The 56,076-nt window shown below is 71.7% G+C and carries 48 protein-coding genes and 1 pseudogene (2 of these 49 cut by a window edge); 26 read left to right on the top strand and 23 right to left on the bottom strand.

All coding sequences use genetic code 11. The features are described 5' to 3' along the window. Together JTJ31_RS04760 and JTJ31_RS25495 are read right to left on the bottom strand one after the other, a co-directional pair. A protein-coding gene (locus JTJ31_RS04760) for a class I SAM-dependent methyltransferase (RefSeq protein WP_207537472.1) crosses the window boundary here: on the bottom strand, window positions 1-874 show its 5' portion. Its footprint begins 89 nt before the window's first position; 874 of the gene's 963 nt are visible here — the first part of the coding sequence; it begins with the start codon at window positions 872-874; its stop codon lies off the left edge, out of view. A 247-nt stretch (window positions 875-1,121) separates the two neighbouring features. Next, window positions 1,122-1,253: pseudogene (locus tag JTJ31_RS25495) on the bottom strand (hypothetical protein); the annotation flags it as partial. A gap of 421 nt (window positions 1,254-1,674) precedes the next feature. Between JTJ31_RS25495 and dnaK the strand changes: the two are divergent. Both dnaK and dnaJ read left to right on the top strand, forming a co-directional pair. Continuing rightward, entirely contained in the window at window positions 1,675-3,597 is a 1,923-nt protein-coding gene (dnaK, locus tag JTJ31_RS04750; RefSeq protein ID WP_207537470.1) for a molecular chaperone DnaK, read from the top strand. A gap of 110 nt (window positions 3,598-3,707) precedes the next feature. After that, the gene (gene dnaJ, locus JTJ31_RS04745) at window positions 3,708-4,850 is read left to right on the top strand and encodes a molecular chaperone DnaJ (RefSeq protein WP_207537469.1); all 1,143 of its coding nucleotides are present in this window, start codon (window positions 3,708-3,710) and stop codon (window positions 4,848-4,850) included. Between the two features lie 103 nt (window positions 4,851-4,953). Here the strand turns inward: dnaJ and JTJ31_RS04740 are convergent, their stop codons facing one another. Continuing rightward, window positions 4,954-5,439, bottom strand: a complete 486-nt coding sequence (locus JTJ31_RS04740; protein WP_236019891.1) for a PRC-barrel domain-containing protein — start codon at window positions 5,437-5,439, stop codon at window positions 4,954-4,956. Between JTJ31_RS04740 and dapB the strand changes: the two genes are divergently transcribed. Together dapB and JTJ31_RS04730 are read left to right on the top strand one after the other, a co-directional pair. Further along, window positions 5,405-6,139 carry a 4-hydroxy-tetrahydrodipicolinate reductase gene (gene dapB / locus JTJ31_RS04735; RefSeq protein WP_207537468.1) on the top strand — a complete coding sequence of 245 codons (735 nt, stop codon included), beginning with the start codon at window positions 5,405-5,407 and terminating at the stop codon, window positions 6,137-6,139. The two genes, JTJ31_RS04740 and dapB, sit on opposite strands and share 35 nt — an antisense overlap. 63 nt (window positions 6,140-6,202) lie before the next feature. After that, window positions 6,203-6,643, top strand: a complete 441-nt coding sequence (locus JTJ31_RS04730) for a GNAT family N-acetyltransferase (protein WP_207537467.1) — start codon at window positions 6,203-6,205, stop codon at window positions 6,641-6,643. A 3-nt stretch (window positions 6,644-6,646) separates the two neighbouring features. Here the strand turns inward: JTJ31_RS04730 and JTJ31_RS04725 are convergent, their stop codons facing one another. From JTJ31_RS04725 to JTJ31_RS04715, 3 genes are read right to left on the bottom strand one after another with little or no spacing between them, the layout of a single operon-like run. After that, window positions 6,647-7,732 carry a site-specific DNA-methyltransferase gene (locus tag JTJ31_RS04725; RefSeq protein ID WP_207537466.1) on the bottom strand — a complete coding sequence of 362 codons (1,086 nt, stop codon included), beginning with the start codon at window positions 7,730-7,732 and terminating at the stop codon, window positions 6,647-6,649. Window positions 7,733-7,743: 11 nt separating this feature from the next. Beyond that, window positions 7,744-8,376: a ribonuclease HII gene (locus JTJ31_RS04720; RefSeq protein WP_207537465.1), complete on the bottom strand. Its 633-nt coding sequence runs from the start codon at window positions 8,374-8,376 to the stop codon at window positions 7,744-7,746. Window positions 8,377-8,385: 9 nt separating this feature from the next. Then, window positions 8,386-9,483 (bottom strand): PA0069 family radical SAM protein, encoded by a 1,098-nt coding sequence (locus tag JTJ31_RS04715; protein ID WP_207537464.1) that lies wholly within the window; start codon window positions 9,481-9,483, stop codon window positions 8,386-8,388. Between the two features lie 65 nt (window positions 9,484-9,548). Here JTJ31_RS04715 and JTJ31_RS04710 point away from each other — a divergent pair, with 65 nt between their 5' ends. Continuing rightward, a complete protein-coding gene (locus JTJ31_RS04710) occupies window positions 9,549-10,211 on the top strand; it encodes a glycosyltransferase (RefSeq protein WP_207537463.1) in 663 nt (220 codons plus the stop codon). Here the strand turns inward: JTJ31_RS04710 and ahcY are convergent. After that, window positions 10,205-11,608, bottom strand: coding sequence for an adenosylhomocysteinase (gene ahcY / locus JTJ31_RS04705; RefSeq protein WP_207537462.1), 1,404 nt, complete (start codon window positions 11,606-11,608; stop codon window positions 10,205-10,207). The two genes, JTJ31_RS04710 and ahcY, sit on opposite strands and share 7 nt — an antisense overlap. A gap of 296 nt (window positions 11,609-11,904) precedes the next feature. Between ahcY and metZ the strand changes: the two genes are divergently transcribed. The 5 genes from metZ (at window position 11,905) to JTJ31_RS04680 (ending at window position 16,162) form a co-directional block, all read left to right on the top strand. Further along, a complete protein-coding gene (metZ, locus tag JTJ31_RS04700) occupies window positions 11,905-13,116 on the top strand; it encodes an O-succinylhomoserine sulfhydrylase (protein WP_207537461.1) in 1,212 nt (403 codons plus the stop codon). A 19-nt stretch (window positions 13,117-13,135) separates the two neighbouring features. Continuing rightward, a complete protein-coding gene (locus JTJ31_RS04695) occupies window positions 13,136-13,741 on the top strand; it encodes a LysE family translocator (RefSeq protein ID WP_207537460.1) in 606 nt (201 codons plus the stop codon). After that, a complete protein-coding gene (apaG, locus tag JTJ31_RS04690) occupies window positions 13,738-14,142 on the top strand; it encodes a Co2+/Mg2+ efflux protein ApaG (protein WP_207537459.1) in 405 nt (134 codons plus the stop codon). The genes JTJ31_RS04695 and apaG overlap by 4 nt, the downstream gene beginning before the upstream one ends. Window positions 14,143-14,199: 57 nt before the next feature. After that, window positions 14,200-15,180, top strand: coding sequence for a Bug family tripartite tricarboxylate transporter substrate binding protein (locus JTJ31_RS04685; protein WP_328805669.1), 981 nt, complete (start codon window positions 14,200-14,202; stop codon window positions 15,178-15,180). Between the two features lie 67 nt (window positions 15,181-15,247). Beyond that, entirely contained in the window at window positions 15,248-16,162 is a 915-nt protein-coding gene (locus tag JTJ31_RS04680; protein ID WP_207537458.1) for an EamA family transporter, read from the top strand. Window positions 16,163-16,306: 144 nt separating this feature from the next. Here the strand turns inward: JTJ31_RS04680 and JTJ31_RS04675 are convergent, their stop codons facing one another. After that, entirely contained in the window at window positions 16,307-16,630 is a 324-nt protein-coding gene (locus JTJ31_RS04675; protein WP_207537457.1) for a PepSY domain-containing protein, read from the bottom strand. A 123-nt stretch (window positions 16,631-16,753) separates the two neighbouring features. Between JTJ31_RS04675 and JTJ31_RS04670 the strand changes: the two genes are divergently transcribed. From JTJ31_RS04670 to JTJ31_RS25165, 3 genes are read left to right on the top strand one after another with little or no spacing between them, the layout of a single operon-like run. Further along, a complete protein-coding gene (locus tag JTJ31_RS04670) occupies window positions 16,754-17,044 on the top strand; it encodes a PepSY domain-containing protein (RefSeq protein ID WP_207537456.1) in 291 nt (96 codons plus the stop codon). Beyond that, window positions 17,044-17,709 (top strand): response regulator transcription factor, encoded by a 666-nt coding sequence (locus JTJ31_RS04665; protein WP_207537455.1) that lies wholly within the window; start codon window positions 17,044-17,046, stop codon window positions 17,707-17,709. Before JTJ31_RS04670 ends, JTJ31_RS04665 begins: the two co-directional genes overlap by 1 nt. Next, window positions 17,706-19,160: a sensor histidine kinase gene (locus JTJ31_RS25165; RefSeq protein WP_207537454.1), complete on the top strand. Its 1,455-nt coding sequence runs from the start codon at window positions 17,706-17,708 to the stop codon at window positions 19,158-19,160. Before JTJ31_RS04665 ends, JTJ31_RS25165 begins: the two co-directional genes overlap by 4 nt. Here JTJ31_RS25165 and JTJ31_RS04655 read toward each other — a convergent pair. Continuing rightward, window positions 19,157-20,167, bottom strand: coding sequence for an enoyl-CoA hydratase/isomerase family protein (locus JTJ31_RS04655; RefSeq protein WP_236019890.1), 1,011 nt, complete (start codon window positions 20,165-20,167; stop codon window positions 19,157-19,159). The genes JTJ31_RS25165 and JTJ31_RS04655 overlap by 4 nt on opposite strands. 94 nt (window positions 20,168-20,261) lie before the next feature. On the opposite strand from JTJ31_RS04655, the gene JTJ31_RS04650 reads away from it, so the two are divergent. Beyond that, window positions 20,262-21,005: a superoxide dismutase gene (locus tag JTJ31_RS04650; protein ID WP_236019889.1), complete on the top strand. Its 744-nt coding sequence runs from the start codon at window positions 20,262-20,264 to the stop codon at window positions 21,003-21,005. Window positions 21,006-21,391: 386 nt separating this feature from the next. On the opposite strand, the gene JTJ31_RS04645 is transcribed toward JTJ31_RS04650, so the two are convergent. The 6 genes from JTJ31_RS04645 to JTJ31_RS04620 form a co-directional block, all read right to left on the bottom strand. Beyond that, the gene (locus JTJ31_RS04645; protein ID WP_207537452.1) at window positions 21,392-22,111 is read right to left on the bottom strand and encodes an LrgB family protein; all 720 of its coding nucleotides are present in this window, start codon (window positions 22,109-22,111) and stop codon (window positions 21,392-21,394) included. Then, on the bottom strand, window positions 22,108-22,446 hold the full coding sequence (locus tag JTJ31_RS04640) for a CidA/LrgA family protein (RefSeq protein WP_207537451.1): 339 nt from the start codon (window positions 22,444-22,446) through the stop codon (window positions 22,108-22,110). The genes JTJ31_RS04645 and JTJ31_RS04640 overlap by 4 nt, the downstream gene beginning before the upstream one ends. Further along, a complete protein-coding gene (locus JTJ31_RS04635; protein WP_207537450.1) occupies window positions 22,443-22,775 on the bottom strand; it encodes an NIPSNAP family protein in 333 nt (110 codons plus the stop codon). The genes JTJ31_RS04640 and JTJ31_RS04635 overlap by 4 nt, the downstream gene beginning before the upstream one ends. Before the next feature lie 41 nt (window positions 22,776-22,816). After that, the gene (locus JTJ31_RS04630) at window positions 22,817-24,418 is read right to left on the bottom strand and encodes an ABC transporter substrate-binding protein (RefSeq protein WP_207537449.1); all 1,602 of its coding nucleotides are present in this window, start codon (window positions 24,416-24,418) and stop codon (window positions 22,817-22,819) included. A gap of 68 nt (window positions 24,419-24,486) precedes the next feature. Continuing rightward, window positions 24,487-26,115, bottom strand: a complete 1,629-nt coding sequence (locus JTJ31_RS04625) for a long-chain-fatty-acid--CoA ligase (protein ID WP_207537448.1) — start codon at window positions 26,113-26,115, stop codon at window positions 24,487-24,489. A gap of 73 nt (window positions 26,116-26,188) precedes the next feature. Then, entirely contained in the window at window positions 26,189-27,292 is a 1,104-nt protein-coding gene (locus JTJ31_RS04620) for a 2-aminoethylphosphonate--pyruvate transaminase (RefSeq protein ID WP_207537447.1), read from the bottom strand. Window positions 27,293-27,348: 56 nt separating this feature from the next. Here JTJ31_RS04620 and JTJ31_RS04615 point away from each other — a divergent pair, with 56 nt between their 5' ends. Then, window positions 27,349-28,734 (top strand): MDR family MFS transporter, encoded by a 1,386-nt coding sequence (locus JTJ31_RS04615; protein ID WP_207537446.1) that lies wholly within the window; start codon window positions 27,349-27,351, stop codon window positions 28,732-28,734. A gap of 4 nt (window positions 28,735-28,738) precedes the next feature. Here the strand turns inward: JTJ31_RS04615 and JTJ31_RS04610 are convergent, their stop codons facing one another. After that, on the bottom strand, window positions 28,739-31,840 hold the full coding sequence (locus JTJ31_RS04610) for an efflux RND transporter permease subunit (RefSeq protein WP_207537445.1): 3,102 nt from the start codon (window positions 31,838-31,840) through the stop codon (window positions 28,739-28,741). Window positions 31,841-31,844: 4 nt separating this feature from the next. After that, the gene (locus JTJ31_RS04605; protein WP_207537444.1) at window positions 31,845-32,945 is read right to left on the bottom strand and encodes an efflux RND transporter periplasmic adaptor subunit; all 1,101 of its coding nucleotides are present in this window, start codon (window positions 32,943-32,945) and stop codon (window positions 31,845-31,847) included. A gap of 193 nt (window positions 32,946-33,138) precedes the next feature. On the opposite strand from JTJ31_RS04605, the gene JTJ31_RS04600 reads away from it, so the two are divergent. After that, entirely contained in the window at window positions 33,139-38,178 is a 5,040-nt protein-coding gene (locus tag JTJ31_RS04600) for an alpha-2-macroglobulin family protein (protein WP_207537443.1), read from the top strand. Here the strand turns inward: JTJ31_RS04600 and JTJ31_RS04595 are convergent. From JTJ31_RS04595 to JTJ31_RS04575, 5 genes are all read right to left on the bottom strand, one after another. Further along, on the bottom strand, window positions 38,153-40,864 hold the full coding sequence (locus tag JTJ31_RS04595; protein WP_207537442.1) for a glycosyltransferase: 2,712 nt from the start codon (window positions 40,862-40,864) through the stop codon (window positions 38,153-38,155). The two genes, JTJ31_RS04600 and JTJ31_RS04595, sit on opposite strands and share 26 nt — an antisense overlap. A gap of 2 nt (window positions 40,865-40,866) precedes the next feature. Next, on the bottom strand, window positions 40,867-43,419 hold the full coding sequence (locus JTJ31_RS25160) for a glycosyltransferase family 4 protein (protein WP_207537441.1): 2,553 nt from the start codon (window positions 43,417-43,419) through the stop codon (window positions 40,867-40,869). 31 nt (window positions 43,420-43,450) lie between these two features. Then, window positions 43,451-44,248: an SDR family NAD(P)-dependent oxidoreductase gene (locus JTJ31_RS04585; RefSeq protein WP_207537440.1), complete on the bottom strand. Its 798-nt coding sequence runs from the start codon at window positions 44,246-44,248 to the stop codon at window positions 43,451-43,453. Then, window positions 44,248-45,198, bottom strand: coding sequence for a Bug family tripartite tricarboxylate transporter substrate binding protein (locus JTJ31_RS04580; protein ID WP_207537439.1), 951 nt, complete (start codon window positions 45,196-45,198; stop codon window positions 44,248-44,250). Before JTJ31_RS04580 ends, JTJ31_RS04585 begins: the two co-directional genes overlap by 1 nt. A gap of 96 nt (window positions 45,199-45,294) precedes the next feature. After that, window positions 45,295-46,206: a DUF2125 domain-containing protein gene (locus JTJ31_RS04575; RefSeq protein ID WP_207537438.1), complete on the bottom strand. Its 912-nt coding sequence runs from the start codon at window positions 46,204-46,206 to the stop codon at window positions 45,295-45,297. Between the two features lie 44 nt (window positions 46,207-46,250). Here JTJ31_RS04575 and JTJ31_RS04570 point away from each other — a divergent pair, with 44 nt between their 5' ends. Beyond that, window positions 46,251-46,781 (top strand): gamma-glutamylcyclotransferase, encoded by a 531-nt coding sequence (locus JTJ31_RS04570; RefSeq protein ID WP_207537437.1) that lies wholly within the window; start codon window positions 46,251-46,253, stop codon window positions 46,779-46,781. 13 nt (window positions 46,782-46,794) lie between these two features. Here the strand turns inward: JTJ31_RS04570 and JTJ31_RS04565 are convergent, their stop codons facing one another. After that, on the bottom strand, window positions 46,795-47,814 hold the full coding sequence (locus tag JTJ31_RS04565; protein ID WP_207537436.1) for an A/G-specific adenine glycosylase: 1,020 nt from the start codon (window positions 47,812-47,814) through the stop codon (window positions 46,795-46,797). Between JTJ31_RS04565 and JTJ31_RS04560 the strand changes: the two genes are divergently transcribed. The 9 genes from JTJ31_RS04560 to JTJ31_RS04520 all read left to right on the top strand — a co-directional run. Further along, entirely contained in the window at window positions 47,813-48,367 is a 555-nt protein-coding gene (locus JTJ31_RS04560; protein WP_207537435.1) for a DUF721 domain-containing protein, read from the top strand. The two genes, JTJ31_RS04565 and JTJ31_RS04560, sit on opposite strands and share 2 nt — an antisense overlap. 56 nt (window positions 48,368-48,423) lie before the next feature. After that, window positions 48,424-49,023, top strand: a complete 600-nt coding sequence (locus tag JTJ31_RS04555; protein ID WP_207537434.1) for a DsbA family protein — start codon at window positions 48,424-48,426, stop codon at window positions 49,021-49,023. Between the two features lie 92 nt (window positions 49,024-49,115). Beyond that, window positions 49,116-53,042 (top strand): AAA family ATPase, encoded by a 3,927-nt coding sequence (locus JTJ31_RS04550; protein WP_207537846.1) that lies wholly within the window; start codon window positions 49,116-49,118, stop codon window positions 53,040-53,042. Between the two features lie 94 nt (window positions 53,043-53,136). Continuing rightward, window positions 53,137-53,439: an AtpZ/AtpI family protein gene (locus tag JTJ31_RS04545; RefSeq protein WP_207537433.1), complete on the top strand. Its 303-nt coding sequence runs from the start codon at window positions 53,137-53,139 to the stop codon at window positions 53,437-53,439. Between the two features lie 24 nt (window positions 53,440-53,463). Next, the gene (locus JTJ31_RS04540; protein ID WP_207537432.1) at window positions 53,464-54,219 is read left to right on the top strand and encodes a F0F1 ATP synthase subunit A; all 756 of its coding nucleotides are present in this window, start codon (window positions 53,464-53,466) and stop codon (window positions 54,217-54,219) included. 51 nt (window positions 54,220-54,270) lie between these two features. Next, on the top strand, window positions 54,271-54,495 hold the full coding sequence (locus JTJ31_RS04535; RefSeq protein ID WP_207537431.1) for an ATP synthase subunit C family protein: 225 nt from the start codon (window positions 54,271-54,273) through the stop codon (window positions 54,493-54,495). A gap of 68 nt (window positions 54,496-54,563) precedes the next feature. Beyond that, window positions 54,564-55,058: a F0F1 ATP synthase subunit B family protein gene (locus tag JTJ31_RS04530; RefSeq protein WP_207537430.1), complete on the top strand. Its 495-nt coding sequence runs from the start codon at window positions 54,564-54,566 to the stop codon at window positions 55,056-55,058. After that, on the top strand, window positions 55,058-55,546 hold the full coding sequence (locus JTJ31_RS04525) for a F0F1 ATP synthase subunit B family protein (RefSeq protein WP_207537429.1): 489 nt from the start codon (window positions 55,058-55,060) through the stop codon (window positions 55,544-55,546). The genes JTJ31_RS04530 and JTJ31_RS04525 overlap by 1 nt, the downstream gene beginning before the upstream one ends. A gap of 123 nt (window positions 55,547-55,669) precedes the next feature. Beyond that, a protein-coding gene (locus JTJ31_RS04520; protein ID WP_236019888.1) for an ABC transporter substrate-binding protein crosses the window boundary here: on the top strand, window positions 55,670-56,076 show its start. It continues 1,174 nt past the right edge of the window; only the first 407 of its 1,581 coding nucleotides appear in the window; the start codon lies at window positions 55,670-55,672; its stop codon lies off the right edge, out of view.

Below are 56,076 nucleotides of genomic sequence, written 5' to 3'. Positions count from 1 at the left end.
CATCGGCCAGCGCGGCCTCCAGCGTGGCCAGACGGTCTTCCCACCTGGCGGCCTGCGCGCCGCTCGCCGCCAGGCCATCGCGCAGCGCGCCGGCCTCCGCCTCGCGCAGGCCCAACTTCGATTCCAGCGCGGCCGCATGCTGGCGCAGCCGTGCCACCTCCAACTCCGCCGCCGCCGCGCGCGCGCTCAGCGCCGCCGCTTCCTCGGCGCGGCGCCCGGCATCGTGACGTGCGGCATGCAGCAGGTGCTGGTCCTCCGGCTGCGGTTCCGGGTTCAGCAGCGCCTCGGTGCCGTGGCGGCGGACATTCATCGCATCCGGAAAGGCTTCGAGCATGAAGCGGGCCGGTGGGGCGACCGGGTCCTTCTGGAGTACGGCCACGAAGTCGTTCCAACCCACCGGGTCCGCCCGGCGACGGAGGATGCCGCTTTCCATCAGCGTCAGGGGGAAGCCCTGCTTGGTGGCCCATTCCGCGAGGGCCAGGCCCGCATCGGGATAGAAGCGCCAATTGTCGCGCGGATAGGCGTGGTAGGGGCCGTTTGAGGGCGAATTGATGTAGATCAACCCACCCGGCCGCATCATGCGCGCGATGCGGCAGATCGTTTCCCAGAAGACACCGTCATGCTCGAAGCAGGAGGTGCTGACGCAGGCGTCGAAGCTCTCCGGCGGGAAGGGAAGCTCCGCCCCCGCTTCCACCACGATGTCCACGCCGCGCCCAGGGGCCAGGTCGGCACCCTCGTAATCCGTGCCCGGCGGCGCCACGTCGCGTAGGCTTCCATTGACGTCCAGCGAGCCGAGATCGAGGACGCGCTTGCCGCCCTCCGGCATGTAGGCGGCGAAGAAGGCCTTGCCGGCGGCCATGGCGGTGTCGTGCATGGGGAAACCCTCCTCTTGCGTCGGGGGCAGGAGGCACGGCGAGGCCCGTCACCTCCGCGATCATGCGGCGCACGCCGAGCGAAACTCTCGCTGCCTCGTCGCGCGCGGTCCAGGGCTGGAGCTTGGAGGCCTCGACCTCCGCACGCAGCCGGGCCTCGTTCCAGGGGCCGGGCAGGCTGACGATGCGGTCGCGGAAGGCGGTGGGGGCGGCCGAAAGCAGATCCGTTACCACGCGGCAGCCGCAGGCGGCGGCGAGGAAAAGGCGCGGCTCCTGTGCCGGCACGCCATCGGCATGCAGGTTCAGCACGACGCGGGAGCGCCGGAACAGCCCAGCAAGCTCCGCGCCTGAGACGCCATGCGCTACCCACAGGAAGCGCATGGCGTCTCAGGCGCAAGAAATCCAGCATGGTGATCCGGTGCGGCGCCGCCTTGCTGACGAAGCGCAGATAGATCCACGGGCCGCTCGTCACAGGGCTGGCCGGGATGGAAACGCGCCGTGTCCAGCGGCAGCGGACGGTAGCCGGTGATGGGCCAGGGACCGAAACAGGCTCCAGGGGCTGGTCGGAAGGGGGGGCATCGTCATCCCGGATGAGGCCCGCCGTCGCGCGGGCGGGGCGTGAGTGCGATGGAGGGTGCGGGAAGTCAAGCCGCGGCGTCTGTTGCGGAATTCCCACACCCCACCCCTTGCCGCGCCACGTCCGGCTCAATATCTCGGGTGTCGTGAACACCCCATCCGCGAGGGGCGGGACGCGGTGCCTCGCAAGGGCCGCTTCCCAGGCCGCCGCATAGGAGAAACACGGATGAGCAAAGTCATCGGCATCGACCTCGGCACCACGAATTCCTGCGTCGCCATCATGGAAGGCGGCGAGGTGAAGGTGCTGGAGAACGCGGAAGGCGCGCGCACCACGCCCTCCATGGTCGCCTTCGCCAAGAATGGCGAGCGTCTGGTGGGCCAGAGCGCCAAGCGCCAGGCCGTCACCAACCCCACCAACACCCTCTACGCCGTCAAGCGCCTGATCGGCCGCAAGTACGACGACGCGATGGTCCAGAAGGAGAAGGGCCTCGCCCCCTTCCACATCGTAAAGGCCGACAACGGCGACGCCTGGGTCGAGGTCGAGGGCAAGAAGTACGCGCCGCAGCAGATCAGCGCGAACATCCTCACCAAGATGAAGGAGACGGCCGAGTCCTATCTCGGCGAGAAAGTGGCGCAGGCCGTCATCACCGTCCCCGCCTACTTCAACGACGCCCAGCGCCAGGCGACCAAGGAAGCCGGCGCCATCGCGGGCCTCGAGGTGCTGCGCATCATCAACGAGCCGACGGCGGCCGCGCTCGCCTACGGCATGGACAAGAAGGCCTCCGGTACGATCGCGGTCTATGACCTCGGCGGCGGCACCTTCGACGTGTCCATCCTCGAGATCGGCGACGGCGTGTTCGAGGTGAAGTCCACCAACGGCGACACGTTCCTGGGCGGTGAGGACTTCGACCAGCGCGTCATCGACTACCTGGCCGACGAGTTCAAGCGCGAGCAGGGCATCGACCTGCGCGGCGACAAGCTGGCGCTGCAGCGCCTGAAGGAAGCCGCGGAGAAGGCCAAGATCGAGCTGTCTTCCTCGAAGCAGACCGAGATCAACCTGCCCTTCATCACGGCCGACGCGTCGGGCCCGAAGCACCTCGTCATGCAGCTCACCCGCGCCAAGCTGGAAGCGCTGGTGGACGACTTGGTGCAGCGCACGCTGGAGCCCTGCCGCCAGGCGCTGAAGGATGCGGGCCTCGCGGCTGGCGAGATCGACGAGGTCATCCTGGTCGGCGGCATGACCCGCATGCCCAAGGTGGTCGAGACGGTGAAGGGCTTCTTCGGCAAGGAGCCGGCCCGCAACGTCAACCCCGACGAGGTCGTGGCCATCGGCGCGGCGATCCAGGGCGGCGTGCTGAAGGGCGACGTCAAGGACGTGCTGCTGCTGGACGTGACCCCGCTTTCGCTCGGCATCGAGACGCTGGGCGGCGTGTTCACGCGCCTGATCGACCGCAACACCACCATCCCGACCAAGAAGTCCCAGACCTTCTCCACGGCGGACGACAACCAGACCGCCGTGACTATCAAGGTCTACCAGGGCGAGCGGGAGATGGCGGCGGACAACAAGCTGCTCGGCAATTTCGACCTGACCGGCATCCCGGGCGCCCCGCGCGGCGTGCCGCAGATCGAGGTGACCTTCGACATCGACGCGAACGGCATCGTCTCCGTCTCCGCGAAGGACAAGGCCACGGGCAAGGAGCAGCAGATCCGCATCCAGGCCAAGTCCGGCCTGTCGGACGCGGACATCGAGAAGATGGTGCGCGAGGCAGAGGCGAATGCCGAGGCGGACAAGAAGCGCCGTGAGGCGGTCGAGGCCCGCAACTCACTCGACGCGCTGGTCCACTCCACGGAGAAGACCATCCGCGACAACGAGGGCAAGGTCCCTGGCCCCGAGAAGGAGGCAGCCGAGGCTGCGATCCGCGAGGCGCGCACTGCCATGGAGGGTGGCGACGCCGAGGCGATCAACGCCGCGGCCGAGAAGCTCTCCCAGGCCGCGATGAAGATGGGCGAGGCCATGTACAAGGCCGAGCAGGCTTCGCCGCAGCCCGAGGCCGGCGCGCAGTCCCAGGCGGGCAATGCCCCGGGCGGCGACAAGGTGGTGGACGCCGACTTCGAGGAGGTGGATCCCAAGAAGCAGAACAAGTCGTGAGGGCGCGCGAGCGCAACGCGACCGAGGCGCCCGGGTCAGCAATGATCCGGGCGTTGCTTCTTCCAGGGTTTCGTGGGACGGCCCCTTGCCGTCCGATCAAAGGCTGAACCATGGCCAAGCGCGACTATTACGAGGTCCTGGGCGTCGCGCGCGACGCCTCCGAGGACGACCTCAAGAAGGCCTACCGCAAGCTCGCCATGAAGTGGCACCCCGACCGCAACCAGGGGAATGCTGAGGCGGAAGGCAAGTTCAAGGAACTGAACGAGGCCTATGACACGCTGAAGGACGCCGAGAAGCGCGCCGCCTATGACCGCTACGGCCACGCCGCCTTCGAGAATGGCGGCGGCGGGCCGGGCGGGTTCGGCGGTGGGGCCGGGCCCTTCGGCGCCGGTGGCTTCGAGGACATCTTCGAGGAGATGTTCGGCCGCTTCAGCGGTGGGCGGCAGGGCGCGCGTGCCAATGCCGGGCGCGGCGCCGACCTGCGCCAGGAAGTGCAGATCACGCTGGAGGAAGCCTTCGCGGGGGTGAAGAAGACCATCCGCGTCCCGTCCAGCGTTGCCTGCGAGGCCTGCTCCGGCTCGGGCGCCGAGGGCGGCTCCGCCAATGTGCAGACCTGCGGCACCTGCCGCGGCGCCGGCAAGGTCCGCGCGCAGCAGGGCTTCTTCCTGATCGAGCGCACCTGCCCGACCTGCTCGGGTACGGGCCGCACGATCAAGAACCCCTGCAAGATCTGCCACGGCGCGGGGCGCGTGCAGCGCGACCGCACGCTCAACGTCTCCATCCCCGCGGGCGTGGAGGACGGCACGCGCATCCGCCTCTCCGGCGAGGGCGAGGCAGGGCTGCGCGGGGCACCGGCCGGCGATCTCTACGTGGATGTGGGCATCACCCCGCACCCGATCTTCCAGCGGGAAGGCCCCAACATCATGGTGCGCGTGCCCATCCGCATGGCACAGGCCGCGCTGGGCGCCTCGGTCGAGGTGCCCTCCATCGAGGGTGGCCGCTCCGCCGTGAAGATCCCGCCGGGCACACAGACGGGCGACAGCTTCCGCCTGCGCGGCAAGGGCTTCTCCGTGCTGCGCTCCGCTGCGCGCGGCGACATGTATGTACAGGTCGCGGTGGAAACGCCGCAGAGCCTGACGCCGCGCCAGCGCGAACTCCTCGAGGAGTTCGAGGCGGAATCCGCCAAGGAGGACAAGTCCTCGCCGGAAAGCGAGGGCTTCTTCGCCAAGGTGCGGGATTTCTGGAAAAGCTGATCCCGTTCCGTTTCGCCGCGCCCGGATGCGGCGAAACGGACCTGCCAGTTCTCGGGACGCATTTTCCGAGCCGCCAAGCAGATCCGCCTGGCTTGAAAATGCTTCAGGACGGGATGGCGCCGCCGCCCCAGAACACGTCGGCGCTGGCATAGGAACGCCGGTCCATCGGGTCGTGGACCGGCGCCTGTTCCAGCCGGTGCCGCGTCAGGTTCGGCACGACATAGCCTTCCAGCCGCGTGTCATAGGTGAGGACCTGCCAGGGCAGGGCGTATTGGCGCGTCCCGATGCCCAGGAAGCCGCCGAACTCGATCACCGCGTAGGCGACCTGACCCGAGCGCTTCCGGATCATCACGTCCACGACGCGGCCGATCTCCTCCCCATCCGGACCATAGACCAGCGTGCCGGCCACCTTGGCCGCCGCGATCATCGGGCCGTCCGTGCCTTCGGTCAGGTCCTCGGTGGTGGGTTTCGCTTCCATGCCGGAGAAAACGGGCGGCGCTTGGCAGGGGTTGCGCCAAGGTGCATGACCGCCTGGCAGGCCAGGGGAGAGGCGCATGAGGATCGGCATCGCGGGAATTGGCGGGCGCATGGGCCGCCTCCTGGAGGAGGAAGTGGCGGCGTCCGGTGCGGCACTGGCCGCCGGCACGCGGCGCGGCGACGACCCGCGCCGCCTGTTTATGGGCAGCGACGCGGTGATCGACTTCACCCATGCCTCCACCGCCGCGGAGCACGCCGCACTGGCGGCGGAGACGGGCGTGCCGCTCATCCTCGGCTCGTCGGGCCTCGACGCCGCGCAGGAAGCGGCGGTGGCGGAGGCGGCGCAGCGCGTCGCCATCGTCTATGCGGCGAATTTCGCGACCGGCGTGAACCTCGTCCTCGCCATTGCCGAGAAGCTCGGCGCCGCCCTGCCCGCCGCGCAATACGATGCCGAGATCGTGGAGATGCACCACCGCCAGAAGGTGGACGCGCCGAGCGGCACGGCGATCGCGCTGGGCCGCGCCGTGGCTCAGGGGCGCGGCACGACGCTGGAGGAGGCGGGACGTGAGTCCGGCCGTGACGGCCATACCGGCCCGCGCGGCACCGGCACGATCGGCTTCGCCGCGCTGCGCGGCGGGCAGGTGGTGGGCGAGCACACGCTGCTCTTCGCGGCTGCCTCGGAGCAGATCAGCCTGACCCACCGCTCCTTCGACCGGCGCGCCTATGCCACGGGCGCGGTACGGGCCGCCTTCTGGGCCAAGGGCCGTCCGCCGGGCCTCTACAGCATGAAGGACGTGCTCGGCCTCGCGTGAGCTTCGCGGCGCCGTTCCCCTTGCCCTCTTGCGCGCGGCGCTTCGAGGCGGTTCGCTGCCACCATGAAGATCATCCCACCCGAAGCCCGGCACCGCGAGGATTGGGAGCGGCTCTATGCCGGCTATGCCGCCTTCTACAAGGTCGAGCAGACGCCCGAGATGCGCGCCACAGTCTGGAACTGGATCAACGATCCGGCGCATGAGGTGAAGGCGGTGGTGGCGGAGGACGAGGCGGGCCGCGCCATTGGCCTCGCGCATTACCGCCCCTTCGCGCGGCCCCTGCGCGCCATCTATGGCGGCTTCCTGGACGACCTCTTCGTGGACCCCACGCATCGCGGCGGCCGCGTCGCCGATGCGCTGATCGAGCACCTGGCAAAGATCGGGCGAGAGAAGGGCTGGAACGTCATCCGCTGGATCACGGCGGACGACAATTACCGGGGCCGCGGCGTCTATGACCGCGTGGCGACGCGCACCTGGTGGATTACCTACGACAAGGCGCTCTAGGGCTCAGTTGCCCGCCAGCATCTCCTGCCGGAACTCGTCCAGCAGCTTGAGCGTGCCGTCGCGCCGCAGCAGGTGCCAGAAGGTCCAGCCATTGCAAGATGGCGCCTCCTGCACCGCCGCGCCGACGGCGTGGATGGAGCCCCGCGCTGTCCCGCACTGGATGCGCCCATCGGGCAGCACGGTCGCGGTCCATCGCCGGTGGCGGTCGCACAGCGCCTCGCCAGCCGCGACCAGGCCGCGCTCCACCAGCGTGCCAAAAGGGATGCGCGGCTGCTCGCGCTTGCTGGGGGTTGGGGCGAGCATGTCATCCGCCAGCGGTTCCACGGCCTCGACGCGCGCCATCGCCGCCTCCGCATAGGACGGATCGCGCTCGATGCCGACGAAGCGGCGGCCCAGGCGCCGGGCGACCGCCGCGGTGGTACCGCTGCCCAGGAAGGGGTCCAGCACCACGTCGCCGCGCTGGGTGCAGGACAGGATCACGCGATGCAGCAGCGCCTCGGGCTTCTGGGTCGGGTGCAGCTTCTGCCCCGAAGCGTCGCGCAGCCGCTCATTCCCCGTGCAGAGAGGGATGTGCCAGTCCGAGCGCATCTGGACGTCGTCGTTCAGCGCCTTCATGGCGGTGTAGTTGAAGCGGTACTTCGCCTCCTGCCCGCGCGCTGCCCAGATCAGCGTCTCATGCGCGTTGGTGAAGCGTCGGCCGCGGAAATTCGGCATCGGGTTGGCTTTGCGCCACACCACGTCGTTCAGGATCCAGAACCCCAGATCCTGCAGCGCCGTGCCGAGGCGGAAGACGTTGTGGTATGAGCCGATCACCCAGATCGTGCCGTCCTTACGCAGGACACGCCGGCATTCCGTCAGCCACTCACGCGTGAAGGCATCATAGGCGGCGAAATCGTCGAAGCGGTCCCAGTCGTCATCCACGGCGTCCACGCGCGAATGGTCCGGGCGCAGCAATTCCCCACGAAGCTGGAGGTTGTAGGGCGGGTCCGCGAAGACGGCATGGACCGAGGCCGGCGGAAGGGCCCGCAAGGTCTCGATACAGTCGCCCACCAGTACCCTGTCCAGTGGCAAATCGAGCCCTGCGCCCAAGCTCCGTCCCCTCAACGAATCGAGGCCGACAATGACGGCGCGGCCCGCGCCGCGTCAACCGGGCCAAACCCCCTGCGATGATGCACGCATGGGCCGAGCGCCAGCAGTGCCGCGCGGTGCGGCGCGGTCGGATAGCCCTGGTGCCGCGCGAAGCCATAGGCGGGGTGGCGCCGGTCCAGCCGCGCCATGGCCGCGTCGCGGGTCGTCTTGGCGAGGATGGACGCGGCGGCGATGGAGAGCGACTGCCCATCCCCCTTCACCACGCAGCGCACCGGGCAGGGCAGGGGCGGTGGCTGGTTGCCATCCACCAGCGCGAGGTCGGGTACCATCCCCAGCCGCCGCACCGCCCGCGCCATGGCGAGATGGGTGGCGCGCAGGATGTTGACCAACCCGATCTCCTTCGCCGAGGCGGCGCCGACCGCCCAGCGCAGCCCCGGAAAATCGCGGATCGCCAGGGCCGCGCGCTCCCGCGCCGCCGGAGAGAGCTTCTTGGAATCGTCCAGCAGCTCCGCAAGCTCGGGCGGGCAGGGTTCGAGGAACAGCACGGCGGCGGCGACCACCGGCCCGGCGAGGGGGCCTCGCCCTGCCTCGTCCACCCCGGCGACCAGCCCGCCCGTCTCCATCTCCAGGGAAAAATCCGGCATGAACCGAAATTACAGGAGAACGCCCTGCCGCTCCATCGCGCGGCCGTTGAAGGCGCCGCAATCCAGGGGTGCGTGGGCCTCGCGCGGCAGCAGGCCGAGCCGCGAGGCCGCGACGTGGAAGCGCTGCCGCAGCAGATCGGCATAGGGGCCGGCGCCGGTCTGGCGCTGACCCCAGCGCGAGTCATAGAGCGTGCCGCCGCGCGTCTGCCGCACCAGCGCCAGCACGCGCGCGGCACGGTCCGGGTAATGCTCGGCGAGCCATTCGTCGAAGATCTGCCGCAGCTCGTGCGGCAGGCGCAGCAGCACGTAGCCGGCGCTGCGCGCCCCGGCATCGCGCGCGGCTTGCAGGATGCGCTCCAGCTCCGCGTCGTTCAGCCCGGGGATCATCGGCGCGGCCAGCACGGCGGTCGGCACGCCGGCCCCGGACAGGGCGCGCAGGGCGTGCAGCCGGCGAACCGGGCTGGCGGCGCGCGGCTCCATGGCGCGCGCCAGGCGCGCATCCAACGTCGTGATCGAGAGATAGACCCGCACGAGGTTGCGCTTCGCCATCCGAGAAAGGATGTCGAGGTCGCGCAGCACCCCGGCTGACTTGGTGACGATGCCGACCGGATGGCCGAAGCGCTCCAGCACCTCCAGCAACTGCCGCGTCAGGGTCAGCTTGCGCTCCACCGGTTGGTAGGGGTCGGTGTTGGCGCCCAGCGTGACGGTGCGCGGCACGTAGCCGGGCCGCGACACCTCCTTCTCCAGCAGCTGCGGCATATCCGGCTTGAACAGCAGCTTCGTCTCGAAATCGAGCCCGGGCGACAGGCCGAGATAGGCGTGGGAGGGCCGGGCAAAGCAATAGACGCAGCCATGCTCGCAGCCGCGATATGGATTGAGCGAGCGGTCGAAGAACAGATCGGGGCTGTCGTTGAAGGTCATGGCCTTGCGAGACGCCTCGCGCGTCAAGGTGGTGCGCAGCGCCGGCATGTCCTCCGTGAGGCTGCCCCAGCCATCGTCGAAGGCTTCGCGCGCCTCCACCTCGAAGCGGTTGTCCGGGTTGGACAGGGCGCCGCGTCCCTTCGCCGCCGCTTTCGCGGAGGGGGAAAACCCGCCACCATCGGGCATGGCCTGTTCTCCAAAGAATCCATGCGGAGCATGAGGGTCCGACCCGGAACGGTCAAGAACAAAAGATGAACATAAGTGCCGTCATCCCCTGCCTGGACGCCGCTTCCGTTGCGCCGCCCAAAGGCGTGGAGGAGGTGGTACTAGCCCTGCCACACGGCGCGGCGCCGCATCCGCGCTTCCGGTCCGTTCATGCCCCACGTGGGCGCGGCGCGCAGCTTCGCGCAGGGGCCGAGGCGGGGCGCGGCGACTGGCTGCTCTTCCTGCATGCCGACACGCGGCTTGAAGAGGGCTGGCGCGCGGTAGCGGAAGCGGCGCTGAGGGATGGCAAGGCAGCGGGGTATTTCCGCTTCGCCCTGGACGACATGTCAGCGGCAGCGCGGCGCCTGGAACGGGCGGTGGCATGGCGCTGCCGCCTCTTCGCGCTGCCCTATGGCGACCAGGGCCTGCTCATCCCGCGCGCGCTCTACGAGGCGGTGGGCGGGTTCCGCCCGCTGCCCCTGATGGAGGATGTGGATCTCGTGCAGCGCCTGGGCCGCGCCCGTCTGCGTGCCCTGGACGCGGAAGCCATCACCAGCGCGGCGCGCTGGCGGCGCGACGGCTACCTGCGCCGTTCCTCGCGCAACCTCTTGGTGCTGGGATTGTGGTTCTCGGGGGTGGGCGAAGAACGCCTCCGCCGCATCTACGAAAGGGGAGGGGGCGCAGCCGCCCCCTCCATGCCGCCTCAGTAGCGGTAGGCCTCGGCCTTGAACGGACCCTGCGGCGAGACGCCGATATAGCTCGCCTGCTCCGGCCGCAGCTTGGTCAGGCTCGCGCCCACCTTCTCGAGGTGCAGGCTCGCCACCTTCTCGTCCAGGTGCTTCGGCAGCACGTAGACCTTCTTGTCGTACTGGGACGTGCGCGTCCAAAGCTCGATCTGCGCCAGCGTCTGGTTGGTGAAGGAGGCGGACATCACGAAGGAAGGGTGCCCCGTCGCATTGCCCAGATTCACCAGGCGGCCCTCGGAGAGCAGGATGATGCGCTTGCCGTCGGGGAACTCGATCTCGTCCACCTGCGGCTTCACGTTGTCCCACTTGTAGTTGCGCAGCGCCGCGACCTGGATCTCGCTGTCGAAGTGACCGATGTTGCAGACGATGGCGCGGTGCTTCATCGCGCGCATGTGGTCGGCGGTGATCACGTCCACATTGCCCGTCGCCGTCACGAAGATGTCCGCGCGCGGCGCGGCCTGCTCCATGGTGACGACCTCGTAGCCCTCCATCGCGGCCTGGAGCGCGCAGATCGGATCCACCTCGCTCACCATCACGCGGCAGCCGGCGTTGCGCAGCGAGGCAGCGGAACCCTTGCCCACGTCGCCGAAGCCGCAGACCATCGCGATCTTGCCCGCCATCATCACGTCCGTGCCGCGGCGGATAGCGTCCACCAGCGACTCGCGGCAACCGTAGAGGTTGTCGAACTTCGACTTGGTGACGCTGTCATTCACGTTGATGGCGGGGAAGAGCAGCTTGCCCTCCTTCGCCATGGAATACAGGCGGTGAACGCCCGTCGTCGTCTCCTCGGAGACGCCCTTGATGTTCTTCGCCAGCTCCGCGAACCAGCCCTTCTTCTCGGCCAGAATGCGCTTGATGAGGGCGAAGAACACCGTCTCCTCCTCGTTGGTCGCCTTGTCGAGGAAGGCGGTGTCGCCCTGCTCGGCGCGCAGCCCGTAATGGACGAGGAGCGTCATGTCGCCGCCATCGTCCAGCAGCATGTTGGGCGTGCCGCCATCGCCCCACTCGAGCGTCTTGCGCACGTACTCCCAGTACTCCTCCAGCGTCTCGCCCTTCTTGGCGAAGACGGGAACGCCCGCCGCGGCGATGGCGGCGGCCGCGTGGTCCTGGGTGGAGAAGATGTTGCAGGAGGACCAGCGCACATCGGCGCCCAGCGCCACCAGCGTCTCGATCAGCACGGCGGTCTGGATGGTCATGTGAAGGCAGCCGGCGACTCGCGCGCCCTTCAGCGGCTGCTGCTTGCCGTATTCGGCGCGGGTGGCCATCAGGCCGGGCATCTCGTCCTCGGCCATGTTGATCTCCTTGCGGCCCCAATCGGCCAGGGAGAGGTCCTTCACGACGTAATCGGCAGCCACCGGCATGGGCGTTCATCCTTCAGCGATGCGGGATCGCGGCGGATTTACCAGCCCCCGCCGAGTCTGCCTAGAGGCATAAACATGTCTTTATGTCTCTGCATGATGTCCGGTGGCGCGATTGACGCCGCGCGCCCGCCGGCGTTACTCCTCCTCCGCCCTCGCGATTTGTCCGGCCAGCTTGCGGCGAGGTCCTGGAGCCAGGCCGCCCATCCCCTTCCAGGGGCCGGCGGAAAAGAAGCGCGCTAAACGGCCCGCCGTCCCACGGTGCCGGACGCCTTTGTTCCGCATGAGGTGACGAACCCATGACCCGATCCACCTACCGCCCCGCCACGCTGCTCGTGCGCGGCGGCCTTGACCGCACCAACCATGCCGAGACCGCCGAGGCGCTCTTCCTCACCTCCGGCTTCGTCTACGATGACGCGGCCCAGGCCGAGGCCACCTTCAAGGGCGAGATCTCGCACTACCAGTACAGCCGCTTCGGCAATCCCACTGTCGCCATGCTGGAGGCCCGCCTCGCCGCGCTGGAAGGCGCCGAGGCCTGCCGCGTGACGGCGACGGGCATGGCCGCGGTCCATGCCGCGATGCTGTCGCACCTCAAGACCGGCGACCGCGTCGTGGCCTCCCGCGCCCTGTTCGGTTCCTGCCACTGGATCGTCTCCACCCTGCTGCCGCGCTACGGCATCGAGAGCGTCTTCGTGGACGGCGCCGACCTCGCGCAGTGGAAGGAGGCGCTGTCGCGCCCGGCGGCGATGGTGCTGCTGGAAAGCCCCTCCAACCCCATGCTGGAGATGGTGGACATCGCCGCCGTGTCGAAGCTGGCCCACGCGGCCGGCGCGCTGGTGGTGGTGGACAACGTCTTCGCCACGCCGCTGCTGCAGAAGCCCTTCGAGCTCGGCGCCGACGTGGTCGTGTATTCCTGCACCAAGCACATGGACGGCCAGGGCCGGGTGCTGGGCGGTGCGGTGCTCGGCCGCCAGAAATGGGTGGACGAGGTGTTGCAGCCCTTCATCCGCAACACCGGCCCCTCCCTCAGCCCCTTCAACGCCTGGGTCATCCTCAAGGGGCTGGAGACGCTGAAGCTGCGCGTGGACCAGATGTGCCGCAACGCTGCCGCCGTCGCCGACTTCCTGGCGGAGCGGCTGGAGGTGTCGCGCGTCCTCTACCCCTTCCGTCCGGACCACCCGCAGCAGGCCCTGGCCATGCGGCAGATGTCCGGTGGCGGCACCCTCGTCACCTTCGAGGTGAGGGGCGGCAAGGAAGCCTGCTTCCGCTTCCTGGATGCGCTGCGCCTCGTGGACGTGTCCAACAACCTCGGCGATTCCAAGTCGCTGGTGACGCATCCCGCGACCACCACCCACATGCGCATCGGCGAGGAGGAGCGCGCGCGCCTCGGTATCACGGAAGGGACGGTGCGCCTTTCCGTGGGGCTGGAGGACGTGGCCGACCTGATCGAGGACTTGGCGCAGGCCCTCGACGCGGCCGCGCCGTCGCACGAGGCTCGCGCGGCGGAATAGCGCCGCGTTATAAAGGGGCATGAGCCTCGAAACCTGGCTGGCCTTCCTGGCCGCAACGGCGATCATGCTGGCCATCCCAGGCCCGACCATCCTGCTGGTGATCGGGCAATCGCTAGGCGCGGGGCGGCGGCACGCGCTGCCGCTCGTCGCCGGCGTCGCGCTGGGCGACCTTTGCGCCATGACGCTTTCCCTGGCCGGGCTCGGCGCGTTGCTGGCCGCCTCGGCCACGGCCTTCGCCGTGCTGAAATGGGCGGGGGCGGCGTATCTGGTCTATCTCGGCGTGAAGCTCTGGCGGGCCCCGGTCTCCGCCGGGGCGACGCCGCCGCTCGCCGCTTCGGCCGCGTTCCGGCAGGCCTTCGTCGTGACGGCGCTCAATCCGAAGAGCATCGCCTTCTTCGTTGCCTTCGTGCCGCAATTCGTGTCGGCGCAGGCGCCCTTCCTCTCGCAGGCGGCGCTTCTGGTTGTCAGCTTCGTGACGCTCGCCGCGCTCAACGCCCTGCTCTATGCGCTGCTGGCCGGCCAGGCCTCTTCGCTCGTGCGGCGGCCTTCGGTGCGGCGCGGCTTCAACCGGGCCGGGGGCGGCGTTCTGGTGGGCGCCGGCTTCGCCTTGGCGCTCAGGCGATGAGCGGCGCCTACACCGCCACCACGCGCGGCATCCGCGTCTCCGTGCGGGCCGTCCACCTGGAGGACCAGTCGGACCCGGACGCGGGGCGCTGGGTCTGGGCCTATCGGGTCGAGATCGCCAACCTCTCCAACGTCACAGTGCAGCTTCTCAAGCGCACCTGGCTGATCACCGATGCGGGAGGGCGCACCCAGCGCGTCCATGGCGAGGGCGTGGTAGGGGAGCAGCCGGTATTGGAGCCGGGCGAGGCCTTCACCTACACCTCCGGCACGCCGCTCTCCACGCCCTCGGGCATCATGCGCGGCCTCTACCACATGGTCGCGACCGCGACGGGCGAGCCCTTCGACGTGGTGGTGCCGCCCTTCTCGCTCGACAGCCCGGAAGCGCCGCGCCAGGTGAATTGATGCCCGGACGCCGCCGCGCCATGCTGGCGGCGATAATCAACCGGGAGGAACCGAATCGTGACGCTTTCCCGCCGGGCCGCGCTGGCGTTGCCCATGGCCATCCCCACCCTTGCTCGCGCCCAGGCCGGTTGGCGGCCCAGCCAGCAGATGCGGATCATCGTTCCGGCCGCGCCGGGCGGCACGACGGACATCATGGCGCGTCTTCTGGCCGCTCATCTCCAGCAGCGCTGGGGCGGTACGGCGGTGGCGGAGAACCGGTCGGGCGGCGGCGGCACCATCGGCACGATGGAAGTCGTGCGCGCCCCGGCGGATGGGCACACGCTGCTCTCGGGCAATATCGGCCCGCAGGCCATCGGCTACTCGCTGTTCCGCAACCTGCAATACCGGCCGGAAAGCCTGATGCCAGTTGGCAACATGATCCGCGGGCCGAACGTGCTGGTGGTGCATCCCTCCGTGCCCGCGCGCACCGTGCCTGAGTTCGTGGCGCATCTGCGCGCCAATCCCGGCAAGCTCTCCTATGGATCGCCGGGGGTCGGCCAGTCGCCTCACCTGTCGGGCGTGTGGTTCCACCAGCTGACCGGCACCGAGGGCACCCACGTCCCGTTCCGCGGCGCCGGCCCGGCGGCTGTCGAGCTGGTGGCGGGCAACATCCAATACATGTTTGACAACCTCACCACCGGCATCCAGCAGGTGCGCGCGGGACGGGTGCGCGCCCTCGGCGTGACGAGCGCCGAGCGCAACCCGCAGCTTCCCGACGTTCCCGCGATCCGCGAGACCATGCCGGAACTCTCGCCCTACGAGGTGAACACCTGGTTCGGCATGTTCGCCCCGGCGAACACCCCCGCCCCGGCGATCCAGGCCATCAACGCCGAGATCAACGCCTTGCTCGCCATGCCGGAGACGCAGGCGCGCTTCGCCCAGATGGGCGGCGTGCCCATGCCCGGCACCCTGGATGATTTCGGCGCCTTCGTGCAGGCGGAGATCGAGAAATGGTCCGCGGTGATCCGCCGCGAAGGCCTGCAGATGGACGTGGGTTGAGTCTTTCCGTACCCGACCGGCCGCGCCGTCCCTTCCGGCGCGGCCGGTGCCGTGCTGCCATGCGCCGATGTTGATTCCCCTCTGGGTCGTCGCCACCGGCACGGCAGCGCTGTTCCAGACCTGGCGCACCGCCCTGCAGCAGCGCCTGCGCGGCCAGCTTTCCCTGAACGCGGCGGCGGTGGTGCGCTACCTCTACGGCGTGCCGGTGGGGCTCGTGATCCTCGCCCTCTACTGGCTGGCGACGGGCGGTTGGCTCGGCACCCCGGGCGTGACCTACCTGCTGCTCGTCGCGCTGGCGGGGCTGCTGCAGATCTTCGGCACCAACCTCCTCATCTCCTCCTTCGGGCCGCGCGGCTTCGCAGTGGGGACGGCCTATTCCAAGACCGAGGCCATCCAGGCCAGCCTGATCGCCGTCATCCTGCTGGGCGAGGCGCTGAGCCCGCTCGCGTGGAAGGGCATCATCATCAGCGCGGCCGGGGTCATGTACCTGTCGCTGGCTGGGCGCGGCCTCACGGCAGGCGAGGTGCTGCGCGCCACGGTCCAGCCCGCTGCGCTGCGCGGCATGGGGGCAGGGTTCTGCTTCGCCATGACCGCGATCTGCGCCCGCGCCGCCTATCCGGAGCTTCAGGCCTCCGACCCCATCCTGAAGGCGCTGTTCACCGTGGTGCTGATGAACGCGATGCAGACGCTGATGCAGGGCGGCTGGCTCTTCGCGAAGGAGCGGCAGGCGGTGTTCAGCGTGTTCCGCACCTGGCGCTCCTCGGCTCAGGTCGGGGCGCTCTCGGCCTGCGGTTCGGCCTGCTGGTTCATCGGCTTCGCCCTGGCCCCCGTCGCGCTGGTTCGCGCGGTAGGGCAGGTAGAGATCCTGTTCACCCTGGCCTTCAGCCGGTTCTTCCTCGGCGAGCGGATGAAGGGGAGCGACGTGCTGGGGGCGCTGCTGGTGGTGTCGGGCGTGGTGCTGGTGCTGCTCGGCAGCCTGTGAGGCGCCGGCCTCAGCGCTCGCGGCGGCGCGGCGCCGGGCGGCGCAGCGCGAGAAAGGCAGGCACCAAGCCCAGCGCGACCAGGAAGGCGGCGAGCAGGACGAAGGCGGGGTCGGTTCCGAAGATCATGTGTGTGTTCCGTCCAATCAGCGCCCGCGTTCCTGGCGGCGGATCTCCGCCCCCGTCCGCGCATCGAGCAACAGCTTGAGGCGGCGGCCCGCGCGGTCGGTCGCCTCTACCTCGATGTACCCGTCTTCCTCCTCCATCTCCCAGATCTGCAGCCCCTGCGCCTCGATGCGCCGCGCCACCTCGGCGAAGCCGAGCGGAGCGGAGGAGGCAGGGGCCTCCATCGGGACCGTGCGCAGCGCCTCGGGGGCGGTGAAGCTGTCGTCCACGCGCTGGGCGAGGGCGATGGCTGCAAAGCCCGCGGCGGCGACGAGGGCGATGGAGAGGTTCTGCCGGTTGAGCATCGGGTGAGGTCCTTCGCGGTCGGCCGGAAGCGGCGTCCGGAGCTTCATACCGGGATGGCGCTGACACCTGCCCGACGGCCCCTGTCAGCATCCTGTCAGCGACGCGGGGCTAGGGTGCGCCCCATGGCCCTCTCACGCCGTGCCCTTGCCATCCTCCTGCTCGCTCCTGCCCCTGCCTGGGCCGAGAGCGACCAGGAACGCGCGCGCCGCGCCCTGCGCGAGGGACGCATCCGCCCGCTCTCGGAAATCCTCGCTATCGTGCAGCCGCGCCTGGGCGGCCGGGTGATCGAGGTGGAACTGGACGAGGAAGACGGGCGCTTCGTGTATGAGTTCAAGGTGATGACGCCACGAGGCCGCATCCGCGAGGTGGAGGTGGACGCCGCCACCGGCGAGATCCTGGAGATCGACGACTGATGCGTCTGCTGCTGGTCGAGGATGAGCCGCGCATCGCCGCCCATGTCAGCGCCGCCCTTATCGGGGCGGGCTACGTGGTGGAGCAGGCGGCGGATGGCGAGGAAGGCTGGTTCCGCGGCGACACGGAGGATTATGCGCTGGTCGTGCTCGACCTTGGGCTGCCGCGCATGGACGGGCTGGCGGTGCTGAAGCGCTGGCGCGCCGCCGGGCGCAACATGCCGGTGCTGGTCCTGACCGCGCGCGGCGCCTGGTCGGAGCGGGTGGAGGGCATCGACGCAGGCGCGGATGACTACCTGCCCAAGCCCTTCCGGGTGGAGGAGCTGCTGGCGCGGGTGCGGGCGCTGCTTCGCCGCTCGGCGGGCATCGGCGCGGCGGTGATCGAGGCGGGACGCATCACCGTGGATCCGCGTCGCAAGGAGGTGTCGCTGGACGGCGTTCCGCTCACCCTCTCCGCGCTCGAATACCGGCTGCTGTCCTTCCTGGCCCATCATCGCGGCCGCGTCGTCGCGCCAGCCGAGCTGATCGAGCACCTCTACGGCGACGACGACGCGCGCGACGCCAATGCGGTCGAGGCGCTGGTGATGCGGCTGCGGCGCAAGCTGGGGCCGGATGTGATCGAGACGCGGCGCGGCTTCGGCTACGCCCTGCCTGGCGCGCCGGAGTGAGCTTCCGCTCGCTGCGGCTTCGGCTGCTGCTGGCCGGGTTGTTCTCCATTCTCCTGGCCCTCGGCGCCGCCACCTTCGGCCTCGCCCTCCTCTTCGAGCGCCATGCCGAACGGCAGGTGGCGGGCGAGTTGCAGGCGGTGGTGGAAGGGCTGGTGGCGCGGCTGGAGCGCAGCCCGGGCGGCGGCTGGTCGCTGGCCTCGCAGCCGGTGGACCCACGCTACGACCGGCCGCTTTCCGGCTTCTACTGGCAGGTCGGGCAGCCGGGCGGCGCGGTCCTCCTGCGTTCCCGCTCGCTCTGGGATGCGGATCTCGCCGTGCCATCGGCGGGGGCCGAGCCCTATCGGCTCCCCTCGGCAGGGCCGGAGCGGGAAACGCTGCTGGTGCTGGCGCGCGACGTCACCATGCCGTCGCGCCTGGGCGGGGCGACGCTTCGCATTGCCGCGGCGCGCGACGTGACGGAGATCGCCGCCGCCTCCGCCGGGTTCCGCCGCAACCTGCTGCCCTATCTGGGGTTGATCGGCGCCGTGCTGCTGCTGGGCTCCTTCGCGCAGCTTTCCGTGGGGCTGCGGCCGCTGGTTGCCGTGCGCCGGCGCCTGGGCGCCATCCGCTCGGGCGAGGCGGCGCGGCTGGGCGAGGGCTTCCCTTCCGAGATCCAGCCCTTGGCGCGGGAGCTGGATGCGCTGCTCGATCAGCGCGAGCGCGACATCGCCGCCGCCCGCGCCCGCGCGGCCGACCTCGCGCACGGGCTCAAGACGCCGCTCCAGGTGCTGCTGGGCGAGGCGGAGATGCTGCGCGAGACGGGCAATGCGGAGGCGGCAGAGAGCGTGGGCGATGCCGCAGAAGCCATGCGCCGTCACGTGGAGCGCGAGCTGCAGCGCGCCCGCCGCGCTGCCCGCGCCCCCGGCACCAGCGCCCCGGTGCGGCGCGTCGCGGAGCGCCTGCTGCGCGTGCTGGCGCGCACGGAGGATGGCGCGCGGGTCAACTGGAACGTCGAGATCCCGGAGGGGCTGCGTGTCGCGCTGCACGAGGATGACTTGGCCGAGGCGCTGGGAACGCTGGCGGAGAACGCTGCCCGCTTCGCCTCCAGCACGGTGACGCTCTCCGCCGCGGCGGAGGGGGGCACGGTCATCCTCGCGGTGCGCGACGATGGCCCCGGCATCGCCGAGGCGGACCATGCGGAGGCGCTACGGCGCGGCGGGCGGCTGGATGAGGGCGGGACCGGGCTCGGCCTCGCCATCGCGCGGGAGATCGCGGAAGGGGCAGGCGGGTCGCGGGGGCGCCGGGCCACCCCGGGCGGGGGGCCCGCCCGCGGGGGGCGGGTGGATGTGGGGGGGCCGGGGCCCGGCCTCGCCATCGCGCGGGAGATCGCGGAAGGGGCAGGCGGGTCGCTGCGCCTCGGCCCGACCGGGCCGGGGCGCATGACCGTGTCGCTGGTGCTGCCCGCCGGTTAGCGGAACAGCCCCTGGATCGCCTTCGGGTCCACCTCTTCCAAGGTGGGCGGGGACCATTTCGGGGAGCCGTCCTTGTCCACCAGGACGGAACGGACGCCCTCGCGGAAATCCGGGTGCCCGTGCACCACGCCTTCCGTGAGGTGCAACTCCTCCTCCAGGCAGCCGCGCAGGTCGAGCGCGGCGCCGCGCCGCAGCAGCTCCAGCGAGACGCAGAGGCTGGTGGGCGACATACGGCGCAGCGTCTTCACCTGCTGCGCGGCCCATTCCGTCCCTTCCGCCTCCAGCGCCTGGATGATCTCCAGCACGGTGGGCTTGGAGAAGCAGCGGTCGATCGCCTCGCGATACGGGGCGAAGCTGGCCTCCGGAAGCGGCGCAGTGAAGCGCTCGATCACCCCGGCATCGCCCGTCTCCACCAGCGCGGCGCGCAGGGCAGGGAGGTTCTCGCGCAGGACGTAATGCGTCGCGAAGCCGCAATGCACGTTGTCGGCGCCGGTCACGCGCGCGCCGGTCAGCGCCAGCCAGTTGCCCAGCGCGCCGGGCAGGCGCGGCAGGATGTGGCTCGTGCCCACGTCGGGGAACAGGGCAATGGCCGTCTCCGGCATGGCAAGCAGCGCGTGCTCAGACACCACGCGTGGCCCGTTGTGGATGGCGAGGCCGATGCCGCCGCCCATGCACACGCCGTCGATGATGGACACCCAGGGCTTCGGAAAGGTCGCGATGCCCTCGTTCACCGCGTATTCCTCGGAGAAGAAGGAGCGCACCGGGGCGCGATCCCCCGCCACCGCCGCCTCGCGCACCGCGCGCACGTCGCCGCCGGCGCAGAAGGCGCGTCCGCCAGCCCCTTCCAGGATGACCAGCGCCACGTCCGGGTCGTCGCGCCACGCGTCGATGGCATTCTGGAAGTCCCGGATCATTCCGAGGTCGAGCGCATTCAGCGCCTTCGGCCGGTTCATCAGCAGCGTGCCCGCCCGGCCCTCCCGGGCCATGACGAGGTTGGGTTCGGACATCCGGTTCATCCCTGCGTTGTCGCATCGTGTTTAACGGGGTTGCGGAAGCCGGCAAGGCGGACAAGCTTTCCCGTGCCTTTAGGAGGAGACGTCCATGATGATCCTGTCCCGCCGCCTGGCGCTGCTCGGTGCCAGCGCTGCCCTGTTCAGCGCCCGCGCCGGCTTCGCGCAGCAGCCGCAGCAGCGGCCTACGCCGCCGCAGATCGCGCCGGGCCCGCACAGCCTGCCCGACCTGCCCTACGGGCTGGACGCGAACGAGGCGGCGATCGACGCGCGCACGATGGAGCTGCATCACCGCTTCCACCACGCCGCCTATGTGAACAACCTGAACAATGCGCTGCGCGAGCACGAGGCCTTTGGCCGCATGCCACTCGACGAGCTGTTGATGAACCTCTCGCGCGTGCCGGAGAACGTGCGCACCGCGATCCGCAACAATGGCGGCGGCCATGCCAACCACACCATGTTCTGGGAGATCATGGGCGGGCGCGGCGGCGAGCCGACGGGGCGTCTGCTGGAGGCGATCAACCGCGACCTCGGCGGCATGGGCGAGTTCCGCAACCGCTTCAACCAAGCCTGCATGAGCGTCTTCGGCTCGGGCTGGGGCTTCGTGACCGTGGCGCAGTCCGGCCAGCTGGCCATCGCCACCAAGCCCAACCAGGACACGCCGATCATGGACGGGCAGCGCGCCCTGATGGGCAACGACGTTTGGGAGCACGCCTACTACCTGCGCTACCAGAACCGGCGGCAGGAATACGTGAACAACTGGTGGAACGTGCTGAACTGGGAAAAGATCGGCGAGCGCTTCACCGCCGCGACGGAAGGCCGCCTGCGCGTCTGAGGGCAGGGCTTCTGGGCCGCCGGGACCAACCCGGCGGCCCTTTCCAGGCATGGAACAGTTATACGATAACATATCCATGTCACTCGCCCAATGATGTCTCGCCCCGGCCGGAGATCTGGCGCCGCCTCTCCGGCGATGACTGGGCCGCCTTCGACGGCCTGCCGGTCCGCACCGTCGCCGCCTCGCCGAGCACGCCTATGATGCCTGGGCGGTGAATGCACGGGCGCTGTGGCGCGGCTTCCGCCGCAGCCTGGGCGCCGAGCGGGCCGAACGCCGCCTCCTGCGTTGGATCGAGGAATGCGAGCGGGAGGAGCGCACCGCCTTCGCCGCTCGGCAGGGCGCACCCCTGCCGCACGAGGAAGCGGGCGCGACGGTGCTCCGCTGGGCTAGCCGGCCAGCCAGCGCCAGAGCAGTGGCAGCAGCAAGGCTGTCCCCAGCGCGTTCAACCCCATCGCCAGGGCGCTGAACGCCCCGGCCTCCGCGTCCACGGACAGGGCGCGGGCCGTGCCGATGCCGTGGCTGGCCGTGCCCAGGGCCAGGCCGCGCGCCCGCATGTCCCGCACCCCGAGCAGGGTGAGCAGCAGCGGCCCCAGCGCCGCCCCCACCACCCCGCAGCAGATCACGATCACGGCGGTCAGGCTGGGCAGACCGCCCAGCGCCTCGCTGACGCCCATGGCCACGGGCGCGGTGGTGGCACGCGGAGCCAAGCTCGCCATCAGCCCCGCGCCGCCGCCGAACCCCCAGCCCAGCGCGAGGCCGGACAGGATCGCGGCAAGGCTTCCCGTGCCGACGGCAGCCAGGATGGCCAGGGGCCGCGCCCGCACCGCCGCCCATTGCCGCGCCAGCGGCACGGCCAGCGCCACCGTCGCCGGGCCAAGGAGGAAATGCACGAATTGCGCCCCGGCGAAGTAGTCGCGATAGGCAATGCCTGCCAGCAGCAGCGCCCCGGCCAGCAGCGCGACCGCCAGCAGCACGGGATTGGCGAGGGGATGGCTTCCGCACCAGCGCTGCACCCGCAGCGCCACCCACCACGCGCAGAGCGTCGCGGTCAGCGCCGCCAGCGGCTCCCGCGACAGGTAGACCCACAACTCGCCGAGCGGGTTCACCGCCGCCCCAGCAGGCGCTGCGCCACCAGCCCGGTCAGCCCGAGCGCCAGCAGCGTCCCGCCGAGGATGGCGAGGCCGATGGGCCAAGCGCCCGCGGCCAGCAGGTCCAGATGCAGCACCACGCCGACTCCGGCGGGAATGAACAACAGGCCGAGATGGGCGAGCAGCCCATCCGCCGCCGTGCCGATGCCCTCTGGCACACGGCCGCCAAGCAGCAGCGTGGCCAGGAGCAGCCCCATGCCGATCACCGGCCCCGGCACGGGCAGGTGCAATGCCCGCGCCAGCAACTCCCCTGCCAATTGGCAGAGCAGCAGTGCCGCGAGGCCGCCGATCACCCGCCCTTCCGCAGCGCCTCGAAATGGGCGGCGGGCTTCATGATGCGGTTCTCCATGCGGATCAGCATCCCGCCCTCCGCCACGCCCTTGAGATAGACGCCCCATTCCGGGTCGGCGGCCATGGCGTTGCGCCGTGCCTCGCGGTCCGCCTGGTCCTTGTAGCCCCAGAGATGGACGACCGTGTTCAGTTCGCCTTCGATCGTTGTGTACCAGCCGAGGCAGTTCTCCAGGTACTTGAGCTGGAGCGGCCAGGCCTTCTCCTCGTAGAGCTTCACGAAGGCCGGCAGCTTCTGCGGCAGGCAGGTGTAGATGCGCAAATCCACGATCATGGGCGGCGTCCTCCTCGTCCGCCGCCCATGATGCCGGGGTGCTACTGGATGTCCACCCGCACGAGGTCCTGGAACCAGGACTGCGCCGGGGTGAAGCCGCGCACGCGGCGGCTCATCGCGCGCGGGTTCAGGTCATGCACGACGAAGAGCCAGGGCGCGCCGTCCACCAGGCGCGCATGGGCCCGGGCATAGGCGGCGTTGAACTCCGCCTCGTTCCGCGCCCGCTCAAGCGCAGAGAAAGCCTCCTCGTATTGCGGGTCGTTGAATTGCGGCCAGTTGAAGCCGTTGGGCGGCACGAAGGCCTGCGAGAAGTAGCGCGTCATCACCGACGCGTCCGAGGAGGGCGAGGAGGGGTTAAGCGCCTGCGACCCGGCCAGCACCGGTGCCCCGGGCGCGGAACGCGTGGCCTGCAGCAGCGTGTTCCACTCCGTCACCTCGAAGGAGACGTTGACGCCGCAGGCTTCGCGCAGATTCTGCTGCAGGAACTCGTTCATCGGCAGCGGCAGCATCTGGCCGGAGCCGGAAGTGGAGATCATCACCTTGAAGGAAAGCGGGCGCTGCGCGTTGTAGCCCGCCTCCGCCAGCATCTGCCGCCCGCGCGCCGCGTCGAAGCGGTAGCGGTGCTCCGGCGTGCCGAAGCTCGGATCGTTCGGCTTCAGCCAGCCCACGGAAGGCTCGGCCGTGCCGTTCAGCATCTGCACCAGCCCTTCGCGGTCCACGCAGTAATTCAGCGCCTGCCGCACGCGCACGTCATTGAATGGAGGCTGCGCGGTCTGGAAGAACCAGGGCCAGACATGCGGATAGGAGCCGGTGGAGATGGTGAAGCCTGCGCTGCGCAGCGCCGGGATGCCGTCGGGTGGCGGCACCTCGATCCAGTCCACCTGGCCGGAGCGCAGCGCGGCGAGGCGCGTCGTCGCCTCCGGCATGGGCAGCAGCACGATGCGGTCCAGCAGCGGCACGCGGCCGCGGTCCCAGTATTCGGCGTTCTTCGTCAGCTCCGCCGACTGGCGTGGGATGAAGCGTGACAGGCGGAAGGGACCGGTCCCTGCCGGCGCCAGCGCCGCGACGCGCGACCAGTCGCGCCCGCCCTGCTCGAAGCTCTGCGGCGAGGTGAAGAGGATGTAGACCGCCATGTAGGGGAAGTAGGAGGCGGGGCGGTTGGTGCGCAGCGCCACCGTGCGGTCATCCACCTTGCGGTAGCTGTCCAGGATGGTGACGCGGGCGCGGGTGATCGCGCCGCCCTGTGGGTCGAATTGCGGCGACTGGTTGTTGAAGAAGCGGTCGAGATTCCAGATCACCGCATCCGCGTTGAAGGGCGTGCCGTCATGGAAGCGCACGCCCTCGCGCAGGGTGAAGATCCATTCCTGCGGGTCGCCCTCCGCCTGCCGCCAGGATTCGGCCAGGCCCGGCCGCAGCCCGGCGGGACGGTCCGTGGCCGAGAGGTCCCACAGCACCAGCCCCTCGAAGATCGGGTAGCCGAGGAAGCGCATCCCCTCGAAGCCGTTATTCGGCATGCCGGTGGTGGTGGGCACGTCCGCCGCCGTCATGGCGATGCGCAGCACCTTCTCTCGTGCCGGCTGTGCGACGGAAGGCGAAGCGGCGAGCGCTGCCGCCAAGCCAAGGGTCAGAATCCGTATCCGCATGAAGCCTCTCCGGTTGGGACAGGCGATGCGACCAAAGCCTGCTTCGTGGCGCAAGGTGAATCGTCGCTTCAGTCGGGCAGGGAGAAATCCTTCCACTGCCGCTTCAATTCGGCCTTCCACAGCTTGCCGGTAGCGGTGAGCGGCAGGCTTTCCACGAACTCGACGCGGTCGGGCATCCACCACTTCGCCACCTTGCCCTCCAGCACCGCCAGCACGCTTTCCGGCGTGGGCGAGGTGCCGGGCTTGGGCACCACCAGCAGCATCGGGCGCTCGTCCCATTTCGGGTGCGCCACCGGAATGGCGGCGGCCATCTGCACGTCGGGATGCGCGAGCGCCAGATTCTCCAGCGTGATGGAGGAGATCCATTCGCCGCCGGATTTGATGACATCCTTGGCGCGGTCCACGATCTCGATCTCGCCCAGGGTGTCGAGGGTGACGACGTCACCAGTGCGGAACCAGCCATCCTCCGTCACCGCCGGGTCCTTGTCGCGGTTGAAATAGCCGCTGGCGGTCCAGTGGCCCTGCACCTCCAGCTCGCCGAAGGCCGTCTCGTCCTGTGCAATGGGGTTGCCGTCCGCGCCCAGCACGCGGAAATCCACGCCGAAGAGCGGCCGCCCCTGCTTGCGCGAATAGTCGAGGAAGCGCGCCTCGTCCCAATCCGCGTTCTCCGCCTTGCGCGCATTGATCGAGCCGAGGGGCGAGATCTCCGTCATGCCCCAGGCATGGAGGATGGGCACGCCGTACTCCTTCAGGAATCCCTCGGTGATCGCCACGGGCAGCGCCGTGCCGCCGACGACGAGGCGTGGCAGCTCGGTGAAGCGGCGCGATGGGTCCTGTCGCAGCCATTGCAGCAGCAGCGTCCAGATCGTCGGCACGCCGGCGGAAAAGGACACGCGCTCCTCCTCGAAGAGCGCAAAGAGCGAGGCGGGATCGAGGCGCGGCCCCGGCAGCACCATGGAGGAGCCAGCCATGGGCGCCGCATAGGGAATGCCCCAGGCATTGACGTGGAACATCGGCACCACCGGCATCGCCACGTCCATCGCCGAAAGCCCGAACACGTCCGGCTGCACTGCCCCCATGGCGTGCAGCACGGTGGAGCGGTGCGAATACAGCACGCCCTTCGGCATGCCCGTGGTGCCCGAGGTGTAGCAGAGCGAGGAGGCCGCGCGCTCGTCCAGGCGCGGCCATTTGTAGTCGCCGGTCTCGCCCGCGGTGAAATCCTCCAGCGTCACCACCTCGCAGGGCAGGTCGGGGCGGGGGGCATCGCGCAGCAGGATGACGGTGCGGACCGTCTTCTGTAGCCGGTCGGCGATGGCGGTGAGGGCCGGCGCCACGGTGGGATCGAGGAAGAGATGCGTGTCGCCCGCATCCTCCAGGATAAAGGCGATCTGGTCGGCGAAGAGGCGGGGATTCACCGTGTGCAGCACCGCCCCCATGCCGGAGGCGGCGTAATACACCGCCAGATGCTCCAGCCCGTTCCAGCCGAGCGTGGCGATGCGCTCGCCTTCCTTCACACCCCGGCGGCGCAGCGCGGCGGCGATGCGCTTGGCCTGCAGTTCGAGATCGGGCCAGGAGGAGCGGTGCCGCCCGCCTTCGGGATCCACCCCGACCAGCTTGGCGCCCCGGTGGTGCTTCGCTGCATGCGTCAGGATGGAGGAGACAAGGAGCGGGTGCTCCTGCATCAGGCCGCGCAGCATTGTCGTTGACCTCCCAATGGTCGTCTTGGCCGGGCGTAGCGCGCCCGGCTCCTTGACCTGGGAGGTTACGCGATCACGCGGCGCGCGGAAGGCCCAATTCGGCCAGGGAGTCGCGCACGGCCTCCACCGCACGGCGCATCTCGGGCAGGCCCACGTCGCCGATGGCACCGACGCGGAAGCTGGGGGCATCCGTGGTGAAATAGGCGCTGACCGTGACGCCGTTGCGCTCCATCGCCGCGATGAAGCGCGGGAAGTCCAGCCCTTCCGGCTGGTGCACCGTGACGACGATCGGCCCCTGGTCCTTCGCGGACAGGTAGGGGCGCAGGCCGAGCGCAGCGAAGCCCTCATGCAGCGCTCTTGCGTTGGCGCGGTAGCGCGCCAGGCGCACTTCCCGCCCACCTTCCGCATCCAGCCGGTCGAGGGCGACGCGCATGGCGAGGATGGCCTGCACCGGCCCGGTGAAGCGCATGGAGCCCCAGCCATTCACCTGCGTGTTCTTCCACACATCCGAAAGGTCCAGCGACCAGGACCCGGCCTGGCCCGCGCCGGCTTCCAGCCGGTCCACCCGCGCCACGGCGAAGCCGAAGCCGGGCACGCCTTCCAGGCACTTGTTGGAGGTGAAGCAGGCGGCATCCACTTCCGGCTGCGCCGCGAGGTCGAGCGGCAGCGCGCCGAAGGCCGAGACGGCGTCGAGGATCATGCGCCGCCCCGCCGCGCGCACGGCAGCGCCGATGGCGGCCGGATCGTTGACGATGCCGCTGCCCGTCTCGCTCTGCACCATCGCGACGTGGGTGGCCTCGGGATGGCGGGATAGGGCCTCGGCCACCTCCTCGGCGCGGGCGCCGCGCGTGTCGGGCAGGGGAAGCTCGATCACCACCCGCCCCGCCTCGCGCGCCAGCCGGGCCATGCGGCGCGCATATTCGCCATTCATGGGGATCAGGATCGCGGCGCCCGACGCGACGAAGCTCCGGATGGCCGCTTCCATCAGCATGTGGCCCGCCCCCTGCAAGGGCAGGGTGACGTGGGCGCCGTCAATCCCGCCCGCAAGGGCGCGCAGACGGTGGCGCACCTCCTCGTAGACGGGGCGGAATCCGGCATTCCAGGGCGCGACATCCTGGTTCATCGCCGCGCGCACGGTGGGGTGGGTCTGGACGGGGCCGGGAGTCAGCAGGATCATGGGCGGCCCATGCCTCGAAACTTCGGGGCAGGCAACTCGTGGAATCCCCGCTTCCCATGGCCGACACGCGCGTCACCGCCGCCATCGTGGCCTCGGCCCTGTTCATGCAGAACCTGGACTCCTCGGCCGTGGCGACGGCGCTGCCCTCCATGGCGCGCGACCTGGGCGAGGACCCGGCGCGGCTGGGCGTGGCCGTCACCTCCTACCTCGTCGCGCTGACCGTCTTCATCCCGGTTTCCGGCACCATCGCTGACCGCTTCGGGGCGAAGCGCGTCTTCCTGCTGGCCATCGCGATGTTCGGCCTGTCCTCCGCCGCCTGCGGCCTCGCCAGCTCGCTTGGCGAGCTCGTGCTGTGGCGGGTGGTGCAGGGTTTCGGCGGGGCAATGATGGTGCCGGTAGGGCGGCTTCTCCTGCTCTCCTCCATCCGCAAGGAGGAGATGCTGACGGCGATGACCTGGCTGACCATGCCCGCCATGCTCGGCCCGATCTCCGGCCCGCCGCTGGGCGGGCTGCTGACCGACCTGTTCGGCTGGCGCTCCGTCTTCTGGATCAACATTCCGGTCGCCGTGCTGGGGATGGTCCTGGTCGCCTGGAAGATCCCGCGTTCGGAGATCCGCCCGTCCGGCCGGCCCGATTTCCTGGGGCTGGTGCTGGTCGGCGTGGCGCTGGCGGGGACCATGGCGGGGCTGGAGACGGTGGGGCGCGGCGTGTTACCGGCCTTCTGGCCCGAAACGCTGCTGATCATCGGGCTGCTGATCGGCTGGGTCGCGCTGCGGCATTGCCGGCGGGTGGAGCGTCCGGCCCTCGACCTTTCCCTGCTGCGCTTTCCCTCCTTCCGCGCGGCGACGCTGGCGGGGTCGCTGTTCCGCACCGGGGCGGGGGCGGTGCCCTTCCTGGTGCCCATGCTGCTGCAGATCGGCTTCGGCTGGGGCGCGACGGAGGCGGGATTCGTCGCCTTCGCCACTGCCCTCGGCGCCTTTGCGATGAAGCCGCTGGCGCGGCCCATCCTGCGCCGCTGGGGCTTCCGCACCGTGCTGCTGGCCAACACCGTCCTGGCCGCGCTGGGGGTCGGGGCGGGGGCGCTGTTCACGCAAGCTTGGCCCATCGCCGCGATGTTCGCCGTGCTGGCGCTGGGCGGGCTGTTCCGCTCGCTCCACTTCACCTCGCTCAACACCCTCGCCTTCGCGGATCTCCCGCGCGAGAAGCTTTCGGCCGGAACCGGGTTCTACGGCACGGCGCAGCAGCTTCCGGGGGCGGTGGGGGTGGTGATGGCGACGGCGAGCCTGGAAGTGGCGCGCCACCTGCGCGGCGGGGAAGCCCTGGTCCCGGCCGACTTCACCGCCGCCTTCGTCATCGCGGCGGCGGTGGTGCTGAGTTCCGTCCCGGGCTTCTGGGTGCTGCCGCGCGACACGGGGGCAGCCGTTTCCGGCCACCGCCCGTGATCGGTCACTCCGCCGGAGCGCCCGGGACGTGCGGCACCGGGCGCCCGCGCCCGCGCGACAGCTTCCGCGCCAGGCTGTCGAAGCCCAGGTAGAGCACCGGCGTCACGAAGAGCGTCAGCGCCTGCGAGACGGCCAGCCCGCCCACCACGGCGAGGCCGAGCGGTTGGCGAAGCTCGGCCGCCGCGCCCCAGCCGGCCGCGATGGGCACGGCGCCGGCCGCGGCGGCCAGCGTCGTCATCAGGATGGGACGAAAGCGCAGGATGGAGGCTTGCCGGACCGCCTCCAGCGCCGTTTCCCCGTCGCGCTGCCGTTGCAGCGCCACGTCCACCACCATGATGGCGTTCTTCTTTACCAGGCCGATCAGCAGCAGGACGCCGATCACCGCGATCACCGACAGGTCCAGGTTGAACCACCAGAGCGTCGCGAAGGCGCCGAGCGCCGCGGCCGGCAGGCCCGACAGGATGGTGAGCGGGTGGATGAAGCTCTCGTAGAGCACCCCCAGCACCACGTACATGATCAGCACCGCTGCCAGCACCAGCCAGCCCTGGCCCGCCAGCGCCTGCTGGAAGACCTGCGCCGAGCCGGAGAAGCCGGTCACGACAGTGGGCGGCAGGCCCAGCTCCCGCTCCGCCGCACGGATCGCCGCCACCGCATCGCCCAGCGCCACGCCGGGGGCGGTGTTGAAGCCGATGGTCACGGCGGGGAGCTGCCCCTGGTGGCCGACGGTCAGCGGGCCGGAGCGACGCTCGATGGTGGCCATCGCCGAGAGCGGCACCAGCCGCCCGGTGTTGGAGCGCAGGTAGAGCTTGGCGAGGCCGGTTTCGTCCCGCTGGTCCTCCGGCAGCGCCTCCAGGATCACCGGATAGGCATTGGCCTGGCCGTAGATGGTGGAGATCTGGCGCGAGCCGAAGGCGGAGTAGAGCGCCTGCCGCACCTGGTCGATGGACACGCCGAGCGCGGTGGCGCGGTCGCGGTCCACGTTCACCATGACGACGGGGCTGTCGAGCTGGAGGTCGGTGTTCACGTCCTGAAGCTGCGGCAGCCGCGCCAGCACCTGCTCCAGCCGCGGTGCCCAGTCATACAACTCGTCCAGCCGCAGCCCCTGCATGGTGTAGATGTAGAGGGTGCGGGACTGGCGCGCTCCGAAGGAGATGTTCTGGATCGGTTGGATGAAGACGCGAAGGCCGGGGATGCCCGCGGCCTGCCGGCGCAGATCCTGGATCACCGTCCCCACCTCGGGGCGCAGCGCGCGGTCCTTCAGCTCGACGAAGAGGCGCCCCTGGTTGATGGAGGCGGAGCCGCCCACCGCGCCGACAGAGGAGACGACGCTGGTCACGTGCGGGCTCGACTCGAAGACGGCGGTGATGCGGGACTGCATCTCGGCCATCGCCTCGATGGAGGCGCCGCGCGGGCCTTCGGTGTTGACAGAGAGCAGTCCTGTATCCTCGATGGGGAAGAAGCCCTTGGGCATCTTCACCGCCATCCACCCCGCCGCGACGACGGAGCCAAGGAAAATGGCCCAGACCACGAGGCGGAAGCGCAGCGACAAATCCAGCAGCCAGGCATAGGAGCTTTCCACGGCCACGAAGCCGCGTTCCAGCGTGCGGTCCAGCCAGCCCGGCTTGCCGTGCTGCGCCGGAAGGCGCGAGGCCATGAGCGGGGTCAGGGTCAGGGAGACGACCAGCGAGGCGATGACCGCGAGCGAGACCGTGGCGGCGAAGGCATTGAAGACGCGTCCCACCACGCCGCCCATCAGCAGGATGGGCAGGAACACGGCCATCAGCGACAGGGTGATCGAGAGGACGGTGAAGGCCACCTCCTTCGCACCGCGGATGGCCGCATCCAGCGGGCGCATCCCTTCCTCGATGTGGCGCATGATGGCTTCCAGCACCACGATCGCGTCATCCACCACGAGGCCTACGGCGATGGTCAGCCCCAGCAGCGTCACGTTGTCGATGCCGTAACCCATCGCATACATCAGCCCGAAGGTGACGCAGAGCGAGATCGGCACCGCGATGGAGGGGATCAGCGTCGCGGAAACGCGGCGCAGGAACAGGAAGCAGACCAGCGTCACCAGCCCGATGGCGATCATCAGGTGGTGCTGCACGTCATGCACGGCGGCGCGGATGGATTTCGAGCGGTCGAGCATGACGCCGAGCCGCGCGCCGGGGGGCAGGGCGGATTGCAGCGTCTCGACGCTCCGCAGGACACCGTCCACCACCTCCACCGTGTTGGCGTCGGGCTGGCGCTGCACCGCGAGCACCAGCGCACGCTGCCCGTCGCGCCAGGAGGCAACGCGCTGGTTCTGGACCCCGTCCACCACCTCTGCGATCTCGCTCAGGCGGACCGGGGAGCTGGCGCGGCCGGAGACGACGAGGTGGGAGAACTGCTCCGCGTTCTGGGGTTGGTCGTTGGCGCGCAGGGTCAGCTGCTGCCGCTCGCCGGTCAGCAGCCCGACCGGGGCGTTGCTGTTGGCCTGCTGGATGGCCTGCTGCACCGTGTCGAAGGCCATGCCCATGGCGGCCACGCGGTCGGCATCGAGGCGCACGCGCACGGAGAAGAGCTGTTCGCCGTAGGTGACGACCTGCGCCACGCCCTGCACCCGCGACAGGGCAGGGGCGATGATGGTCGAGGCGACGTCGTTCAGCCGGTACATCGGCACATCGCCGCCCGAGAGGGTGAGCAGCAGCACCGGCGCGTCGGCAGGGTTCACCTTCCGATAGGAAGGCGGGGTGGTCATCTCGATCGGCAGACGCCGCTGCGCGCGGGTCAGCGCCGCCTGCACATCCTGCGCCGCGCTGTCGATGTTGCGGCCCAGCTGGAATTGCAGCGTGAGGTTCAGCGTGTCCTGGCCGGAGGTGGAGTTCATGCTCTCCAGCCCGGCGATGGTGGAGAATTCGCGTTCCAGCGGCAGGGCCACGGAGGTGGCCATGGTCTCCGGGCTCGCACCCGGGAAGCTCGCGAAGACCGAGATCACCGGGAAATCCACGCGCGGCACCGCGGCCACGGGCAGGCGCGTATAGGCCACGACGCCGGCGACGATTGCCGCCAGCGACAGCAGCAGCGTCATGACCGGGCGGCGGATGCAGAGCTCGGAGATATGCATGGGTTCAGCCCGCCTGTGAGACGCGCTGAAGCGGCGTCTGGGGGTTGCGCTCCTGGGCGCGGGCGCCGTCCGTGACGCGCTGCGCCCCGTCCACGATCACCCGCTCGCCATCGGCGATCTCGCCGCGCACGATCGCGCGGTCGCGCTGGCTGCGGACCAGTTCCACCGGGCGGCGCCGCGCAATGCCCTCTTGCGTCAGCACGAAGACGAAGCGGCCCTGCTGCCCGGTCTGCACCGCGGCGGAGGGGACGCTCACCGCGCCCACATCCTCCGTCGGGGTCAGGCTGATGCGCACGTACTGGCCCGGCCAGAGCGCGCCATCGGCGTTGTCGAAGCGGGCGCGGAGCTGGATCGTACCGGTCTGGGTGTCCACTGCGCTGTCCACGAAGACGAGACGGCCGGTCGAGGGCTCCTGACCTTCCGCAGCCGGGCGCGCCTGCACCGGAACGCCGCCGGGCTGGGCCAGGGCGGCGCGGATCTGCGGCAGCCAGCGCTCCGGCACAGCGAACTGCACCAGGATAGGGTCCATCTGCGTGATGGTGCCGAGCGGGGTGCTTTCCGCCTGGCGGACGAAGTTGCCGACGCGCAGGGGCAGGGCGCCCAGCTTGCCATCTGCCTCAGCCACGATTTGCGCGAATTCGATGTTGAGGCGGGTCTGCTGCATCAGCGCCTCGGTGGCGCGGGCATTGGCCGCTGCTGCTGCCGCTTCCGCCTGGGCCTGCTCGAAGCGCTGCTGTGCCGCGAAGCCCTCGCCGCGCAGCGACTGGTAGCGCACGGCATCCGCCTGGGTACGCGTCGCCTGGGCCCGCAGCGCCGCCAGCTGGGCCTCCTGCTGCTGGAGCTGCGCACGATAGAAGCGGCTATCGAGTGTGAAGAGCGGCTGGCCGCGCGTCACCATCTGCCCTTCGCTGACGTGGACCTCGGTGATCTGGCCATCCACGCGGGTACGGATCGTCACCACCGATTCCGGAACGACCAGCCCATTCGCCAGCACCTCCACCGGCATGTTGCCCACACGCGCAGGCTCGGTGGTCACGGGGATGGCTTGCTGCGCCCAGGCAGGCAGGCTCACCAGCAGCGCAAGGGCAATCAAAAGGCGGCGCATCGTTTCTCCGGCATGGATGGCCAAGGGCGCGCGCGTCTTGGCGCGTCAACCCTATTTGGGAGCATACCAAACTCTGAGCATCGTCCTGCCAAATGACAAGGCGTCCACGTTACTATTCGTCACCATCTTGGGGCCGTTCCCGCGCAGCACCAGCCCGGTTTAGGCTTGCTTCACTGGGCGGGAGGGCAAGGCGATGCGATTGTTCCGGTGGTGGCTGGGGCTCCTCCTGTTCTGGCCGGTCATGGCGGGCGCGTTCGACCTGCCGGGCCTTTCCCGCGACAGCGAGACCTACCGCACCACGCTGGAGCGACGCTTTCCCGCCGGCGGCACGCCCCAGGCCCGTGCTGCGGCCGAGTCGCGCATCGCCGCCGCGGAACGCCGAAACGACCCCGCCGCCCTGGCCGCGGCTCTGGAGGAGCGCGTGGCGCTGGGCGATGCGACCCCCGCGCAGTGGCTCGCCCTGGCGAGGGCCCAGCTTCGCCGCACCCCGCCCGAATCGGCGCGCGCCCTTTCCGCCGCTTGGCAGAACTTCCTCGCCGTGCCGGGCGGGGAGGCGGAAATCCCGTCGCTTCTCGTCATCGCCGAGGCGCTGGGGCGGCTGGACCGGCAGGTGCAGCGCATCGCGGCGCTGGAGGCGGTGGTGCAGCGCGCCCCCGGCATGCCGCAATACGCGGAGGCCCTGCGCGAGGCGCGCCGCGCCGCCGGCCTGCTTGTCACCCGGATGAACACGGAGCCCGAAGCCGAGCCGGCGCGCGCCTGCCTGGGCTTCACCGTGCCGCCCGCGCGCCGCACCGATTGGAACCCCGCCGACTGGGTGCGGGCCGAACCGGCGCTGCCCGGCCTCGCCGTGACCCGCGAGGGGGACCAGATCTGCGCCGTGGGGCTGCCGCATGGCCAAGCCACGCGCCTCGTCCTGCGCGCCGGCTTGCCGGGGGAGGACGATATGCGCCTCCTGCGCGACACGCCGGTGACGATCCGCATGCCGGACCGCCTGCCGCGATTGGCTTTCGACAGCCGCGCCTTCCTCCTCCCGCGCGGGCAGGCGGCGCGGGTGCCGCTCGGCGTCCTGAACGTCACGGCGGCACGGCTGCAGGTGCTGCGCGTCACCGAACGCTCCCTGGTGCCGCTGGGGCGGGACTGGCAGCTGGGCCAGGAGCTGCAATCCTGGGCTGCCGAGAATGTGGCGGAGAATTGGGGCCGCGAGCTCTGGTCCGGCGCGGTGGAGATTCCTCGCGGCCCGGTCAACCAGTTGCAGCGCCTAGCCCTGCCGCTGCCGCCGGGAATGGAGGCTCCCGGTCTCTATATCCTGCTGGTCCGGTCGTCGGACGGCACGCGGCCGGTGGCGGCAGCGCAGGCAGTGATCGTCACCGATCTGGGGCTGACGGCGTGGCGCGGCGCCGGGGGGCTGGCTGTGCAGGCGCGGCGCCTGTCCAGCGCGCGGGCCGAGGCCGGGGTGCGCGTCATGCTGCTCGCCCGTTCCAACGAGGTGCTGGCCGAGGCGCGCACCGATGCGGAAGGCGTCGCGCGCTTCGCCGCGCCGCTGCTGCGCGGCGCGGGCGGGATGGAGCCCGTGGCGCTGCATGCCGAGACGGCGGAGGAACTCGTCCCGCTCGACCTGACCGCCGCCGCCTTCGACCTGTCCGACCGAGGCGCCGAGGGGCGGCCGCATCCCGGGCCGCTTGATGCCTTCCTCTACACCGATCGCGGCATTTACCGGCCCGGAGAGACGGTCCATGCCGTGGCGCTGCTGCGCGACGCCTCGGACACGCCCGCCACCCTGCCGCTGCGCCTCCGGCTGCGCCGCCCGAACGGGCAGGTAGCGGCGGAGCATGTGCTCCAGGATGGCGCCGCCTTGGCCATCCCTATCCCCAGCGCGGCCCCCTCCGGCCAATGGCGGCTGGAGGCGCTGTCCGACCCCGCCCTGCCGCCCATCGGCGAGGTGCAGTTCCGCGTGGACGCCTTCGTGCCCGAGCGTCTGGCGGTAGAGGTGGGGCCGGCGCCCGGTCCGCTCGTGCCCGGCCAGAGCCTCGCCGTGCCGCTCACGGCGCGCTTCCTGTATGGCGCGCCCGGCTCCGGCCTTCCGGGCTCGGCGGAGCTTCGCCTCACGACGCGGCGCGATCTCGCCCGGCACCCCGGCTTCGCCTTCGGGTTGGAGGAGGAGGAATTCGCCCCCGATCTGGTGACGCCCGAGCTCGGCGAAACGGATGCGGAGGGCCGCGCGACGGTGGAGATCGCGCTGCCCCGCGCGCCCGACACCACGCGTCCGCTTTCCGCCACGCTTTCCGTGCTGCTGGAGGAGCCGGGAGGCCGCGCCAGCCAGGCCGCGCCGCTGGAAATCCCGGTGGCGGCGCCGGCGCGCCTCGTCGGCATCGCCGGGCCGCGCGCGGTGGATGCAGATGCGGAGGCGGCGTTCTCGCTTCTCCTCACCGACGCCGCCGGCGCGCCGGTCGCGGGCGCGCTGGCGGTCCGGCTGGTGCGGGAACGGCCCGATTGGCGCATCGTGCTGCGCGGCGGCACGCCCCGCTACGAGACGGTCTGGACGGATGAGGCGGTGGATTCCGCGACGCTGCGCGTCTCAGGGTCGGAGCCGGCGCGCTTCGCCCGCCGCCTCGGCTTCGGCCGCTACCGGCTGGAGGCGCGTGAGCAGGGCGGTTTGGCCATCGCCTCCTTCCGCTTCCGCGCCGGCTGGGTGGCGAGCGAAAGCGCCGAGGTTCCGGACAAGGTGGATGTCTCCGCCGACCGCCCGTCCTACGCGCCGGCCGCGACTGCGCGACTGCGCCTGGACGCGCCCTTCGCCGGCATCGCCTCCGTTGCCGTGCTGACCGACCGCCTGGTTTCGGTGCGCGAGGTGGAGGTGGCGCCGGGCGGCGCGGAGGTGGAAATCCCGGTGGATGCCGCCTGGGGCGCCGGGGCGCACGTTGCGGTGACGGTGCATCGTCCCGGCACGGCCACGAATGGCACGCCCGCCCGCGCCCTCGGCCTCGCCTGGCTGCAGCTGGACCCGGCTGCCCGCCGGCTGGAGGTGGTGGTGGAAGCGCCTGAGCGCGCCCGCCCGCGCACGCGCATCGAGGTGCCGGTGCGTGTCTCCGGCGCGGAGGGGCCGGTGCGCCTCACCCTCACGGCGGTGGATGAGGGCATCCTGCGGCTGACGCGCTTCCGCTCGCCCGACCCGCTGGCGCATTTCACTGCGCGCCGGGCGCTGGGCACCGATATTCGCGACGATTATGGCCGCCTGATCCTCCCGACGGAAGGCGAGGCGGCAGCGCTGCGCCAGGGCGGCGACGAGTTCGGCCCGCCCGGCGCGCTCCAGGTGCCGCAGCGCACCGTGGCGCTCTTCTCCGGCGTGGTGGAGGCGGGGCCGGATGGCGTCGCCCGCATTCCGCTCGACCTTCCCAACTTCGCCGGCGAGTTGCGGCTGATGGCCGTGGCCTGGTCTGGCGGGAAGCTGGGTGCCGCCAGCCGTCCCATGACCGTGCGAGACCCCTTCCTGGCCGAGGCGGTGCTGCCGCGCTTCCTGGCCCCGGGCGACGAGGCGACCGTGCCGGTGCTGCTGCACAACCTCGAAGGCCCCGAGGGCGAGGTGGTGGCGGAGGTGACGGCGGAAGGGCCGCTTGCCCTCGCTGGCGATTCGCGGCTCTCGGCGCGCCTCGCGGTGGGAGCCCGCGCCCTGCCCAGCGTGACGCTGCGCGCCAGCGGGGCAGGGGAGGGGGTGCTGCGCCTCACCGTTGCCGGGCCGGACGGATTCCGGGCGGAACGCGAGGCGCGGATCACCCTGCGTTCCTCCCGCGCCGCCGTGACCGCCGTCGCCACGCTGGAGGTTGCGCCCGGCGAAACCCGGCGCATTGCCCCCGCCACAGAGCGCTTCGTTCCCGGCTCCTGGCGCGCCGGCGCGCTGATCGGCACGCCGGTTCGCTTCGACGCGGCGGGGATGCTGCGCCTCCTCTCGACCTATCCGCTCGCCTGCCTGGAGCAATCATCCTCTCGCGTCCTCGCCCTAGCGGCGGCGACGCAGGAGGGGGTGCCGCAGCCGGCCTTGCAGGGTGCGGTGGAGGCGGTGCTGTCGCGCCAGCGCTACGACGGAAGCTTCGGCCTCTGGTCCGCTCAGGGCGAGCCGGAATTCTGGACCGGCGCCTATGCGACGGAGGCGCTGCTGCGTGCCCGCGCTGCCGGTGCGGCGGTGCCCGAGGCGGCGCTGAACGCGGCATTAGATTCGCTCTCCACACTGCTGGAGGAGACCAGTGCCGACACGCCGGAGGAATTCGCGGCGCAGGCGGCACGGCTCCATGCGCTTTCCCTGGCCGGGCGACCGCGCCTCGGCGCGGCTCGGCGGCTGATGGAGGGGCTGGACCAGCTGCCGACGCCGCTCGCCCGCGCACAGCTCGGCGCCGCCTTCGCCCGCGCCGGGGATCGCGAGCGGGCGGAACGCGCCTTTGCCGCCGCGCTCGCCGCCCCAGCGCGGCGCGACTGGCTCTATGATTACGGCTCCGCCGCGCGCGATGCCCTGGCCGTGCTGGTCCTCGCGCGCGAGGCCGGGATGGACCTGCCTGCCGCTCGGGACCGGCTGCCGGGTCCGGAGCTGACGCCCGAACGCGCCTCGACCCAGGAAGCGGCCTGGGCGGTGCTGGCGGCCGCCGCGCTGGGCCGCGACGCGCGGCCGGTCCGTGCGACGCTGGATGGCGCCCCTGCCGGGCGGCGCGTGGAACTCACCGGCCCCGCCGAGCTCCGCAACAGGGGCGAGGCGCCACTGCCCGTGCTGGTCTCGACGGGCGGCATCCCGGCGGACCCTCTGCCCGCCGGGCGGGCCGGCCTCACGGTGCGGCGGCGCTTCCTCACCCTGGACGGCACGACCGCCTTGAACCTGGACTCGCTGCGGCGCGGGCAGGATTTCCTGCTGGTGCTGGAGGCGCGGGCCGAGACGGGGCAGCGCCATCTCGCGCTGATCCAGCAGGGGCTGCCGGCCGGGTGGGAGATCGTGGCGCGGCTCGGCCCCGGCGCCGTTCCCGGCCTGGGCGAATTGCCTGAGCCCGACGCCGTCCCGGCGCTGGATGACCGCGTCGCCGCCGCCTTCACCTTCACGCCGAACGGGCGCGAGTTCCGCATGGCCGTGCGGCTGCGCGCGACGACGGCGGGGCGGTTCGAGCTGCCGGGGGCAGAGGTGGCCGACATGTACCGCCCGGCGATCTTCGCGCGCGGGGCGGTGGGCCGGATCACGGTGGCGGCGCCATCACCCTGAGCCGGGCGGCGCTGCCCGGCCAATCGGGCGTCGCCACGCCTTCCGCCAAGGCGAGGCGGCGCAGGGCGGGGTCCGCGCTCATCAGCGCATCGCCGGGGCCGATCACCGCCTCGGCATCCTCGGGCGGCGGTGCTTCGAGGCCCAGCGCGTCAAAGGCCCAGCCATGGGCGGAGACGATGCGTCCGCCCTCCAGCCGGCACGGCTCGGGCCGCCGTCCGGGCGCGCCGCGCCGCAGCGCCTCCAGCAACTCGCCGCGCGGCTGCAGGGCGATGTCGAGCCAGAGCCGCGGCTGGCGCGGCGGAGCGGGAGCTACGCGCAGCACGGCGCGGGCCAGCGCCTCGCCCGCCGGACCGGCTGCCCGGCGCGGCAGGGAGATGTGGCGCAGCGCCGCTTCGGGACCGGGCCTCGCATAGGCGTCCTCGATCACCGCCTCGTAGAGCGCGGCGATGCGAGCCGGGGAGAGTTCCTCCAGCGCCCATTCGCGCCCGCGCCGGCCCCGTTCGGGCTCCGCCCGTGCCTGGAGGATCGCCGCGCGCAGCGCCTCCGCCTCCGGTGGGTCGGGCAGCAGCAGCGCCACATCGGGCGGCAATTCGCCAAAGGAGCCAGCGCTGTTCACCACCAGCGGCAGCCCGGCCATCAGCGCATCCATCGCGGCGCCGGAGGTCTCGCCCCGGCTGTCCCCGCGCAGCTGGACCGCCACATCGGCGGAACCGAGCCAGAGGAGGTATTCCTCGCGGCTCAGCCGTCCCGTTACCTCTGCGCCCGGCGGCGCCTCGCCCGGCAGGGCATCGCCCGCGAAGACGAGGCGCGCGCCAGGGATGCCCGACACCGCCTCCATCAGCAGCGCGGGGAGCTTGCGCCGCGTCACCAGGCCAAAGCTCACCACCAGCGTCGCCGTTGCAGGGAGGCCCAGCGCGGCCCGCGCCGCCTCTCGCCCCGGCGGGTCGAAGCGCGCGCGTAGATGCGGGATGCGTCGTAGGGTGGAGGTGGCGGCGCGGCCATGCGCAACGCGCAGCAGCCGCGTGGCGTGATCGGAATGGACGACGACGCGCAGCGCCTGTTCCAGCACAGGCAGCGCGCCCGTGCCCGGCTCGAACAGCGCGGGATAGCCTTCCGCCTCGACACGCCGCGCCACGCCGCCGATCCAGGCCTGAAGGTCGGGCAGCGCGGCATCGTGCAGCGTCACCACCGCCGGCACGTGCGGCAGCACATGCAGCAGCGCCCCGGCATGGAGGGGGTTGTTGCCCATCTGAACCAGCACCCGGTCAAAGCGCCGTGCCTCGTCGGGCAGACGTGTTTCAGACAGGAAGGGGAACCGGCCTTCCAGCGCATCACCCAACGGCTCGGCACTCACCAGCGTCACGGCGTAAGGCGCGGAGAGCGCCTCAACCAGTTCGGCGGCATGGTCGGCAACGCCGGAGGCGGCAGGCGGGAAGGGCGAGACGAGGGCAAGGGAACGGCGGCGCTTCGGCGCAGGGCGCGGCGCCATCTCCTCCAGCGCATCCCAGGCGCGCTCCGCCACGCCATGCCAGGAGAACTCGGCCGCACGCCGACGCCCATATGCCGCGAGGTCGGCGCGGGCCGCCTCGTCCCCCAGCCAGAAGCGCAGCCGCTCCGTCAGCGCCGCCGCGTCCTGCGGGTCGAACAGCGCATCGGCGCGGGTGATGACCTCGGGCAGCGCGCCGGCGCGGCTGGCGATGACCGGGGCACCGCAGGCCATCGCCTCCAGCACCGGCAGGCCGAATCCCTCGGCGATGGAGGGGAAGACCATCAGGGTGCAGGCCGCGTAGAGGCCCGGCAACGCCTCGTCGGGCACGAAGGGCAGGGCGACGGCCTCGTGCGTGCCCAGCCCCGCCTCGGCATAGAGGGCGCGCAGATGGGCGTGGTTGGTGTGGCCGATCGCCAGCATGTGGCGTGCCCGCACCGCCTCGGGCAGGGCGGCATAGGCCTGGATCAGCAGGCGCTCATTCTTGCGCAGGTCGCCCGCGCCCATGAACAGGATGAAGCCCGGCCGCAGGCCGAAGCGTCCCGGCAGGCCAGGATCGAGATGCTCGGGCGGACGGAAGCCGGGCGATACGCCACCGCCGATGACCGGCAGTGCCTCGGGCGGGAGGGGCAGGAAGCGCCGCCCCTCCTCGCGCGTCGCCTCGCTGATGCAGAGCAGGCGGTCGCAGCGCGACGCCTCCTGCACGCAACGCGCATACCACGGGCGCAGCCCGGCCGCGCGCCATGCGCCGTCGAGGTAGAGGGGGCGCAGCGAGAGCGGGATCAGGTCATAGAGCGTGGCGGCGGTGGCGGGGCGCTCCCATTCCTCCGGCCAGGTCGAGACGGCGTCACGATCCCACCCTTCGAAGATGGAGGAGATGTGGAGCACGTCGCAGCGCGCGGCGATCACCGCCTCGGCCCGCAATGCCTCGGCAGCGCGACGCAGCGGGTGATGCGGGTCATTTCCCGCCGCCGCTCCCCGTGGCGCGCGCCAACGCAGGATGTTGCCCGGCCCAAGCACGGGGGCGAACTCCTCCGCCAGGGCGGCGGCGCTTTCGGCCAGGGCGGTGTTCAGCAGCAGCCGCACATCGTTCCCGCGCGGGGTGCGCAGCATGGCCCGCGCCAGTTCCAGCGAGTAGCGCCCCAGCCCGGCATGGCGCGAGGCGCCCTGCGCCCCTTGCAGGTCGAGAAGCAGACGCATCCTTAGCCCGCGAGGCGGCGTGCCCAGCGCCCGGCCTCGCCCGGCGGCAAGGGCGCGTCCTCGGCCCCTTCCAGCGCGGCGATGCGCTCGGCGAGGGGCAGGGCGGCGGGGTGCGCCTCCAGCAGCGCGAGGCGGCCGGGAAGATCGGATTCCGCTGCCCAGGCCAGGAAGACCGGCCGCGCGCCGTCAAGCGAGAGGCGCACCACCCCGTCCTCCCCAGGCAGGACGGATTGCCGGCGCGGCGCCTCCTCCCCCGCCACGCCGAGCAGCAGGTGGATGCGTTCTCCGGCGAGTGCGTCGGGACGGAAGGCGATCGTGTCGCGCGCAGGCGCGAGGGCGGCCCAGAGCGCGGCGTCGCCCGGCACCACCGCCCGGCCGCGTGCGAGAGGCGGAGCCCCTTCCGGCAGCAGGGCGAGGCGGCGCAGCCCCATCCGGACCGGACGCCCATCCTCGGCATCGGGCGGGGCGTCCAGCGAGCCGGACAGGCGCAGCCGCACCAAGCCTTCGCCCCCACGCCAGTCGAGCGAAAGCGCCATTCCGTCGGTTAGCGGCAAGGAAGGGGCGTCATCCAGCGCCACGCGGTTGTCCAGCGCCCAAGGCCGTGCGGCGAAGCTCAGGACCAATCGCCCTGGCGGGGCGGAGATCCGCAGCGCCGCGGCGCGCCCTGCCACCCAGGCCACGTCGCCGGATGGCGGCTCGAAGCCAGGGCCGAGCAGGGCTGCCAGGGCAGGGAAGCCGAGATCGGCGCCTTCCGCCAAGGGTGGCGCGGCGGCAGGGGGTCGAGGCGCGGCGGCCTTCAGGCACTCCTCGAAGGCGCGGCGGAAATCGCGCCCCACATCGTCCCAGTCGCGCGGCTGGAAGCCTTGGGCGATGCGCGCCCGCTCCCTCGCCAGCGCCTCTGGGCTTTCGGCCCAACGCCGCACCGCCTCCGCGATGGTGCGCGGCGAATATGGGTCGAGCGGCGGGGCGAAGCCGGAGCCAGCCTCGGGCGTCGCGCCTTCGGGGCTGGCGAGGCAGGGCGTGCCCAGCGCAAGGGATTCGCCCACCGGCAGGCCCCAGCCCTCGGTGAAGGAGGGGAAGACGGTGAAGGCGGCCTCTCGGTAGAGCGATGCCAGTTCCGGGTCGGAAATCCCGTGCAGCATCCGGATGCGCCCGCCGAGGAACCCCGTCGCCTCCAGCTGTGCCAGCAAGTCGCCGACGCGCCAGCCGGGCCGCCCGACGCAGACCAGGGGCGGCGGCTCCGCCCCCTCCTCCAGCAGGATCTTCCAGGCCTGGAACAGGGCAAGGTGGTTCTTGCGGCTCTCGATCGTCCCCACACAGAGCACGAAGGGCCTGCTGCGCAGATCGGCCAAGGCAGCGGGCCAGCCTTCCGCCACCGCGTCGGAGAAGCGATGGGCGAGCGGCACGGCGCGCACCGGCACATCCGGCGCACCGCGCTCGGCCAGGGCGCGGCGCATCCCCGCCGCCGTATACTCCGAGATGGCCAGCGCGAATTCCCAGCGCGGCGCGCCCTCGTCCAGCGCCTGCCGGAACCCGGCCACCGTTCCCGCGTCCGTGTGCTCGGGGTGGGTGAGGGGGATCAGGTCATAGGCCATCATGCCCAGCCGCAGCCCTCGCGCACGCAGCCCATCCAGCAGTGCGGTCGCCCCGACGAGGAACCAGAAGGCGCCGAGCGTCAGGAAGGAGCGCGCAGAATCGAGATGCGTCGCGCGCCCGCCATCCAGCGCCGCTTCCACCAGGGCGCGGGCGCGGCCGGTGTCGTGCGCCTCCTCCGTCGCGTAGCGCAGCAGGGCGCGGAGATCGTCCGGCGCCAGGGTCCAGATCGGGCCGAGAGGGGCTTCCAGCGCCACGAAGCGCCAGCGTTCCGGCTCCTCCGCCAGCAAATAGGCGCAGATGCCGATCTGCACGCGCTGGATGCCCGTCGCACGGCCCGTGGCGCGCAGCATGTTCAGCAAATCCGTCACGTCGAGCAGATGCGGCGGGCCGGGCTGGCCCTCCGCCTCGGCGATGCGCCCCGCCTCGCGCAGCACGTGCCAGCGGCGGCGGGTCGGCGTGGTCTGGAACTCCGCCTCCAGCGCCGCGAGGTCGGGGCCGGGCGAAGGGCGCGGCTTCGCGCTGCGGGCCGGGCGGGCGGGGCGCTCGCCCATCCGCTCCAGCTCCAGCGCCGCGTGGTTCACCGGGGCCAGGGCGTCGGACAACCCATAGGCCTCGCGCGCCTCGTCGAGCCGGCCTTGCAGTTTCAGCGCGTGGCCGAGCTGGAGCGGGATGTCGTGATCCTCGGGCCGCATCGCCATGGCGCGGCGATAGGCGGATTCCGCGCTCAGCAGGTCGCCGCCTTCCTTCAGCATGTGACCCAGCTGGACGAGGATGCCGGCATCCTCCGGCTCGCGCTCCAGATGCGCGCGGTAATGCCGCGCCGCCTCCGACCAGTCGCGCCGGTCGCGCGCCGCGTCGCCCATGTCGCGCGGCGGGGTCTCGGGCGGCGGGCTTTCCGGCGCAGGCGCCTCGGCCGAGCGGCGCCGCGCGCCGAGGAAGTTCTGGAGAAGCCGGATCACCGGCCCGTTCTAGGATGGGTGGCGCGCCGCCTCAACGCGTCATCAGCGTCAGCCCGCCATCCACGACGATCTCCGCCCCCGTGACGTATTTCGCTTCGTCGGAGGCTAGGTACAGTGCGGCATAGGCCACGTCCCAGGCATCCCCCATGCGGCCCATGGCGGGCTGCGCGTTGCGCTTTGCCACGATGGCGGCCACGTCGCCGCCCGTGCGCTGGCCGGCGAGGCGCGCCTCCACCAACGGCGTGTGCATCAGCCCCGGCACCACCACGTTGCAGCGTATGCCATGCGGCGCGTAGCGAACCGCGATCATGCGCGACAGCGCCATGACGCCCGACTTGGAGGCGGCATAGGCCATGAGGTCGGTGCCGATGTGACGCAGCGCCGCGACGGAGGAAAGGTTCACGATCGCGCCGCCACCCTGCTCGCGCATCAGCGGCAGCACCGCGCGCGTCGAGAGGTGGACGTAGTGGAGATTGTGGTGGAACTGCGCGTGCCACGCCTCGGGCGTCAGTTCCTCCGGCCCGCCGGGGACGGAGCCACCCACGTTGTTCACCAGGATGTCGATGCGGCCGAAGGCGGCGACCGTCGCATCCACGACGCGCTTCACCTCCTCCTCCTTCGTCACGTCAGCGGCGAAGGCGAGGGCCTGCCCGCCCTCCTTCGCGATCAGCGCGGTGGTTTCCTCTGCCGCCTCGATCCGCAGGTCCATGCAGACGCATTGCGCGCCTTCGCGCGCGAAAAGCAGCGCCATGGCGCGGCCATTGCCGATGCCGTCGCCCACCGATCCGGCGCCGAGGATGAGGGCACGCTTCCCCGCGAGGCGCCCCATCAGCCCTGCCTCCACGGCGTCTCGGACCAGAATCGTCGCCAGCCGCGTTCCTCCTCGCGCAGTCGCGCGAACCAGGGATCGCCCACTTCGTTCTTCACCTCGCAGAAGCGCTGTTCAACGGCGCGGGTGAATTCGGGGTCGGCCATGGTCTGGGCCACTGCGTCGCGGATGCGTACCAGGATGGGGGCGGGGGTGGCGGCTGGCATGACGAGGCCGCGTTCGCTCGCCATCTCGACCGGAATGCCCTGCTCGCGCAGCGTCGGCAGGTCGGGCGCGAAGCGGGAGCGGCGCGGCCCGGCCTGGGCCAGCAGCCGCACGCCCTCCGGATTGGCCAGCAAATAGCCCAGGTTGAGGCCCGAGGCCTGGATCTGCCCCGCCATCATCGCGGTGCGGATCTGCGGGTCGCCGGCGAAGCCCACGTGGTTGAAGCGCACCCCCGCCGCGCGCTGGAGCAGGAACATCAGCAGGTGGTCATCCGTGCCGATGCCGGGCGTGCCGAAGGAGACGGATTCCGGTTCCCGCCGCACCCGTTCCATCAGCCCCACGAAGTCTCGCACCGGGCTCGCGGCCGGGACGGACACGGCGGAAGGGTCGGTGACCACGTTCGCCACCGGGGCGAAATCTTCCAGCTTGAACTGCGCCTGCCGCTCGATCGGGATGGTGAGCAGGCCGGGCATGTTGGTGGTGCCGATGACGTGGCCGTCCGGGCGCGACCGGGCGACGGCGGCCAGCGCCACCTCGCCCCCCGCGCCGGGCCGGTTCTGCACCACCACCGGCACGCCGAGCCTCGGTTCCAGGAAGCGCGCCAGCAGCCGGGCATCGAGGTCGGTGGCGCCGCCGGCGACGAAGCCCACCACGATCTCGACCGGGCGCTCCGGCCGCCACCCCTGGGCAAGGGCCGGGGTGGCGAGGAGCGGCAAGGCCAGTATGGCGCGTCGCGTGGCTGTCATGGATGGATCCTCCCTTGGCGGCGCCGGTGCTTCAGACCCGGCGCTTTTGGGAGGGCAGCTTAGGCACCGCGCGCGGCGCCTGTCATGGGGTGGGCTTCAGCGCCAAGCCACCGCCGGGAAGGTCGCAACGGAAAACCGCGCCGCCGAGAGCCGCCCGCCCCGCAGATCCCAAGGCACGTCGAGGCGCGGCGCCCCGCCCCCTTCCGGCGTCCGCGCGCCGATCTGCGCCACGATGGAGAGCGAGGCGGCGGCGCCCGGCGGCAGCATACCGGCATCGCGCAGCACGCGCACGCCCTCGACCGGGTTGACCAGGGCGAGGCTGCCGCGCCCTTCGGGCTGCAAGCCTGGGTCCAGCGCGATGGTCCCTGTCGCCTCGATCGCGGCTTCGCCGCGCCGCGCTTCGAGCCGAACGATCTGCACCTGGCCGCCGGCGGTGCGGAACGCCTCGGGCGAGGAAAGCGGCGCGTCAGACCGCAGCAGGGCGGACACCAGATCCAGCTGGAGCGGCCCGTTCCGCGCCCCCTCCGCGGTCGCGGTGAGCTGCCGGTCGCGCCAGCGCAGGGCAACGCGCCGCGCCTCCACCGTGCCCAGCGCCACCCCTTCCCCCAGCCAGAGCAGGTCGGAGCCGTCGAGCGCGGCGCGGCCTTCCAGATCCGCGGCGCGCAGCGGGGTCCAGTCTCCCCCCGCGCGCAACGCAATCGCGCCGCCGGGCGAGAGCAGCGCGGTCCGCGGCTCCCAGGGCAGCACGGTGACCGAAAGCCGCTCGGCACGCACGCCCAGCCCGAGCGGGGAGGCGGCTTCGAGATCCGGCAGGGTCACTTCCGGCCGCCAGGGTAGGGGGCCGCGAAGTGGCGCGCCATGGGTGATGCGCCAGCCCTCGGCGCGGCGGGCTTCTGCCCAGGCTTCTACCCCGCGCTCCATCCTCCCCAGCACCGCCTGCCAGGCGAAGGCGCCGCCGCCCCCCAGCAGGATGAGCAGCAGGAGAAGGAAAGGCCATTTTCTCGACATGGGGTTGGGGTTAGACCGGCATAGGTTCCTCCGCAAAGCGCCGCATGTCCGAATTGCACGTCTTCGCTTATGGCTCGCTGATCTGGCGGCCAGGCTTTCCCTTCGTTTCGCGTGAGCCAGCCTTGCTGCGCGGCTTCCATCGCCGCTTCTGCCTCTGGTCGCGCCTGTATCGCGGCACGCCGGAGCGGCCGGGCCTCGTGCTCGGCCTCGATCGCGGTGGCTCCTGCCACGGCGTCGTGTTCCGCGTCGCGCCCGAGCATGCAGCGGAGACGCTCGCCTATCTCGACGCGCGGGAGAATCCGAATGGCGAGACGGTTTATCACCGCCGCCTCCTGCCCGTGCGCCTCGCCTCCGGCGCAATGATCCGCGCCGTGACCTACGTGGCCGACCGGGCCCACCCCGCCTATGCGCGTCCCTGCCCGGACACGGCGGCGCGGGTGATCGGCGCCGGGGTCGGGCAGGCGGGATCGAACCGCGACTACCTGCTGAACACGCTGCAGCAGCTGCGCGAACTGGGGCTGCGCGACTCCGGCCTGGAAGGCATCGCGCAGCGCCTGGCCGCCAGCCCGGGCTGACCCGGCGCGCCGGTCACAGAAGGTCGAGCAGCTTCCGCATCGCGCCCGGCAGAATGACCTGCGCGCGGTCGAGGGCGACCGGTTCCAGCCCCTCGGGAATCGCATCGGCATCGGCACGCCACAGCCGCATCGAGAGGTCGCGATGGGTGAAGCCGTGCCGCGCCTCGCCGGGACAGGGGTGCCAGGGGGCCGGAGCGGGGGCATGGGACAGCGCCTCCGCCTCCTCCCAGGGTTCGGCGCGCCAGGGCGTGCCGGGCAGGGCGGGCATCCCGCCAAGCAGCCCGCCCTCGGGCCGGCGGAGCAGGCCGATCCGCCCCTCGCGGTCCAGCAGCGCGAAATGCACGCCGAAAATCGCGCCCCGCGCCGCCTTGGGCGCCTTCACCGGCAGCGTGTCCTGGATGCCCAGCCGGTGTGCCTCGCATTCATCCCGCCAGGGGCAGAGGGCGCAGGCGGGGCGGCGGGGGGTGCAGATGGTCGCGCCCAGATCGAACAGCGCCTGGGCGAAATCGCCCGGCCGCGCCCTTGCCTCTGCCTGCTCCATGAAGCTCGCGGCGCGGCGAGAAATCTCGGGCCGCGAGTGGGGCAGGGGGGTCTCGATGGCGAAGACGCGCGACAGCACCCGCTCCACATTGCCGTCCACCGGCACGACCGGCTCATTCAGGGCGATGGCGGCGACGGCGGCCGCGGTATAGGCGCCCACCCCTGGCAATTCCCGCCACCCGGCGGCATCGCGCGGCCAGCCCTTCGCCGCGATCTCCTTGGCCGCGGCATGGAGGTTCCGCGCCCGGGCATAGTAGCCCAGCCCGGCCCATTCCTCCGCCAGCTCGGCCCAATCCGCCGCGGCAAGGCTTCCGACATCGGGGAAGCGCGCCAGGAAGCGGGCATAGCGTGGACCCACGGCCGCCACGGTGGTCTGCTGAAGCATGACCTCGCTGACCCAGATGCGGTATGGATCGGGGGCGGGCGCGTCGCGCCAGGGCAGTCGGCGACGATGCCGGTCATACCAGTGAAGGAGGGATTCGGCGCGCGCCATGGCAGGGGACAACACGGAAGACGCGGCCCCGTCCAGAGGGGTGTTCAGCAAGGACCTGAAGCCGCTCGGCGCGCCGGTCCGCCCGGCCCGGGCCACCATCCCCCTCGCGCCCTCCATTCCGGAGCGGAGCTTCCGCACGCTGGAACTGGGCGCGCTGATCCCGCGCCTGACCCGGCCCAGCTTCCGCCGCCGCTCGCCGGAATCCGCGCAGATCCTGGCCGACTGGCCGAACCTAGCCGGCCCCTCCCTGGCCGCGATGGCCGAGCCGGTGCGGCTCTCTGCCGGCACGCTCACCCTGGCCTGCACCGGACCGGCTGCGATGGAGATCGGCCTGATGGCCCCGGTCATCGTGGAGCGGCTGAACGCCGCCCTTGGCCGCCCGGCCATCCGCAAGCTGGCCTTTGTGCAGCGCGCCCCGCGCCTTGCCCCGCCCCCCCGCCCGGCGAAGCCGGAGCCCGGCCCCGTGCCCGAGGCGGTGCGGGACCTGCCGGAGGGCGAGCTGCAGGCCGCCCTGGCCCGGCTGGCGCGCGGCGTCCTCGCCCGCCGGCCGTGATCGCTGGACAGCCCTCGCCCCCTGCGTCAGATGTTCCGCCGAATTGGAGGCCCCCGATGACCCTCTCCCGCCGTTCCCTCGCTGCCCTAGCCGTGGCGCTTCCCGCCGCCCCCGCCATAGCCCAGCAGGATCCCCGCCTCGCCGTGCGCGAGACCGGGCGTGCCGACGCGCCCGTGGTGGTGCAGGAATATTTCTCCCTCACCTGCGGGCATTGCGCCAATTTCCACAACAACGTGTGGCCCGAGGTGAAGAGCAAGCTGGTCGAGCCCGGCCGTGTCCGCCTCATCTGGCGCGACTTCCCGCTGGACGGCGTCGCCCTCGCCGCCGCCTGCATCGCGCGCTCCCTGCCCGCCGATCGCTATGAGGGCTTCATCACCATCCTGTTCCAGACCCAGAACCGCTGGGCCTACGCCGAGGGACGGCAGCTGGAGGAGCTGGCGCGCCTCGCCTCCATGGCCGGGATGTCGCGGCCTGACTTCGACAAGGCCGTGGCCGACGAGGCGCTGCGCCGCGCGGTGTTCGAGCAGCGTCAGGAAGCGGTGCGCCGCTACAACATCACGGCGACGCCGTCCTTCCTGTTCAACTCGCGCCTGCACACGGGCGGGCTCGATTTCGCCCGCTTCCAGCAGGCCGTGCAGGACGCCCCGCGCGCGTGACCGAGGGGACCACCCACCCCGCACCAGTCCCGGAGGAGGGCGAGGCCCAGGCGGAGGCCGAGCGCCGCCGGCTTTCGGCCACCCTCACCGGGCTGCGCATCGCCGGCTTCAAGTCCTTCGCGGAGCCGGTGCAGGTGCCGGTGCTGCCGGGGCTGACGGGGGTGGTCGGTCCCAATGGCTGCGGCAAGAGCAACGTGGTCGAGGCGCTGCGCTGGGCCATGGGCGAGAGCAGCGCCCGGTCGCTGCGCGGCGGCGAGATGGACGACGTCATCTTCGCCGGCACCGCCACGCGCCCGGCGCGCAACCTCGCCGAGGTGACGCTGAACCTGGAGGATGCGGAGGGCGTCGGCCCGGCGCCGCACGACAAGTCGCCGCAGCTGGAGGTGATCCGCCGCATCGAGCGCGGCTCCGGCTCCGCCTACCGGGTGAACGGGCGGGAGGTGCGGGCACGAGACGTCCTGACCATGTTCGCCGACCTCGCCTCCGGTCCCCGCTCCTCCGGCATGGTGTCGCAGGGCCGCGTCGCGGCGCTGATCGGCGCCAAGCCCGAGGAGCGGCGCGGCGTTCTGGAGGAGGCGGCCGGCATCGCCGGCCTGCGCGCCCGCCGCCATGAGGCGGAGCTGAAGCTGCGCCAAGCCGAGGCCAATCTCGGCCGCTCGGAGGATTTGCTGGCGCAGCTGGCGCAGCAGGGGGATTCCCTGCGCAAGCAGGCGCGTCAGGCCGCGCGCTACCGCAACCTGAACGATCTGGTCCGCAATGCGGAGGCGGAATGGTTCGCCCTGCTGGTCGCCCGTGCCGAGGCAGCCCTCGAATCCGCCCGCGCCACGCTGGCCGAGCGGGAAGGGACGCTGCGCGGCGCGGAAGCCGCCGCTGCCTCTGCGATCGCCGCCGCCGAGCGGGCCGAGGCCGCCCTGCACGATCCGCGTGCGGAGGAAGGCCTGGCCCGCGCCCTGCTGGAACGCCGCCGCGTCGAGGCGGAAGGCTTGGCTGCCGAGGCGGAACGCGCCCGCCTTGCCCTGGAGGAGGCGGAAGCCGCCCTCGCCGCGCTGCGCGAGGATGCTGCGGACGCGACGCGGCTGGAGCAGGACGCCGCCGCCGCCGGAACGCGGGCGCAGCGCGAGGAGGCGGGGCTGGCCTCCGCCCTCGCCACGCTGCCGGCACGGCTGGAAGCGGCGGAAGCGGAGGCCGCACACCTCGCCGAAGCGAGTTCCGTCGCCGAGGGACGCCTGCACGAGCGCACGGAAGCCGCCGCCGCCCTCGCAGCCCAGGCCAATGCGCTCGCGGCGGAGCTGGGCTTGGCCGAAAGCCGTGCCGCCCGAGCCCGGACCCGCCGCGCGGAGGCCGAGGCGGCGCTGGCGCGCGCCGAGGCTGATGCCGTGCCCGAAGCGGCGCTGGAGGGAGCCGCCGCCGCCACCGCCACCGCCGAGGAAACCCTCGGCCGCTGCCGGGCCGCGCTGGAAGCCGCCGAGCGCCGCCGCGCCGAGGCCGGGGAGCGCGCCGCCGAGGCCCTGCGCCTCGCACGCGCCGCCGAAATGGAGCGCGGCGCCGCTGAGCGCGCCCGTGCCGCGGCCGCGCAGCGCCGCACCGCCCTGGATGCCCGCGCCCGCGCCCTGGAGGCCGAAGCGGCGCGCCTGCCCGTCGCCGAGCCGCCCGAACCGGTGGAACGCGAGGCCGCCGCGGCCGTCGAGGCGCGGGCCGAGGCCGAATCCCGCCTCGCCGCGGCCGAAAGGGCACGGGACGAAGCAGCGAAGGAGTCGCGCGCCGCACGGGAAGCGGCGGAAGCCGCCCGCGCCGCCCTGTCGCGCCTCACCGCCGAATGCGAGGGGCTGCGCGCCGCCACGCAAGGCGGCAGCGAGGCCGAGCCCATCGCCCGCACCCTCACCATCCCCGAAGGGCTGGAAGCCGCGCTGGGCGCGGCGTTGGGCGAGGGGTTGGAAGGCGGGCGTGGGGCAGGAAGTCGCTTCTGGCGCGCCCTGCCGCCGCTGGAGGACGCTCCGCCCCTGCCGGCGGGCGCGCAGCCTTTGGCGGCGCTGGTGGAGGCCCCGCCGGAATTGTCGCGCGCCCTGGGCCAGATCGGGCTGGTGGAGGACGGGGCCGCCACTCAGGCCGCGTTGCGTCCGGGCCAAGCCCTGGTGTCGCGCGAGGGCGCGCTGTGGCGCTGGGATGGGTTCGTGCTGGCGCCGGGCGCCGCCGCCTCCGGTGCTGCACGGCTCCAGGCCCTGGCCCGGCTGCGCCAAGCTGAGGCCCGCCGCGCCGCCGCCGCGCCCGAGGCCGAGCAGGCCGAGTCCCGCCGCGCCGAGGCCGCGTCCCACGAAGCGGCGACGCTGCGCGAGGCCGACGCCGCCCGCCGTGCTCGCGACGAGGCCGAGCGCCGCGCCCGCGAGGCCGAGCGCCGCGCCGCCGAAGCCCGCGCCCGCCACGACGCTGCCGCCCGCCGTCGCGCCGAGCATGAGGGCACCGCAAGCCGTCTCGCCGCCGAACGGGAGGAGGCCGAGGCCGCTTGGCGCGAGGCGGAGGCCGCTTGGCAGGCCGCGCCCGCCCGCCCCGACACTGAAGCCGCCGCCACCCTGGCCCGCGAGGGGGAACGCGAGGAGCGCGAAGCCCGCGCCGCGCGTGGCGAGGCCGAGGCAGCACTGGCCCGGGCCCGTTCCGCCGAGGCCGCGCTGCGCAGCCGTGCCGCCGCCGCCGCCGCCCAGCACGCCGCCCTTGCCCCGCAGCGCGAGGCGCTGGCCCAGGAAGCGGCGGAGGCCGAATCCGCCCTGCTGGCCGCTCGCGCCGCCCGTGCCGCCCTGCCGGACCTTGCCGCTGCGCGCGCCGCAGTGGAGGCAGCGCGGCTGGAATTGTCGGAGGAGCGCGGGCGCGAGGCCGAAGCGCGCGGTCGCGCGGCCACGCTGCGCGTCGAGCGCGAGGCGCTAGAAGCCCGCCGCGAGGCCGCCGTCGCGGAGCGCGCCGCCTGGGCCGCCCGCCTCGCCGAGGCCGGGACGCGTCGGGCCGCTCTGGAAAACCGCACGGAAGCGGCGCTGCGCCGGCGCGACGCCCTGCTTCGGGCGCCCGAGGAAGTCGCCGCGCGCTCGGAGGCCGCCGCCCGCGCCGTCGCCGCCGCCGAAGAGGCGCAGACCCGTGCCCGCGCCGCGCTGGAGGAGGCCGAGACCCGCGCCCGCGCCGCCGCGGAGGCGCGCCGCGCCGCCGAGGCCGCCCTGGCCACCGCGCGCGAGGGGCGCCTCCTGGCCGAGGCGGCGCTGGGTTCCGCCACGCAATCCGGCCAATCCTTGGCCACGCGCATCCTCGAGAAGCTGGGCGAGGAGGCGGAGCTTCCCGACCCGCCCGAGGACCTGTCCGACGCCGCCGAGGAACGCGCCCGTCGCCGTGCCGAGCGCCTGTCCCGCGAGCGGGAGGAGATGGGCCCCGTCAACCTCCGCGCCGAAGTGGAGCTGGAGGAGCTGGAGGCGCGCATCGCCGCCACCCATGCGGACCGGGAGGAGATCGCCGCCGCCATCGCCAAGCTGCGCGGCTCCATCGGCCACCTGAACCGCGAGGCGCGGGAGAGGCTGCGCGCCGTGTTCGACCAGGTGGACCGGGAGTTCCGCGCCCTGTTCTCCCGCCTGTTCGGCGGCGGGCGGGCGCATCTGGCCCTGGTCGGCTCGGAGGATCCGCTGGAGGCGGGGCTGGAGATCTACGCCGAGCCGCCGGGCAAGAAGCTCTCCTCGCTCGCGCTGCTCTCGGGCGGCGAGCAGGCGCTGACGGCGCTGTCCCTGATCTTCGCCGTGTTCCGCTGCCACCCCGCGCCCGTCTGCGTGCTGGACGAGGTGGACGCGCCGCTGGACGACGCGAATGTGGAGCGGTTGTGCGATCTTCTCGACGCGATGGCGGAAGGCGGCACGCGCTTCCTGATCGTCACCCATCACGCGCTGACCATGGCGCGGATGCATCGCCTCTTCGGCGTGACGATGCAGGAGCGCGGCGTGTCGCGCCTGCTCAGCGTGGATCTCGGCGAGGCCGTGAAGATGGCCGAGGGTTGAGACGCAACCACTTTGTGGGCGTTACCTTGACAGTCCATTGCCACCCGCATAGACGGCCCCTGCCTCCGGCGGCGTGGATGCAGGAGGAGCCGTGGTGAACGACCGGGACGCCTTCAAGCAACGCCTGGACGCCGCAAGGGCCCGACAGGGCCTGGACCGTGCGACCGGAGCTGATGCTGGCAAGGGTGGACTTCCCGGCGGCAACTGGGGCATCGGCTTCCGGGCCGGCGTGGAGGTCGTCTCCGCGCTGGTGGTGGGTGTGGGGCTCGGCCTCCTCCTCGATCGGTGGCTGGGCACCTGGCCGTGGCTCTTCCTCGTGTTCTTCCTCCTGGGGTCTGCCGCGGGCGTGATGAACGTGTATCGTCTCTTCAACCCCCGGCGGCTTCGCAAGGACTAGGCTCATCTGCTTGGGGGTTGACCGGTGGCGGTAGAAGGCAAGGCGATCGACGCGCTGTCGCAGTTCGAACTGGCCACGACGTTCGGCCCCATCGGCCGGGCCGTGGGCTTCACCCAGTCCAACCTCCACATGCTGATCGCGGGCGCCCTGATCGTCGCGCTGATGGTCATCGGCATGCGCCCCCGCGCCATGGTGCCGGGCCGGCTGCAGTCGCTGGCCGAGAGCGCCTACGGCTTCATAGACGAGATGCTTCTGGCCCAGGTCGGGCCCGAGGGGCGCCGCTTCTTCCCCTTCGTGTTCACGCTCTTCATGTTCGTGCTGTTCGGCAACATGCTGGGCCTGTTCCCCTACGCCTTCACCTACACCAGTCACATCAGCCTCACCTTCACCTTGGCGATGCTGGTCTTCGTGCTGATCACGGTGGTGGCCATCGCTCTGCACGGGAAGCATTTCTTCGGATACTTCTTCCCGGAGGGCGCGCCGCTCTGGCTCGCGCCCATCATCATCCCGGTTGAGATCGTCTCCTACCTGTCGCGTCCGGTTTCCCTCTCCATCCGTCTCTTCGCCAACATGGTCGCAGGGCACGTGATGCTGAAGGTCTTCGCCACCTTCGTGGTGATGCTGGGCGCGCTGGGGACGCTGGGTCCGCTGCTGTCCATCATGCCACTCGCGATCAACGTGGCGCTGGTGGGCTTCGAGGTGCTGGTCGCCTTCCTGCAGGCCTACGTCTTCGCGATCCTCACCTGCATCTACCTCCACGACGCGGTGCACCTGCACTGAGCGCCCGTCGAGCTGAACCACTCACTTCGTTTCCAAGGAAGGACTGAGACCATGGAAGTCGCCGCCGCCAAGGCCCTCGGGGCCGGTATTGCTGTCATCGCGCTGTTCGGCGTGGGTCTGGGCATCGGGAACATCTTCTCCTCGCTGATCAACAGCGTGGCCCGTAACCCCTCCGCCCGCGACGCCGTGTTCCCGATCGGCATTCTGGGCTTCGCCCTGACGGAAGCCGTCGCGCTCTTCGCGCTGCTGATCGCCTTCCTCATCCTCTTCGCCTGATCCCGCGCCGGGCGGGGCGCCCTTGCCCCGCCCGCGCTGCAGGATTCACGCGACCAGGGGGCCGGGCCATGCCGCAGCTGGATTTCTCCAACCCGTTGATGCTCAGCAAGCTCGTGTGGCTGCTGATCATCTTCGGGCTGCTCTACTTCGTGCTGAAGAACTACGCCCTGCCGCAGGTGGCTGCCGTGCTCGATGAGCGCGCGGCCCGCATCGCGGCCGACCTCAACGCCGCGCGCGACGCGCAGGCGGCGGGTGAGGCCGCGATGGCCGAGCTTCGCGCAGCCACCGCCGCCGCGCGGTCGGAAGCGCAGGCCGCGGTCGCCAGCGCCATTGCCGAGGCAAATGCCAAGGCAGCGGCCGAGGCGGAGGCGATCAACCGGCGGCTCGACGTCCAGGTGGCGGAGGCGGAATCCCGCGTCCGTGCCGCGCGCGACAGCGCCATGGGCGCCCTGCGCGAGGTGGCGCTGGACACGACCCAGGCCATGCTGGCGCGGCTTCGCGTCCAGGCTCCGGCCAATGACGTTGCCGCCGCGGTGGACCGCGCGGCCGGGGGGAGGGGCTGATGCTCGCCGATCCGAAATTCTGGGTCGCCATATCCTTTGTCATCTTCGTGGTGCTCGCCGGCCGCACGGCCTGGCGCACCGTCACGAAGATGCTGGATGAGCGCGCCGCCCGCATCCGCGCCGAACTCGACGAGGCGGTGCGGCTGCGCTCCGAGGCCGAGGCCATGATGGCCCAGGCTCAGCGCGACCGATCCGCGGCCGAGGCCGAGGCGAAGGAGATGCTGGAGCGCGCCCGCGCCGAGGCCAAGCGCCTGGGCGAGTCCGCTGCCGCCGAGGCGCAGGCCGCCGCCCAGCGCCGCGAGCGCATGGCCATGGACCGCATCGCCGCGGCCGAGGCCAGCGCGGTGAACGAGGTGCGGCAAGCCGCCGCCACCATCGCCACCGCCGCAGCCCGCGACGTCATCACCCAGGCCCATACGGCCGAGGCCGATGCGGCGCTGGTGAACGAGGCGATCGCCGCCATCCCGACGGCGCTTCGCGTCGCCTGACGGGGCGCGCCACGCAAGCGAAGAAGGCCGCCCGAGAGGGCGGCCTTTTTCATGCGCGCCCTTCCCCCGGGCGCCCATCCCTCGCTAGCATCCCGAGCGAATCAACGCCTCAGGGATGGCTTTATGCTCCGACGTTTTCTCCTCGCCTCTGCTGCGATGCTGGGCCTTGCCGCTGCCCAGCCTGCCAGCGCCAACGTGTTCCGCTGGGCCAATGACGGAGACGTCAACTCCATGGACCCGTACACGCGGCAGGAGACGTTCCTCCTCACCTTCAACGCCAATATCTACGAGCCGCTGATCCGCCGCGACCGCAACCTCGGTCTGGAGCCGGCGCTCGCCCTGCGCTGGGAGCAGGTGGAGCCGACCGTGTGGCGCTTCCACCTGCGCCAGGGCGTCCGCTTCTCCGACGGCACGCCCTTCAGCGCCGACGACGTGGTGTTCTCCATCGCCCGCGCCCGTGGCCCCGGCTCCAATGTCAGCTCCTTCTTTGCCTCCGTGACCGAGGTGCGGAAGGTGGACGACCACACGGT

This window comes from Sabulicella rubraurantiaca, from assembly GCF_017355885.1.
GTDB lineage: Bacteria > Pseudomonadota > Alphaproteobacteria > Acetobacterales > Acetobacteraceae > Roseococcus > Roseococcus rubraurantiacus.
The sequence above is the reverse complement of the archived record's forward strand: the minus strand, read 5'-3'. Positions and strand labels throughout refer to the sequence as shown.

Excerpts from the sequence above, each read along its gene's own strand:
- JTJ31_RS04560 (WP_207537435.1), top strand. The coding sequence starts at position 47,813 with ATGGCAGGGGACAACACGGAAGACGCGGCCCCGTCCAGAGGGGTGTTC.
- apaG (WP_207537459.1), top strand. The coding sequence starts at position 13,738 with ATGAGCGGCGCCTACACCGCCACCACGCGCGGCATCCGCGTCTCCGTG.
- dnaK (WP_207537470.1), top strand. The coding sequence starts at position 1,675 with ATGAGCAAAGTCATCGGCATCGACCTCGGCACCACGAATTCCTGCGTC.
- JTJ31_RS04740 (WP_236019891.1), bottom strand. The coding sequence starts at position 5,439 with ATGCGCCCGCCAATTCCCGCGATGCCGATCCTCATGCGCCTCTCCCCT.
- JTJ31_RS04680 (WP_207537458.1), top strand. The coding sequence starts at position 15,248 with ATGTTGATTCCCCTCTGGGTCGTCGCCACCGGCACGGCAGCGCTGTTC.
- metZ (WP_207537461.1), top strand. The coding sequence starts at position 11,905 with ATGACCCGATCCACCTACCGCCCCGCCACGCTGCTCGTGCGCGGCGGC.
- JTJ31_RS04650 (WP_236019889.1), top strand. The coding sequence starts at position 20,262 with ATGATGATCCTGTCCCGCCGCCTGGCGCTGCTCGGTGCCAGCGCTGCC.
- dnaJ (WP_207537469.1), top strand. The coding sequence starts at position 3,708 with ATGGCCAAGCGCGACTATTACGAGGTCCTGGGCGTCGCGCGCGACGCC.
- JTJ31_RS04525 (WP_207537429.1), top strand. The coding sequence starts at position 55,058 with ATGCTCGCCGATCCGAAATTCTGGGTCGCCATATCCTTTGTCATCTTC.
- ahcY (WP_207537462.1), bottom strand. The coding sequence starts at position 11,608 with ATGCCGGTGGCTGCCGATTACGTCGTGAAGGACCTCTCCCTGGCCGAT.
- JTJ31_RS04715 (WP_207537464.1), bottom strand. The coding sequence starts at position 9,483 with ATGCCCGATGGTGGCGGGTTTTCCCCCTCCGCGAAAGCGGCGGCGAAG.
- JTJ31_RS04675 (WP_207537457.1), bottom strand. The coding sequence starts at position 16,630 with ATGCTCAACCGGCAGAACCTCTCCATCGCCCTCGTCGCCGCCGCGGGC.
- JTJ31_RS04610 (WP_207537445.1), bottom strand. The coding sequence starts at position 31,840 with ATGCATATCTCCGAGCTCTGCATCCGCCGCCCGGTCATGACGCTGCTG.
- dapB (WP_207537468.1), top strand. The coding sequence starts at position 5,405 with ATGAGGATCGGCATCGCGGGAATTGGCGGGCGCATGGGCCGCCTCCTG.
- JTJ31_RS04620 (WP_207537447.1), bottom strand. The coding sequence starts at position 27,292 with ATGATCCTGCTGACTCCCGGCCCCGTCCAGACCCACCCCACCGTGCGC.
- JTJ31_RS04670 (WP_207537456.1), top strand. The coding sequence starts at position 16,754 with ATGGCCCTCTCACGCCGTGCCCTTGCCATCCTCCTGCTCGCTCCTGCC.
- JTJ31_RS04530 (WP_207537430.1), top strand. The coding sequence starts at position 54,564 with ATGCCGCAGCTGGATTTCTCCAACCCGTTGATGCTCAGCAAGCTCGTG.
- JTJ31_RS04630 (WP_207537449.1), bottom strand. The coding sequence starts at position 24,418 with ATGCGGATACGGATTCTGACCCTTGGCTTGGCGGCAGCGCTCGCCGCT.
- JTJ31_RS04575 (WP_207537438.1), bottom strand. The coding sequence starts at position 46,206 with ATGTCGAGAAAATGGCCTTTCCTTCTCCTGCTGCTCATCCTGCTGGGG.
- JTJ31_RS04635 (WP_207537450.1), bottom strand. The coding sequence starts at position 22,775 with ATGATCGTGGATTTGCGCATCTACACCTGCCTGCCGCAGAAGCTGCCG.
- JTJ31_RS04565 (WP_207537436.1), bottom strand. The coding sequence starts at position 47,814 with ATGGCGCGCGCCGAATCCCTCCTTCACTGGTATGACCGGCATCGTCGC.
- JTJ31_RS04580 (WP_207537439.1), bottom strand. The coding sequence starts at position 45,198 with ATGACAGCCACGCGACGCGCCATACTGGCCTTGCCGCTCCTCGCCACC.
- JTJ31_RS04710 (WP_207537463.1), top strand. The coding sequence starts at position 9,549 with ATGAACATAAGTGCCGTCATCCCCTGCCTGGACGCCGCTTCCGTTGCG.
- JTJ31_RS04615 (WP_207537446.1), top strand. The coding sequence starts at position 27,349 with ATGGCCGACACGCGCGTCACCGCCGCCATCGTGGCCTCGGCCCTGTTC.
- JTJ31_RS04585 (WP_207537440.1), bottom strand. The coding sequence starts at position 44,248 with ATGGGGCGCCTCGCGGGGAAGCGTGCCCTCATCCTCGGCGCCGGATCG.
- JTJ31_RS04600 (WP_207537443.1), top strand. The coding sequence starts at position 33,139 with ATGCGATTGTTCCGGTGGTGGCTGGGGCTCCTCCTGTTCTGGCCGGTC.
- JTJ31_RS04595 (WP_207537442.1), bottom strand. The coding sequence starts at position 40,864 with ATGCGTCTGCTTCTCGACCTGCAAGGGGCGCAGGGCGCCTCGCGCCAT.
- JTJ31_RS04655 (WP_236019890.1), bottom strand. The coding sequence starts at position 20,167 with ATGTCCGAACCCAACCTCGTCATGGCCCGGGAGGGCCGGGCGGGCACG.
- JTJ31_RS04720 (WP_207537465.1), bottom strand. The coding sequence starts at position 8,376 with ATGCCGGATTTTTCCCTGGAGATGGAGACGGGCGGGCTGGTCGCCGGG.
- JTJ31_RS04605 (WP_207537444.1), bottom strand. The coding sequence starts at position 32,945 with ATGCGCCGCCTTTTGATTGCCCTTGCGCTGCTGGTGAGCCTGCCTGCC.
- JTJ31_RS04570 (WP_207537437.1), top strand. The coding sequence starts at position 46,251 with ATGTCCGAATTGCACGTCTTCGCTTATGGCTCGCTGATCTGGCGGCCA.
- JTJ31_RS04665 (WP_207537455.1), top strand. The coding sequence starts at position 17,044 with ATGCGTCTGCTGCTGGTCGAGGATGAGCCGCGCATCGCCGCCCATGTC.
- JTJ31_RS04730 (WP_207537467.1), top strand. The coding sequence starts at position 6,203 with ATGAAGATCATCCCACCCGAAGCCCGGCACCGCGAGGATTGGGAGCGG.
- JTJ31_RS04695 (WP_207537460.1), top strand. The coding sequence starts at position 13,136 with ATGAGCCTCGAAACCTGGCTGGCCTTCCTGGCCGCAACGGCGATCATG.
- JTJ31_RS04625 (WP_207537448.1), bottom strand. The coding sequence starts at position 26,115 with ATGCTGCGCGGCCTGATGCAGGAGCACCCGCTCCTTGTCTCCTCCATC.
- JTJ31_RS04555 (WP_207537434.1), top strand. The coding sequence starts at position 48,424 with ATGACCCTCTCCCGCCGTTCCCTCGCTGCCCTAGCCGTGGCGCTTCCC.
- JTJ31_RS04535 (WP_207537431.1), top strand. The coding sequence starts at position 54,271 with ATGGAAGTCGCCGCCGCCAAGGCCCTCGGGGCCGGTATTGCTGTCATC.